This is a genomic window from Nocardia sp. XZ_19_369, from assembly GCF_015355715.1.
In the GTDB taxonomy this organism is placed as follows: domain Bacteria; phylum Actinomycetota; class Actinomycetes; order Mycobacteriales; family Mycobacteriaceae; genus Nocardia.
Window position 1 is genome coordinate 173,015 of the sequence record NZ_JACVED010000008.1, and the last position, 57,671, is coordinate 230,685.

Annotated in this window: 50 protein-coding genes and 2 pseudogenes (2 of these 52 running past the window's edge); 25 read left to right on the forward strand and 27 right to left on the reverse strand. The window is 67.2% G+C overall.

What is annotated here, in order from left to right; all coding sequences use genetic code 11:
* Window positions 1-1,789: the 5' portion of an ATP-dependent helicase HrpB gene (gene hrpB, locus IBX18_RS28950; protein ID WP_194836670.1), read on the reverse strand. 653 nt of this gene lie to the left of the window's left edge; 1,789 of the gene's 2,442 nt are visible here — the first part of the coding sequence; it begins with the start codon at window positions 1,787-1,789; the stop codon falls past the left edge of the window.
* Between the two features lie 174 nt (window positions 1,790-1,963).
* Between hrpB and IBX18_RS28955 the strand changes: the two genes are divergently transcribed.
* Genes IBX18_RS28955 through IBX18_RS28965 form a run of 3 tightly spaced genes read left to right on the forward strand, consistent with a single transcriptional unit; the run spans window position 1,964 to window position 6,421 of the window.
* Entirely contained in the window at window positions 1,964-4,732 is a 2,769-nt protein-coding gene (locus IBX18_RS28955) for a PQQ-binding-like beta-propeller repeat protein (RefSeq protein WP_194836671.1), read from the forward strand.
* 51 nt (window positions 4,733-4,783) lie between these two features.
* Entirely contained in the window at window positions 4,784-5,629 is an 846-nt protein-coding gene (locus tag IBX18_RS28960; protein WP_194836672.1) for an alpha/beta hydrolase, read from the forward strand.
* Between the two features lie 18 nt (window positions 5,630-5,647).
* Window positions 5,648-6,421: a MerR family transcriptional regulator gene (locus IBX18_RS28965; RefSeq protein WP_194836673.1), complete on the forward strand. Its 774-nt coding sequence runs from the start codon at window positions 5,648-5,650 to the stop codon at window positions 6,419-6,421.
* A 93-nt stretch (window positions 6,422-6,514) separates the two neighbouring features.
* On the opposite strand, the gene IBX18_RS28970 is transcribed toward IBX18_RS28965, so the two are convergent.
* Together IBX18_RS28970 and IBX18_RS28975 are read right to left on the reverse strand one after the other, a co-directional pair.
* Window positions 6,515-6,772, reverse strand: coding sequence for a hypothetical protein (locus IBX18_RS28970; RefSeq protein ID WP_194836674.1), 258 nt, complete (start codon window positions 6,770-6,772; stop codon window positions 6,515-6,517).
* Window positions 6,773-7,078: 306 nt separating this feature from the next.
* Complete coding sequence (locus IBX18_RS28975; protein ID WP_194836675.1) at window positions 7,079-7,498, reverse strand: hypothetical protein; 420 nt, start codon at window positions 7,496-7,498, stop codon at window positions 7,079-7,081.
* Window positions 7,499-7,807: 309 nt separating this feature from the next.
* On the opposite strand from IBX18_RS28975, the gene IBX18_RS28980 reads away from it, so the two are divergent.
* Both IBX18_RS28980 and IBX18_RS28985 read left to right on the forward strand, forming a co-directional pair.
* Window positions 7,808-8,491 (forward strand): PAS and ANTAR domain-containing protein, encoded by a 684-nt coding sequence (locus IBX18_RS28980; protein ID WP_306796459.1) that lies wholly within the window; start codon window positions 7,808-7,810, stop codon window positions 8,489-8,491.
* Window positions 8,492-8,533: 42 nt separating this feature from the next.
* Window positions 8,534-9,028, forward strand: a complete 495-nt coding sequence (locus tag IBX18_RS28985; protein ID WP_194836676.1) for a hypothetical protein — start codon at window positions 8,534-8,536, stop codon at window positions 9,026-9,028.
* On the opposite strand, the gene IBX18_RS28990 is transcribed toward IBX18_RS28985, so the two are convergent.
* The 9 genes from IBX18_RS28990 to IBX18_RS29030 all read right to left on the reverse strand — a co-directional run bounded on the left by IBX18_RS28990 (window position 9,018) and on the right by IBX18_RS29030 (window position 18,270).
* On the reverse strand, window positions 9,018-9,545 hold the full coding sequence (locus tag IBX18_RS28990; RefSeq protein WP_194836677.1) for a hypothetical protein: 528 nt from the start codon (window positions 9,543-9,545) through the stop codon (window positions 9,018-9,020). The genes IBX18_RS28985 and IBX18_RS28990 overlap by 11 nt on opposite strands.
* Window positions 9,546-9,582: 37 nt before the next feature.
* A complete protein-coding gene (locus tag IBX18_RS28995; RefSeq protein ID WP_194836678.1) occupies window positions 9,583-10,446 on the reverse strand; it encodes a hypothetical protein in 864 nt (287 codons plus the stop codon).
* A gap of 58 nt (window positions 10,447-10,504) precedes the next feature.
* Complete coding sequence (locus IBX18_RS29000; RefSeq protein WP_194836679.1) at window positions 10,505-11,125, reverse strand: MspA family porin; 621 nt, start codon at window positions 11,123-11,125, stop codon at window positions 10,505-10,507.
* Between the two features lie 264 nt (window positions 11,126-11,389).
* A complete protein-coding gene (locus IBX18_RS29005; RefSeq protein ID WP_194836680.1) occupies window positions 11,390-12,319 on the reverse strand; it encodes a bile acid:sodium symporter family protein in 930 nt (309 codons plus the stop codon).
* Window positions 12,320-12,483: 164 nt separating this feature from the next.
* On the reverse strand, window positions 12,484-14,445 hold the full coding sequence (locus IBX18_RS43200) for a LuxR family transcriptional regulator (RefSeq protein WP_194836681.1): 1,962 nt from the start codon (window positions 14,443-14,445) through the stop codon (window positions 12,484-12,486).
* 290 nt (window positions 14,446-14,735) lie between these two features.
* Window positions 14,736-15,677 carry a hypothetical protein gene (locus tag IBX18_RS29015; RefSeq protein ID WP_194836682.1) on the reverse strand — a complete coding sequence of 314 codons (942 nt, stop codon included), beginning with the start codon at window positions 15,675-15,677 and terminating at the stop codon, window positions 14,736-14,738.
* 3 nt (window positions 15,678-15,680) lie between these two features.
* On the reverse strand, window positions 15,681-16,730 hold the full coding sequence (locus IBX18_RS29020; protein WP_194836683.1) for a 3-oxoacyl-ACP synthase III family protein: 1,050 nt from the start codon (window positions 16,728-16,730) through the stop codon (window positions 15,681-15,683).
* 91 nt (window positions 16,731-16,821) lie between these two features.
* A complete protein-coding gene (locus tag IBX18_RS29025; RefSeq protein ID WP_194836684.1) occupies window positions 16,822-17,658 on the reverse strand; it encodes an SDR family oxidoreductase in 837 nt (278 codons plus the stop codon).
* Window positions 17,659-17,886: 228 nt separating this feature from the next.
* Window positions 17,887-18,270, reverse strand: a complete 384-nt coding sequence (locus IBX18_RS29030) for an AraC family transcriptional regulator (protein WP_228541971.1) — start codon at window positions 18,268-18,270, stop codon at window positions 17,887-17,889.
* Between the two features lie 364 nt (window positions 18,271-18,634).
* Between IBX18_RS29030 and IBX18_RS29035 the strand changes: the two genes are divergently transcribed.
* Complete coding sequence (locus IBX18_RS29035) at window positions 18,635-24,091, forward strand: carboxyl transferase domain-containing protein (protein ID WP_194836685.1); 5,457 nt, start codon at window positions 18,635-18,637, stop codon at window positions 24,089-24,091.
* 53 nt (window positions 24,092-24,144) lie between these two features.
* Here IBX18_RS29035 and IBX18_RS29040 read toward each other — a convergent pair whose 3' ends face one another.
* From IBX18_RS29040 to IBX18_RS42355, 3 genes and pseudogenes are all read right to left on the reverse strand, one after another.
* Window positions 24,145-24,504: a hypothetical protein gene (locus tag IBX18_RS29040; protein WP_194836686.1), complete on the reverse strand. Its 360-nt coding sequence runs from the start codon at window positions 24,502-24,504 to the stop codon at window positions 24,145-24,147.
* Between the two features lie 164 nt (window positions 24,505-24,668).
* Entirely contained in the window at window positions 24,669-25,157 is a 489-nt protein-coding gene (locus tag IBX18_RS42350; RefSeq protein WP_306796489.1) for an SRPBCC family protein, read from the reverse strand.
* An 81-nt stretch (window positions 25,158-25,238) separates the two neighbouring features.
* Window positions 25,239-25,766, reverse strand: a pseudogene (locus IBX18_RS42355) (YbhB/YbcL family Raf kinase inhibitor-like protein); the annotation flags it as partial.
* Window positions 25,767-25,885: 119 nt separating this feature from the next.
* On the opposite strand from IBX18_RS42355, the gene IBX18_RS29050 reads away from it, so the two are divergent.
* Window positions 25,886-26,569, forward strand: coding sequence for a GntR family transcriptional regulator (locus IBX18_RS29050; RefSeq protein ID WP_194836688.1), 684 nt, complete (start codon window positions 25,886-25,888; stop codon window positions 26,567-26,569).
* 46 nt (window positions 26,570-26,615) lie between these two features.
* Here the strand turns inward: IBX18_RS29050 and IBX18_RS29055 are convergent, their stop codons facing one another.
* The gene (locus IBX18_RS29055; protein WP_194836689.1) at window positions 26,616-27,632 is read right to left on the reverse strand and encodes an alpha/beta hydrolase; all 1,017 of its coding nucleotides are present in this window, start codon (window positions 27,630-27,632) and stop codon (window positions 26,616-26,618) included.
* Window positions 27,633-27,762: 130 nt separating this feature from the next.
* Window positions 27,763-28,629: an AraC family transcriptional regulator gene (locus IBX18_RS29060; RefSeq protein WP_194836690.1), complete on the reverse strand. Its 867-nt coding sequence runs from the start codon at window positions 28,627-28,629 to the stop codon at window positions 27,763-27,765.
* 163 nt (window positions 28,630-28,792) lie between these two features.
* Between IBX18_RS29060 and IBX18_RS29065 the strand changes: the two genes are divergently transcribed.
* On the forward strand, window positions 28,793-29,977 hold the full coding sequence (locus IBX18_RS29065; RefSeq protein ID WP_194836691.1) for an NAD(P)/FAD-dependent oxidoreductase: 1,185 nt from the start codon (window positions 28,793-28,795) through the stop codon (window positions 29,975-29,977).
* Window positions 29,978-30,080: 103 nt separating this feature from the next.
* Here the strand turns inward: IBX18_RS29065 and IBX18_RS29070 are convergent, their stop codons facing one another.
* Window positions 30,081-30,536, reverse strand: coding sequence for a hypothetical protein (locus IBX18_RS29070; RefSeq protein WP_194836692.1), 456 nt, complete (start codon window positions 30,534-30,536; stop codon window positions 30,081-30,083).
* A gap of 262 nt (window positions 30,537-30,798) precedes the next feature.
* Window positions 30,799-31,311 (reverse strand): DinB family protein, encoded by a 513-nt coding sequence (locus IBX18_RS29075; RefSeq protein ID WP_194836693.1) that lies wholly within the window; start codon window positions 31,309-31,311, stop codon window positions 30,799-30,801.
* A 303-nt stretch (window positions 31,312-31,614) separates the two neighbouring features.
* Here IBX18_RS29075 and IBX18_RS29080 point away from each other — a divergent pair, with 303 nt between their 5' ends.
* On the forward strand, window positions 31,615-32,307 hold the full coding sequence (locus tag IBX18_RS29080; RefSeq protein WP_194836694.1) for a hypothetical protein: 693 nt from the start codon (window positions 31,615-31,617) through the stop codon (window positions 32,305-32,307).
* Window positions 32,308-32,354: 47 nt separating this feature from the next.
* Here the strand turns inward: IBX18_RS29080 and IBX18_RS43205 are convergent, their stop codons facing one another.
* Entirely contained in the window at window positions 32,355-33,227 is an 873-nt protein-coding gene (locus IBX18_RS43205; RefSeq protein WP_194836695.1) for an alpha/beta fold hydrolase, read from the reverse strand.
* 164 nt (window positions 33,228-33,391) lie between these two features.
* The gene (locus IBX18_RS29090; RefSeq protein ID WP_194836696.1) at window positions 33,392-33,826 is read right to left on the reverse strand and encodes a hypothetical protein; all 435 of its coding nucleotides are present in this window, start codon (window positions 33,824-33,826) and stop codon (window positions 33,392-33,394) included.
* A 200-nt stretch (window positions 33,827-34,026) separates the two neighbouring features.
* Here IBX18_RS29090 and IBX18_RS29095 point away from each other — a divergent pair, with 200 nt between their 5' ends.
* From IBX18_RS29095 to IBX18_RS29105, 3 genes are all read left to right on the forward strand, one after another.
* Window positions 34,027-34,380, forward strand: a complete 354-nt coding sequence (locus IBX18_RS29095) for a VOC family protein (protein WP_194836697.1) — start codon at window positions 34,027-34,029, stop codon at window positions 34,378-34,380.
* A gap of 324 nt (window positions 34,381-34,704) precedes the next feature.
* Window positions 34,705-35,847 (forward strand): LLM class flavin-dependent oxidoreductase, encoded by a 1,143-nt coding sequence (locus tag IBX18_RS29100; protein ID WP_194836698.1) that lies wholly within the window; start codon window positions 34,705-34,707, stop codon window positions 35,845-35,847.
* A 96-nt stretch (window positions 35,848-35,943) separates the two neighbouring features.
* The gene (locus IBX18_RS29105) at window positions 35,944-36,741 is read left to right on the forward strand and encodes a class I SAM-dependent methyltransferase (RefSeq protein WP_228541972.1); all 798 of its coding nucleotides are present in this window, start codon (window positions 35,944-35,946) and stop codon (window positions 36,739-36,741) included.
* Between the two features lie 13 nt (window positions 36,742-36,754).
* Here IBX18_RS29105 and IBX18_RS29110 read toward each other — a convergent pair whose 3' ends face one another.
* Window positions 36,755-37,636 (reverse strand): hypothetical protein, encoded by an 882-nt coding sequence (locus IBX18_RS29110; RefSeq protein WP_194836699.1) that lies wholly within the window; start codon window positions 37,634-37,636, stop codon window positions 36,755-36,757.
* Between the two features lie 208 nt (window positions 37,637-37,844).
* Here IBX18_RS29110 and IBX18_RS29115 point away from each other — a divergent pair, with 208 nt between their 5' ends.
* The 5 genes from IBX18_RS29115 to IBX18_RS29135 all read left to right on the forward strand — a co-directional run bounded on the left by IBX18_RS29115 (window position 37,845) and on the right by IBX18_RS29135 (window position 42,459).
* Entirely contained in the window at window positions 37,845-38,303 is a 459-nt protein-coding gene (locus tag IBX18_RS29115; RefSeq protein WP_194836700.1) for a hypothetical protein, read from the forward strand.
* Between the two features lie 134 nt (window positions 38,304-38,437).
* Window positions 38,438-39,061, forward strand: a complete 624-nt coding sequence (locus IBX18_RS29120) for a TetR family transcriptional regulator (RefSeq protein ID WP_194836701.1) — start codon at window positions 38,438-38,440, stop codon at window positions 39,059-39,061.
* An 18-nt stretch (window positions 39,062-39,079) separates the two neighbouring features.
* Window positions 39,080-39,745 (forward strand): VC0807 family protein, encoded by a 666-nt coding sequence (locus IBX18_RS29125; RefSeq protein WP_194836702.1) that lies wholly within the window; start codon window positions 39,080-39,082, stop codon window positions 39,743-39,745.
* Between the two features lie 133 nt (window positions 39,746-39,878).
* Window positions 39,879-41,399: an FAD-dependent monooxygenase gene (locus IBX18_RS29130; RefSeq protein WP_194836703.1), complete on the forward strand. Its 1,521-nt coding sequence runs from the start codon at window positions 39,879-39,881 to the stop codon at window positions 41,397-41,399.
* Between the two features lie 247 nt (window positions 41,400-41,646).
* Window positions 41,647-42,459 carry an MBL fold metallo-hydrolase gene (locus tag IBX18_RS29135; RefSeq protein WP_194836704.1) on the forward strand — a complete coding sequence of 271 codons (813 nt, stop codon included), beginning with the start codon at window positions 41,647-41,649 and terminating at the stop codon, window positions 42,457-42,459.
* Between the two features lie 23 nt (window positions 42,460-42,482).
* On the opposite strand, the gene IBX18_RS29140 is transcribed toward IBX18_RS29135, so the two are convergent.
* Both IBX18_RS29140 and IBX18_RS29145 read right to left on the reverse strand, forming a co-directional pair.
* Window positions 42,483-42,947, reverse strand: coding sequence for an SRPBCC family protein (locus IBX18_RS29140; protein ID WP_194836705.1), 465 nt, complete (start codon window positions 42,945-42,947; stop codon window positions 42,483-42,485).
* Between the two features lie 153 nt (window positions 42,948-43,100).
* Complete coding sequence (locus IBX18_RS29145; RefSeq protein WP_194836706.1) at window positions 43,101-43,550, reverse strand: protealysin inhibitor emfourin; 450 nt, start codon at window positions 43,548-43,550, stop codon at window positions 43,101-43,103.
* Window positions 43,551-43,956: 406 nt separating this feature from the next.
* On the opposite strand from IBX18_RS29145, the gene IBX18_RS29150 reads away from it, so the two are divergent.
* The gene (locus IBX18_RS29150; RefSeq protein ID WP_194836707.1) at window positions 43,957-45,198 is read left to right on the forward strand and encodes an oxygenase MpaB family protein; all 1,242 of its coding nucleotides are present in this window, start codon (window positions 43,957-43,959) and stop codon (window positions 45,196-45,198) included.
* A 7-nt stretch (window positions 45,199-45,205) separates the two neighbouring features.
* Here the strand turns inward: IBX18_RS29150 and IBX18_RS29155 are convergent, their stop codons facing one another.
* A complete protein-coding gene (locus IBX18_RS29155) occupies window positions 45,206-45,868 on the reverse strand; it encodes a response regulator transcription factor (protein ID WP_194836708.1) in 663 nt (220 codons plus the stop codon).
* The gene (locus tag IBX18_RS29160; RefSeq protein ID WP_194836709.1) at window positions 45,865-46,971 is read right to left on the reverse strand and encodes a sensor histidine kinase; all 1,107 of its coding nucleotides are present in this window, start codon (window positions 46,969-46,971) and stop codon (window positions 45,865-45,867) included. Before IBX18_RS29160 ends, IBX18_RS29155 begins: the two co-directional genes overlap by 4 nt.
* Window positions 46,972-47,184: 213 nt before the next feature.
* Here IBX18_RS29160 and IBX18_RS29165 point away from each other — a divergent pair, with 213 nt between their 5' ends.
* Window positions 47,185-47,583, forward strand: a complete 399-nt coding sequence (locus IBX18_RS29165; RefSeq protein WP_194836710.1) for a DUF6223 family protein — start codon at window positions 47,185-47,187, stop codon at window positions 47,581-47,583.
* 42 nt (window positions 47,584-47,625) lie between these two features.
* On the opposite strand, the pseudogene IBX18_RS29170 reads toward IBX18_RS29165, so the two are convergent.
* A pseudogene (locus tag IBX18_RS29170) lies at window positions 47,626-48,877 on the reverse strand (APC family permease); the annotation flags it as partial.
* A 26-nt stretch (window positions 48,878-48,903) separates the two neighbouring features.
* Here IBX18_RS29170 and IBX18_RS29175 point away from each other — a divergent pair.
* The 6 genes from IBX18_RS29175 to IBX18_RS29200 all read left to right on the forward strand — a co-directional run.
* Window positions 48,904-49,641 carry a hypothetical protein gene (locus IBX18_RS29175; RefSeq protein ID WP_194836711.1) on the forward strand — a complete coding sequence of 246 codons (738 nt, stop codon included), beginning with the start codon at window positions 48,904-48,906 and terminating at the stop codon, window positions 49,639-49,641.
* 495 nt (window positions 49,642-50,136) lie between these two features.
* A complete protein-coding gene (locus IBX18_RS29180; protein WP_306796460.1) occupies window positions 50,137-51,921 on the forward strand; it encodes a non-ribosomal peptide synthetase in 1,785 nt (594 codons plus the stop codon).
* Window positions 51,918-53,147, forward strand: coding sequence for a cytochrome P450 (locus IBX18_RS43210; protein ID WP_306796461.1), 1,230 nt, complete (start codon window positions 51,918-51,920; stop codon window positions 53,145-53,147). Before IBX18_RS29180 ends, IBX18_RS43210 begins: the two co-directional genes overlap by 4 nt.
* Before the next feature lie 64 nt (window positions 53,148-53,211).
* Window positions 53,212-53,985 (forward strand): thioesterase domain-containing protein, encoded by a 774-nt coding sequence (locus tag IBX18_RS29190; RefSeq protein WP_306796462.1) that lies wholly within the window; start codon window positions 53,212-53,214, stop codon window positions 53,983-53,985.
* An 8-nt stretch (window positions 53,986-53,993) separates the two neighbouring features.
* A complete protein-coding gene (locus IBX18_RS29195) occupies window positions 53,994-55,199 on the forward strand; it encodes an MFS transporter (RefSeq protein ID WP_228541973.1) in 1,206 nt (401 codons plus the stop codon).
* Window positions 55,196-57,671: the beginning of a condensation domain-containing protein gene (locus IBX18_RS29200; protein WP_194836712.1), read on the forward strand. It continues 3,278 nt past the right edge of the window; only the first 2,476 of its 5,754 coding nucleotides appear in the window; its start codon is at window positions 55,196-55,198; the stop codon falls past the right edge of the window. Before IBX18_RS29195 ends, IBX18_RS29200 begins: the two co-directional genes overlap by 4 nt.

A 57,671-nucleotide genomic window follows, 5' to 3' on the forward strand; every position in this document is an offset into this window, starting at 1 on the left:
CCGACAATACGATCGCGCCGAGGCGTTCGATCCGGCGGGCGACCACCTCGCCATCGATCCAATCGACTTCCTCGGCGGTCGTCAGCAGGTTAGACGCGGCGCGGCGGGCCAGTTGTTCATCGGCGACGGCAGCCAACCGGATCCAGCCGTCGGAACGACCCGGATCGCGCGTCGCGACGCCGACCGCCAGCCACTCCGCATCACCCAATCCCGATCCGGGCGGCAGTGTCACGGCGGTGCCGCCGACCATGAGATAGCTCGACGATCCCGCACTGCGGCGGCGCGCTAGGCGCTCTGGATGAGCCAGTGCGACAACGAAAGCCGGGTCATCCCCGCCGTTCGACGCATCGACTAAGCGGGCCAGTCTTTCGACCTCACGCTGCCAGCGCGCCGGTCGCTCGCGGCGCAGCACACGCAGACCAGCGGCCAAATCGACTCCGGCGATGAGCGTATCGTCATCGAGTACGGTGACCACTTCCGCGGCCGCCCGCGCACCCACCACGGGCGCGCCGTCGAGCAGCGCCCGCGCCAACCGAGGATGCAACCCGATCCTGGCGATGCGCCGCCCACGCTCGGTCACCGCACCGTCGTCATCGACGGCTCCCAACGCGCGCAACACCTCTCGGCCCGCCGCCAACCCGCCGGGCGGCGGGGCATCCCACCAGGCGAGGCCGTGGCCGTCGGCCGTGCCCCAGCAGGCCAGCTCCAATGCCAACCGCGTCAGATCCGCCGTCCGAATCTCCGGCTCGGGATAGGCAGGCAGCGTGCTGTGCTCGTGTTCCGGCCAGCATCGCCATACTCGCCCCGGCGCCTCACGCCCGGCTCGACCGGCCCGCTGCTCGGCCACCGCCGCCGAAACTCGCACTGTCGCAAGGCCGGACAGTCCACGTCCCCGATCGATGCGTGGCACCCGGGCCAGTCCCGAATCCACCACCGCACGCACACCGGGGACCGTCAAACTGGACTCCGCTACCGCCGTGGACAACACCACGCGCCGCCGCGACCCGGGCCGCAAGGCCGTGTCCTGCCCGGCGGCGGACAGCCTGCCGTGCAACGGAACCACGTCCACCCCGTCCACGTCGCTGAGAAGTGCTGTCGTCCGGCGGATCTCGGCGGCGCCGGGCAGGAAGACGAGCACGTCACCCTCGGTAGCGGTGAGTGCCGCCCGGGTGGCGCGAGCGACCTGCGCTTCGACCCGTTCCCTGGGTAGCGGCGGAACATACGTCAGGTCGACCGGATAGACGCGGCCCTGAACCTGCAACACCGGCGCTCCGCCAAGCAGCACCGAAAGACGTTCCGCCGCAACGGTCGCCGAGGTAGCCAGCACCCGCAGATCCGGGCGCAACCCAGCCCGCGCGTCGAGCAGCAACGCCAGCAAAAGGTCCGCGTCGAGATGCCGCTCGTGACACTCGTCGAGGACAACCACGTCCACGCCCGCCAACTCGGGATCGCCCTGCAACCGTCGCACCAGCAATCCCGACGTGACGACCTCGATGCGGGTCTGTTTCCCTACTCGCCGATCGCCGCGGACCGAGTAGCCGACGGTCTCGCCGACCGACTCCCCCAGCAGCGCGGCCATCCGCGCGGCCGCGGCCCGAGCCGCCAACCGTCGCGGCTCCGCCACCAGCACCCGCCCACCGGTCCCCGCCGCCAACGCCAACGGCACCAACGTCGTTTTCCCGGTCCCCGGCGGCGCGACCAGCACCGCGGTCTCGCGCTCGGCCAACGTTGCGACGATGTGGTCGAGCGCGCCGCGGACCGGCAGATCGGGAAGTTCAGGCAGTTTCATTACCGAACAGTCTGCCTCGCACGTACTCGGCGGCAGTCCACTACCTACAGCGCGAAGGGAACATCGGCGGTACAGCGGGCGAACTGTAGCGAGCGACGGCCGCACGGCGGGCGCCGGTCCCCTAGCGTTATTTCCGTGCGGAAATGCCTGCTATGTCTGTTCATCATCCTCACAATGATCACCGCGACGGGACCGGCATCCGGGGCGGCAGACGCCTCGACCGAGGCGCGCGGCACGGTCTTCAACGATCAGAACGGCAACGGCGTCCGCGACAGCGGCGAGCAGGGCTTGCCGGATGTGTCGGTCACCGACGGCTCGGTCTGGGCGAAGACCGGCAAGGACGGTGACTACCTGCTGCGCATAGATCCGAAGCGCCGGGAAACCGATCTGATCCAGGTCGTCTCACCGGACGGCTACACCCCGGCGCTGCGCGAGGATTCGGTCCCCCGCTACTTCCGCGCGCTCGACGAAGGCACACCCCGGCAGGACGGTATCGATTTCGCGCTGGTTCCCGACAAGCACGCAGCCGATTTACGCGAGACGTGGATGATGTTGTCCGACAGCGAAACCGACAACCGCAGCGATGCCTCCGCCGCTGCCACGCGCGCCCAGTGGACCGGGCAGGTCGAGGCGATGGCACGCAACCGGGAGGCCACCGTCGCCATCGCGACCGGCGACATCACCGTCACCGACTACACCGCGCCCGAACGCCGCCAAGGCAGCTACGACATCCTGCGCAGCGGACTGACCAAGGGACGCTTCGGCCGCCCGTTCTACCCGGTGATGGGCAACCACGACGCGGGCAGCACCGGGACCGCGACCGGGTACGCCGCGAGCATGGAGCTCTACCGGCGGAACATGGGACCGGAGTGGTACAGCTTCGACCGCAACGGCCGTCATATCGTAGTGTTGGAGAACAACTACGACACCTCCGGGCTGGCACCCCAACTCCGCTGGCTGCGTGAGGATTTGCGACGCCATGCCGTCGGCAAGCAGGTGTTCGTCTTCGCCCATCGCTCGCTGTTCACCAAATACGGTGCGGGAGAAGCGATCCAGCCGACCATGGACGAACTCGCCCGGTACGACGTCCGGATGTTCGCCGCAGGGCACAACCAGCAGAGCGAGTTTCGTCGCGGTGCCTTCGCCCGCTCGGTGGAGGTGAACAACATGGGCGCCACCTACGGCATCGACGGTGCGCGGCCCGGTTATCAGCTATTGGACTTCACGGGCATCACCGACGATCGCGCGACGCCGGCGAACGAGGACGTCGGCTATGTGTCCGGCACGCACCGGCAGTTCTTCGTGCGCGACCGGACGGCGCTGGTGAGTCCCGCACCCGACAGCGTGCATCGCGGCGGTGCGCCGGTCCCGGTGGACCTCCATGTCGAAGATGCCGGACGGACTCCGGCGAACGCGCGGGTCCGGGTGCGCGACGACGGCGGTGGCGAGGTGTGGCGAGCGGATCTGCGGTTCGGCGTGAGCAATGCGCCTCCGGGCAAGGTGAATTGCTATACCCCGCCCGGTGGGCAGGCAGAGCCGTGCCCGCCCGTGCGCGCCAATTGGACTGCGGCACATGGCAGTATCCCGGATCTGCGACCCGGGAAGTACCGCATCGAGGTGACTTCGATCGATACCGCGGGTCAGCCATGGCCTGTCGTACAAGGAACTTTCGGCGTTGCAGACCAGGCGGCGCCCGCTTCCGGAGCGGACTGGCCTCGCCAGGGAGGTACCGAATCGGGCGGATCCGCCGCAGCCGCCGACCCGGGTGCCGTGCTGGACCAGCGGTGGTCGGCCGACACCGGCGAGCACTTCCACCTCAACGGGGCCGCCGTGGTCGGCGACACCGTGATCGTGACGTCCCAGGCCTTCGCCTCCCCGTATCACCAGGTGCTGGCCTACCACCGCGATACCGGTCGCGAACTGTGGCGGACCTATCTGGACGGCGATGCGGAGTCCTTCCCGACTGTGCAGGGTGGTCGTGTGTACCTCACCACCGGTGTCGGCCGGGTGTACGCGCTGGACGTGAAAACCGGTGCCGTGGTGTGGCAGACCATCGATGACGAGCACCGCGTCGGACAGACCGTGCGCCGTTACGGTCGGGCCGGCGGTCCGGTGAGCGTCTTCGAGCTGCCCGAGCGTCGCGCGGTCGCGGTTTACCAGCAGTACGACCAAATCGTTTGCCGTGACGCGACTTCCGGGGAGCGGCTTCGCGGGGGGTTCACCGCACCCGCCGGGTGGGGCGAGTTCCACAGCACCGCGGTGCGCGGTAAGGACGCGACCGTGGCCTACCTCCACTCGGGCTCCAGCCAAACCCTTATCGCGATGGATCTGACCACCTGTACCCGGCGCTACTCCATCGACACCGCGGGCGGACTGTTCAGCCACTCCTCCCCCGCGCTCACCGACGATGATCGCCAGCTGATTACCATGACAGCCGGTGGTCTGACCGGTCATGACCCGCGCGACGGACGCGCACTCTGGCATGCCGAAATCCCTGGCAGTGCTTGCGAACCCGGGCCGCCGCCGGTGACCGCTCCCGCCACTCGCGGGCAGCTGGTCTACGTCGCATCCATCGATGGCAAAGTCCGCGCGTTCGACACTCGAGCACCTGATCCGGCCAAGCCCGTGTGGGAGACCGGAGTCGGCTACGTGCCGGGCACCGGTCCGCTCGATGCCCCCGCCCGCGTAGCCGCAGGCTGCACCGCCGCACCCAATGCCCCTGCCATGCACGTGCTGACCACCGAAACCGTTGTCTACGCGGGAACTTGGGACGGCCGACTGGTCGCGCTCGACCGCCGCACCGGAAAACTGCTGAGCCAGTACAACTTCGGCGGCGCGGTCACCTCCGCTATGTCGGTCACCGGCGACTGGCTGTTCGCCCTCACCACCGACGGCGTCCTGCACGCACTGGCCCGCCGCCCGAGCGAGCGTTCCGGAACCTGAGCCGACGTCAGCTTGACCTTGACCCAGGGTCAACCGTTCAGCATGATCGGCATGACTACGACAACCGAACAATTCACCGTCCGCCACGATGGCGTCACGATTCCGGTGACTCGGGGCGGCGAAGGGCGACCGCTGGTGCTGTGCCCTGGTCTCACTTCGACCCAGGCCGAACTGCACGAACTCGTCGAGCTGTTGCGGCGCGACTTCGACGTGTTCACCTTCGACCTGCGCGGCCACGGCTTTTCCTCGGCTGCGGACCGATACTCCTTCGCGGCGTTCCTCGGCGATTTCGTGGCCGTGATGAAAGAGGTGGGACGCCTGGAGTTGCCCTCGACCCCCTTGCTGGCGGGCCACTCGTACGGCGCGGACCTCATCCTGCACTACGCCTCCGAATATCCCGACACCATCAGTGGGCTCATTCTCATCGACGGAGCGAATCCGCTGCCCGCGCCGTTCATCACCCAGGCCGACCTGCCGGAATTCCGCGCACTGTGGGAATACGTGGTGACTCGGCAGGAAGCCATCAAGGGGACCCCGCGTCAGGTGTTGCTCACCGCCCAGCAAATCCTCGACCTGAATCTCGAACTGGATGTGATCCGCTCCGGAATCGATATCGACATCGATGTGGTCGGCACCGGAATTCTCGACCGGTACCGCAACCTCGACCGCCCGATCCACCTGATCATGGCGACAGCCATGGCCGGCGACAGCAACGAAGGGCGGGCTCCCCGGCACAATCGGCTCTGGCGTGCAGGCATGGACCAGCTCGTCCGCGAGCGGCCGGATATCACCACCGCCCGACTCGACGCCACCCACGGACTGGTAGTCACGCACGCCCAGGACGTCGCCCGCATCATCCGGACTGCCCATACTCTCGCTGCTCGGGCGGCTTCGTAATTCAGGAAGACTGGTTCGATGCTCACCATCGGCAAGCTCGCGTCCTACGCCGGCGTAACGGTGCGCGCAGTCCGCCACTATCACGCCAAAGGACTACTGCCGGAACCGGCACGAGACCATTCCGGCTATCGCAGCTACGATGCCGCCGCCGTAGTCGAACTGATCAAAATCCGAACCCTCGCCGAAGCCGGCGTCCCGCTGGCGCGCGTCCGAGAACTACTCCAGGCCGACGAACAAGATTTCGCCGCCGCAGTCGCGGAGATCGATAAACGCCTACAGGCGGAAATCGAGTTGCGCCAACAACACCGAGACCGCATCGCCCGCCTCACCGCCGGCGAAAGCCTGGCGCTACCCCCGGAGGTAGTCGACTTTCTCGACCATCTCCGGGCGCTCGGTGTCGACGAACGCATAATCGAGGTCGAACGAGACGGCTGGATCCCCCTATCCGCGCACTCCCCCGACCGAATCCCAGAGTTGATGGCCCGCAAACAATCCCAACTCGCCGACTCCCCACTGATCGACTTCTATCTGACCCTCAGCCGAGCCCTCGACCACACCGACAACGACCCGATCCTCATCGACCTGGTCGACACGGTATCCACCTACCTCACCCAACTAGCCGACCAGCACGGCGACGAATACGTCGGCGGCAACATCGACCCCGCCCTGGCCACCCTCCTCGACACCCTCGCCCGCGACACCGCCCCCTCCATCCACCGCCTGATCGAGCTACTGCGCGAGCGCGGTTGGACGGGTTGGACGAAGCTCGAACGGGTCGACCCGCCGCGGTAAAGGTGACATCGCCTCGCGCGGTGCACAGTTCACCCTGAACATGATCCCTCGACCAGCTGCGGTAAGTGCGGGCCAGACGCACAGCACTCGAAGTCAGGGTCTCATCGAAACCCGACGCCCGTCCTGCGTGCTTACCGCGATCTGCGGCTTCTCGAACGAAGGCCGTTCGCCCGCCGATGGGGCGACCACCCGGGTCCTCACCAGCACGAAGACCAGCCCGCCGTCTCCGACCGGTTCGGTCACCGTGTCCACGCTTGAGGTGAGCGTCACCTCCAGGGCATCGGCGGCCGCATACCCGGTCACCGCGAACCATCCGAACTCCGGCAGCTCACCGTCCGCCCCGGGGGTCACGAACCCACGCTCGGACACTCCAACCAACGGAACGTCCCCGGTCCGCGGCTCCTGCGGTTCACGCACAGGACGCCGAGTCCCGCTCGACATCCCCGGCGCAACCCACTTCCCACCCGCATAGGGAACGAACACCACGAACCGATGATCAGAGCTTTCGAGTAGCACAGCCGCGATCCCGTCGCGGGCCGCCACCGCTATCGGCGACGTCGCGCTGTCGAGATCGTGCACCACACCAGACGCTACGGCTACGGCCGGATGCCCCAAACCCGCTGCACTCAACGGTCGCCCCTTTCGCTCGAAGTCACGCTAGCACTGCAACGAGACAGTTCCGCTGGTGTCTTCGGTGAAGTCGACGTTGACATGCTGACCAATCATCGCGACATAGGTGGTGAACTGACTGATGCTTCCGCCCGTCGAGCACTCGTAGAAGAACACCTCTGTTTTATCCGGGTCGGTCGACTTGTCTCGGCCGAAGGCCACGGCGGAGCCGTTCTTGTTCAACACGTACTCGATCTGACGACCATCGGGTCTACCTGTGCAATGCACCTGATAGCCGAAGGCGATCGGTGCGTTGGCGGCGTTACCTGCCTTGTACGGCGGAATCGCATGCATGAGGCATGCGACATGATCAGCCGCCACCATCGGTGGTTGTGCTTGCCCGGATCCCGCACTGGTCGCGCCGCCCACCACAACGATAAGTGCAATGAAGACGTTTCGGATTTTCATGTTCCCCTCCCCCTGTTTTCATTCTAACCGAGGAGGCCGACTGCAGAAACGAATGTGCGCGTTCAGATTTCGAGCTGACAACCCGAATCCCCAGATTCATGGGCAATCCGTGTAGGCGCTGGAACCCATGAACGCTCCGAGTCTGTGGCGCGGGCCCAGAGCGCAGGGGCTGGAGCCTCAACGAGTCGAGTACCGGCCTGGACCAAGCTCGAACGCGACGACCCGCCGAGACAGGGCGCCACGCCATCGGCTTTGTTGGTGACCTTGGACCCTCGCGGCAGGGGGTGGTTCGCTTCGATAGTTGGCGGTGTGACGGAGTTCGGGCAGGGCGGTCGAGGGTGTGCGGATGCGCTCGGGGGTCGGCCGCAAAGTGTTGGCAGCTTTCGGTTTTGGTTCGCGGATCAGCGGTGGGAATGGTCGGACGAAGTGGCGGTGATGCATGGGTATGCGCCGGGGGCGGTGGTGTTGACGAGCGAGTTGGTGCTCTCGCACGAGCATCCGGAGGATCGGGCGCAGGTGGCCGCCACGCTGGCCGAGGCGATCGGTACCGGCCAGCCGTTCTGTAGTAAGCACCGGATCATCGACACTGCGGGCGAGGTGCATTCGGTGATCGTGGTCGGTGACCGACTGCTCGACGAGGACGGCGCGGTCGTCGGCACCACCGGGTACTACGTCGACGTGAGCGACTCCGTCGAACAGGGGCGGCGGGAATTCGCCGAGGAGCTGTTGCCCGACCTCATCAAGGCCCGCGAGGTGATCGAACAAGCCAAGGGCGCACTGATGCTCGTATACGGCATCAACGCCGAACAGGCCTTCCGCGTCCTGCAATGGCGATCCCAGGAAACCAACACCAAGCTGCGCCAACTGGCCGAACTGCTCGTCACCGCGATCACCGCGATGGGCGGCGGCCCACTACCCCAGCGCACCACCTTCGACCGCCTGCTACTGACGGTGCACGCCCATGCAGAGGAAACGTCCACCCACTATCGATAACTCAGCCCGGATTCCAGAACGCGCTGTACTAGCATGACGAGAGTGAACGACCCCGCCTTGCTTGCTGCCTCGAAACTGAGCAGGGCGCGTTCGTTGATTTGTTGCCTCACCCTGGCGGGCGTCCTGGCAATAAAATTCTCGTCGTTGACATTCTGGGAGTCGTTGACTGCCTACAATATTGCGGTCGTCGCGGTGCTCGTCGCTTCGATCACGATAGTCACGTTGTCGATAAAGCTGGCCCGGCAATCCAGAACCGCGCGGGCACAGTCGATCGCCATCGCAGTTGTGGCGACACTGTGCTGTGCACTACCGGTCGCCATGATCTATTTCGCGCAGCTCGGGCACGGGGATCTGGTGTTCGAGAACCATGTCCTCATCGTGCCGGAGCACGCACGCTGGCGCCTCGGGTACTTCAACGTCCCCCTCGGCTTCACTTATCTGGCAGATATCCTGCTGCTGGCGCTGTGCTCGATGGTATCGGCGGCGTCCAGTTCCGCCCTCAAAAGGGCTGCCGCCCAACACCAGGTCAACTACTGAGCCCGCAGATCTGCCAATTGTCACCGGTTCGCTGATACACGCCGGAAAGACGGACCTCGTTGGCAGCATCCAAGCCTTCGGCTCGCCGTTCATACCGGACGGTGACCGCGGCGCTACCGAACTCGTTCAGCACGGTGATGTCGGAAACACGCGTCACCACGCCACGACCCCGGCGGGCGATTTCGGAACGAGCCTCGGCCGCAAAGGCTTCCGCGTCGGCGGCCGCCAAGTCGGAGCGCAGCGCCCCGCACGAAACATCCTGCAGATCGCGCAATCTGCCTGAGTTGAAGGCTTCGATCGCGCGACCGGTCACCGCTGTGATCTGATCCTCGGCTGCGGGATCGACTGCCTTTGTGGGGCTGGGCGCGGGCGTCGCCGGCGCGGAGGCGGGCGACACGCTCGACGAGGCTGCCTCCGGCGTGGTCGAGGGCGGGCTGGGACTGGTGTTTTCGCCGTCGGTGCACCCGGCGAGCGCCATGACGCCCAGCACTGCGCCGATCGCGACTATCTTGCGCATTTCGATCCTGCTCCTTCGAAAACTGTAGCGAGGAAACCTATCTCGGCACGGGCACCAGTGGCCCGTTGTACCCGGGAAAAGGCGGTTGCCCGACGGTTACGGCGACGAAGTAGACCGCCGCGTTGTTGTCGCAGAACTCCCGGCGTGGATCGGCGTTGCCGTAAGTGTATTGGCAGTTCTGGAGCATGTGATTCCACAACTGGTTGTTGCAGAAATTGTTGGTGCCGCCATTCTCCAAGCACATGTCGTGGCGCGCGCACGGACCACGGAAGTCAGCGTTCGCGCCGGGCGCCGGCAATTGATCCGGCGAGAACGAGCAGTAGTCGTGCATCAATACCCAGGTGGAGCACGAGGCCGCTGCCGGAACACGCTCACAATCCGGGTCGTACACATAGTCGTCCGGGATCTCGACCTTCGATCCGGACCCGTTGAAAAAGCCGTGCCCACGGCAACTGCCGTCAGGGTTTCGACCGAGCGGGCACAACCCGATCTCTTGCAAGGGAATGACCGGTGCCTCGCCGTACGAGCACGGCGCGCTGGGCACGTTACCCGGAAGTGCGGGCGGCACATACCCTTCGACGGGGATGATGGCCTGGCACGGATCCGGCGCGGGGACGGGAGCCGGCGGGGTGAGCGCGGCGGCCGGCGGCGGCGCGGGTGTACCGGTCGGCGGCGTGGTGGGTATCAGGGCCTGTGGGCCCGGCAGCCCGGGTGCCGATGGACCGGGAACCGAGGGCTCCTCGATTTCGGGGAAGTTTCCGAAGCACGGCCAGCCCGGATGCATTTCCTGCCACTGCGGGCACGGCACATAAGGATTGATCGGTCTGGCATCGGCCTGCGGAGCATTACGGGCACCGACTGCCGCCACGGAAATCCCGATCAGCAGTACCAGGACTGCCACCAGTGGTCCGCAGCGGCGAGTGATGTCTTCCGATTCTCTGAACGGTGACATCTGTGTCTCACAGGTAGATCGGGTCGCCGTAGACGGCCAGTGAATTGTCCGCGGTGGGCGTGGTGATGTTCACCTGCGCGTAGGACCGGAGGCTGACCGGACCCATGCAGCCGTCAATTTTGATGTGGACCTGGTCGGACGTGATGGATCCGTGGCGACCGGCCAGCGATTTCGTCCCGAACGGAATTGTGGTGATGGTGCCGGGTTTCAGATACACCGTGGGCGAGATGCTGGCACTGGCACCGACACCGGTGGTGATGCCGATGGTGATGCTGGGCCCGATCGCAAGTCCGATGGCCATACCGTTGGAGACGTCGACCTGACAGCCGAGCTGGTAGCCGAGGGTAATGGCGCCGGAATTGACCGGCGCGGTGCCCGTGCCGTCGATATCGGCGATGGCTTTGAGACTGACGAACCCCTCGCGAGTGAACGGAGTAGCCGCGAGATTGGGATATCTGTCGAGATTCTCCTCGGTCTTGGTGAGCCTTATCTGCCAGCCGTCGTCGGTAGTGGTCTCGCGTGACTTGTCTGCCAGCGGTTCAGCGGCGGCGGTGCCTGTCGAGGCGGCACCTATCGTGAGCACGCTGAACACACCGACAAGACCTGCGAAAGTTGACCGTATGCGCATGACATATCCCCATCTGTAGGCGCGACGAGGCAAAGCAAACCGGTCGAATCAGCTTGTGCTACAGGCGAATCCCCCACCAGAAAGCCCCCTCGGCGCCAGAGATTATCACAGCATCATCTTCGGCGCCAGGGCGTTCGCGCTTCCGACGTACGTCCGGGCCGCGCCTGTCGTTCGATCGAAAGGAGTTGGCCGCACCACATTTTCAGCAGCAGCCAGCAACTTTCGGCTCGATGGCGTGGAGTCGTCCACACGAGTTGGGAAAAGTCAGCGCGCGGAAGGATCCCCGAGCGCCGCATCGGAATCACCGACGGCTGGGCTGGATTCGGCTGGGGCTTCGGGTGACCGACGGCGAGTGACGAGCCAACCGAAAGCCGTCGCGATGGGGAAGATCGCGACGCCGTAAACGGCTGCGGGGATCGCCATTTCGATACTGCCGAGCACACTGACGGCGATGGTGATGGCGATGACTCCGTTGTGGATACCGACCTCCATCGAGCTCGAGATCGCCTGGCGACCTTGCACGCCGAGGAGTCGGGGGACGGTGTAGCCCACGCTCAGATTGATGAAGCAGAACAGGATCATGGGGATCCCGACGGCTTGCACGTAGGGGACGATGTCGGCGCGCTGGTCGACGATGGTCGCCAGGATGACGAGGGTCAGGGTGAGTGCGGAACCGATGCGCACCGGCCGATCCATCCGGTGGGCGAAGTGTGGTGACAACCTGCGCACCAGCATGCCGAGCACGACCGGGATCAACACGATCGAGAAGACCTGGACGACCTTGCCGAACTGCAAACCGACCGTGCCCGACTCGCCGGGGTCGAAGTGGTCGATGGCGAAGTTGGTGACCAGCGGGACGGTGACCACCGCGATGATCGAATTGACCGCCGTGAGAGACACATTGAGCGCGACGTCACCGTGGAACAGGTGACTGAACAGGTTCGCCGCGGTGCCACCGGGCGACGCCGCGAGCAGCATCACGCCGACCGCGAGCAGTGGCGCCAGATCGAACAGTTTGACCAGACCGAACGCGGCGATCGGTAACACCAGCAGCTGACACACCAGCGCGATGGCGGCGGCCTTGGGGCTCTTGGCGATTCGGGTGAAGTCCTCGACGGTGAGGGAAAGCCCGAGCCCGAACATGATGATTATCAAAACCACCGGCAAGCCCACGGAGATGAGCGCAGAGTCCATGGTGTCCTCACCATTCGATCGAATCCGCCGACAGAACCGATCGCTGTCACCGGCCTGCCTCGGCGCGTGCGCACGAGGGGCGAGGTGACTCACATCGAGTTACGCACCGAGACAATTACCGAAACTGCCAGAAGTGCGCGAGGGACGCAAGATCAGCGGCGCACCTATCGGGTGACGGCGACGGACGAGCCGGTCGACGGTCGTCGGCCCGCGCCGAGGACGAAGGTCAGTTCGGTACGGCGGGCGACATCCAGTTTGCGGTAGACGCGGGTGAGGTGTTGCTCGACGGTGCTGGTGGTGATGTCGAGGGCGGCGGCGATGTCGCGGTTGCGTTTACCGTGCGCGGCGAGTTCGGCGACGCGGCGTTCGGCGGGGCTGAGGGCGTCGAGACCGTGCGCGTGCGTGCGTAATCGGGCGATGGGTGCGGTGCGAGGCGGGCGGTCGCCGCGCAGGTCGTGCAGCAGCGGGTCGGCACCGCAGGAGTCGGCGAGCCGGGTGGCTTCGCGGATCAGCGTGCGGGACTTGTCGTGGTCGCCGACGGCGCGGTGTGCGGCGCCTAGTTCGCCGAGGACCGTGGCCAATTCGAGGTCGCAGCCGCCGGAGCGGGCGATCGCCGCGGCATCCCGGAGCAGGCGGACCCGCTGGTAGCGGTCGGCGGCCACGGCGAGCAGGCGCAGCGATACCCCGCCGGTGCGGTGCTGGCTCGCAGCACCGAGCAGATCGAGATGGCGGTTCGCGACGGCGCGGGCGTGCCGGTGTTCGCCCAGCGCGAGGTGCGCGGCGGCGATGTCGTTGCGCCACGGCACCAGCCACGGAAAGTCCATCTGCCAGCGCCGCATGAGGTGGCCGCAGCGGCGGAAGGTGCGCAGCGCGTCGTCGGCCCGGCCGACGGCAAGCTGGTGGTGGCCCTGGGCATGCAGATAGAGCAGGCCGAACCGGGACTCGAACAGCGCCCGGGGCACCGGCCTGCGCAGTTGCGCCTCGGCGTCGTCGTGCCTGCCCGCCAGGGTGTGCGCGCGAATGAGCGCCGCGATCGGGATGCCGATCCAGACCCCGAGGTGTTCGGCGGGGACCACGTTCAGCGCGAGCATGGCGTCGTCGGTCGCGGCCCGCGCATTCCCCTTGCGCAGCATCGTTTCCGCGCGCAGGCCGGCAAAAATTGACTGCCAGGTCGGTGCCCGCCGGGCCTCGGCCTCGGCCAGCAGCGAGTCGCACCAGGCCGCCGCGGTGTCCAGCCGGTCGGTGTAGATCAGGCAATGCACCGCTGCCGCAAGGGTTTCCACGGTGCTCGCGGCGAGCCGATGACAGGTGAGCAGACGCTGGGCGAGGGTGACGGTCGCCTCCTGCGGACACCCGTCGAACAGTCCGTTCAGCAGCTGCGCGCCGAGTAGGTGCGGCGACGGTCGTGCCGCGACCGCCGGACGTCGCCGGGCCTGGACCGCGAGCAACCGCTGATGCCGTTGCGCGTGCGGCGGATGCGAGGACCGCAGCCAGGCGCACAGGAAATCGATCTTCGGCGCCGCCTCGTCGAGCCTGCTGCAATCCAGTTGTCCGAGTGCCTGATCGGCGTACTGCGCCTGCCCGTGCCAAAGCAGGAACATGACGGCGGCGGGCAGTCCCGCCATCGGCACTCGGCCCGCACGAATAGCCGCGCGCACCCGGGTGTAGTTCCGCGTCCGATTCGACGGGCTCAGCCGCCACTCGGCGCGCACCAGCCGGATCGCGATCGTGGCGCGCTCGGCCGCGTCCCGAGTCACCCGGTAGGCCAACTCGAGTCGCTGCACCGCTCGGTCGATCTGGTCGTTCGCCAACGCCTCCGCCGCGGCGATGAGCAGCACTCCCGCCGCCCACGGATGCCCGGTGGCACCGGCAGCGACCAAGTGATCGGCCACGACCGCCGCTGGAAACCCTTTGTCGTGCAACAGCTTCGCGGCACGACGATGCAGTTCCCGGCGCACCTCCGCCGGGGTGTCGCGCAGGATGCGGTCACCGATGTCGAGATCGAACAGCGCCCGCCCGGACGAGCCCGCGGCAAGCTGCCGGACGGCCGTGCGCACCGCCGCCTCGTCGGCGGCGAGCAGTTCGGCGACCAGGCCGACCGTGCTGGCATTGCCCAGCACGGCCATGGCCTGACCCACCTCGGATCTGTGGAGTAGCGACCACTTTTCGCGCGCAATCTGCCGGTACATACCCGAGTCCCCTTCGTCGATGAGGCGTGCCCGACTGGGGAAGGCACCATCGAAAGAGACAACTCGGTGCGCTGAAGACGCGGCATCGTCGCAGCGGGGGCATACCTGGACGCCCCATTGATCCAGCCGGTGCCACTAGCGTAGGTCGCCGAACCGCGACCTGTCCTCGAATCGCGGCAACAAGATCACGGAACGGCGCCGAACAATATGGCGGAATGTTAGTTACATCAACATCTTTCGCGTCCGGCGGCGCTGACCTCACGTCCGGTCGCGACCACCGTCGGCTGCGGATGGTAGGCGAGACAGGCCGCCGCGGCGTCGTCGGCGGCCAGGAACAGCACCGTCCCCGCCGTGCCGAGCAACCCGGATTCCCGCGCGTTCAGATACGCGTGGACCGGTGCCGCGGTGTACGGATCGCCGATCGCCGGGGCGACGCCGACGACCGATTCCGGTCGGAGTCCCAATGTTTCGGCGAGGCGGGCCCGGAATCCCAGAGCGGGAGCCGGAGCGAGCAGAACCGCTCGTCCCTCGGCGAAATCGTCGCTGTCGAGGCCTTCCTCGGCCACACAGTCGCGAACGACCGCCGCCGCGAGCATGATCGGATCTTCCGCCCCGTGCCGGACGCGCATGGCCGAACGTCCGTGCACACCGGCCTCTGCCAGCGATACCCAGGCCGACGGCTCAGCCGTCCCGGTGGTCTCCCGAGTATGCAGGCGGCCGAATCCGCCCGCGGTGGGCGTGCTTCCGAGCAGTACCGCGGCGGCCCCGGTGGTGTACGGGAACCCCGCGACGTAGCGCTGCGTCGACGGATGGGTATCCCCCGCCACCAGCAGCGCATACTCCACATCACCGGTGGCCAGGAAGCATTCCGCGGTGCTGATGGCGTGCAGCAGGCCGGTGGCGCCGTGCATCAGGTCGAAGGAGAACGCGGGCACCCGTCCGGGCTGGTATTCCAGCCCGATGCCGATCCGCTTCTGAATGAGCGCGGACACGGCGGGCTCGGAAATATTGTCGTCCCGGAAAACTCCCACATTGATCAGCATGCCGATCTCGTCTACGGAGACATCCGAGCCGGCCAGGCAGGCGCGGGCCGCGCGGGTGGCCAGTTCGAAATAGCTGCCGGTGTCGAGATCGGTATTGGTCGCGGCGGCGACAATCGTGGTACCCATGGCTCAGGCCTCCAGACGCGAAATGGTCGCGGCGAGATGCCCGGACACGATGCCGGACGCCTCGGGAATCATCAGGACCTTCGACCCCTTGGGAATCTTCTGTTGCGCGAGATACTCGTGCAGCACCAGGAAATGCGAGGTCGAGGCCGTATTGCCATACTCATGAAGCACATTCAGGGGCTGCGGCATCGGCGTACCGAAGTGCTGCTCGGTCAGGTGCGCGAGATACTCGATGACCGGTCCGCTGAATTGATGATGGATCCAGTAGTCGTATTTCTCGCTCTCCCAGGTGCGCCCGGTCTCCTTCAGGAAGGCGTCCATGCGGTTGATCGCCTGCATGTACCTGCCCTCGTTCTGCATGGCCCGGTTGTCGGTGTAGAGCGCGATGCCCGCGGACTGGTCGCTGGGCATGCCGAGGCAGTGCTCGGCCCCGCCGGCGGCGGTCATCAATTCGACGTAGTGGATTTCATCGTGGTCGTCGCCGCGATCGTCGAGCACGACCGCCACCGCCGCGTCCCCCACGGTCAGTGCCGCGAATTGCGGGTCGTACGGTTTGCTGATCTCCCGCACCGCGGTCTCCGCGATCGGTGTGATCTGTTCACCGCTGACCACCAGACCGTTGCGCACCACCCCGGCCTTGATCATCCGGTCCAGCACCAGTACCCCGGTCATCATGCCCGCGCAGGCGTTCGAGACGTCGAAATGCCGGGCCGACGTCGCGCCGATCGCGTTGCCGAGCATCAGCGCGAAGGCCGGTGCGTAGCAGAAGACGTCCTTACCGCGGGTGCGGGTGATGGAGGCCGAGATGATGATGTCCAGCTCGTCCGCGCGGTAATCCGAATGTCGCAGACAATCGTCGATGGCCTGTAGCGCCAAGTCGAAAGACGATTCATAGTGATCCGGCCGCGAGTCGTAGACCCGCCGATTCTTGATCCCGGTGATCCGCTCCAGATCGAGCGACCTCGGCACCGCCAGACTGTCGATCAATTCCTCGGTGGAACGGACGGTTTCGGGAGTGTACGAGCCGATCGACTCGAAACGCGTACGCTGCATTACCCCTGCTTTCTGCAGATCAGTCGATGACAAACATCATGTGTCGCTTGGACTTTCGACAACGTTGTCGTGGACTGCACAGCCGCTGCGCCTAGTCGGCGGACTCGACCAGGGTCGCGCTCACCTCGCACAGCTGCTGTCCGAGCGCGTCGTCCTGCGCACGACGCGACGGAGTCTTGATGCGGTTCTTCTGGAAATAGGCGCCGGTGACCGCGGCTACCTCGGGATCGGTCGCGAGATAGGTGAGCGCGCGACCGCCTTCGTCGACGGTGATCATGAACAGCCGCTTCGCCAACGCGACCAGCGGCTGCCCGAACCACGGCATCGAATCCCAGATGCCGGTCGCCACCGCGCCGGGGTGAAAGGCGTTGACCGTCACCCCGGTTCCCTCGACCCGGCGCGCCAACGCCCTGGCGTACAGGATGTTGGCGAGTTTCGATCGGCTGTAGGCCTGCTCGCCGGAGTATCCGCGCGCGAGACCGAGATCGTCGAAATCCAGTGTGGCGCCGAAATGCAGCACCGAGGAGGTGAACAGGACCCGGGAGGGAGCGCTGCGCACCATCAGATCGATGAGCAGTTCGGTCAGCAGGAAGCCGCCGAGGTAGTTGACGGCGAACGTGGTCTCGATGCCGTCCTCGGTCTCGACGCGATTCTTCTGGTAGCCGCCCGCGTTGTTGGCGAGCACATCCAGCCGGTCGTATTGCGCCAGCACACTTTTGGCGAGCTGACGAATCGACGCCTGCGAGGCGAAATCACATTCGAGGGTGTCCACGCCGCCCGCACCGGCGGCCCGGACGGCGGTCGCCGCATCGGCCAGCTTCCGCGGATTTCGTCCGACGAGGACCAGCCGATGCCCCTGCGCGGCGCACTGCTGTGCGGCCGCGAGGCCGATACCCGATGTCGCCCCGGTGATCAGGATCGTCTTCATACCCGATCACCCTGCCACACGATTTCGGCCGGTCGGCGGCGCCGGATAGGGGTTGCTACATGAGTGAAAGATGCTGCGCGGGAAGACATCTGCGGAATTTCGCAGGTCGCGCCTGGTCGGCTCGGACCGGTCGGCGCTGCTGTGCGCGTGCGCGCGTACCTACGGGTAGGGGTTGATAGGGGTTCGCGCACACACCAGCGAAGGGGCAAACACCGGTCGTCGCCGGAATCAGTTCATTCTTTTACTACCTCTGCCGCCGCGTGCGCGGCAAGGCCATCCGCCATTTGCTGCATGACGCGCCGCATGACACGCTGCAGACCAGACCAGACCGGCCACGGTGAGGTCGGTGGTGGACAGCAGCCGTTGCGCCTGCTCGATGCGCAACCGGGTGAGGAATCGGTGCGGTGTCTCGCCGATCGCTTCCCGGAAGACCCGGATGAAGTGATAGACGCTCAGATGCACTTCGGCGGCGATATCGGCCAGGGTCAGCGGCTCGGCGAACCGTTCCCGCATGACGGCGACGCTCGCGCGGACCGCCGCGTGCTCCGGGCCCGGCGGCGGCGCGTGCCGACCTCGGGTCAGCAGGTGCGTCGCCGCGGATTCCGCGTACATGTCGTTGGTGCCGTCGGCGGCGGGCAGTGCTCGGATCAGCGCCAGCCAAGCCTAGGCCCGGTGCCGGAACCCGGCCGGGGGCATCCGGGGACGAATTGGACATCGGACCCAGGGGAATCCCACAGCGTTGCGCCGAATCTCCGAGCGAGGTGAATGATCGTTGTGCGAGGGTGATTCCGGGCCGCGCCGTACACCGGAATCGGCCTGATCGAGCCAAATATGGTGGGTTCCCACAACCTACGGACCGGTAACACCCGATCGGGTGTGCACATATTTGTCTGAGAGGTGCACACTACGCGGGACCGAGAGTTGCAAACCTCACCCGTTCAACGGGTCAGCTTTCAGGAGAGGAAGGAGTCGGCGAGTGTTCAGCCGCATCGCCATCGTGAACCGGGGAGAGGCCGCCATGCGCCTCATCCACGCCGTCCGAGACTTGGCCGCGGCGACCGCGCGACCGATCGAAACCGTCGCTTTGTACACCGATGTCGACCGGAACGCGACGTTCGTGCGCGAAGCCGACATCGCCTACGACCTCGGTCCGGCCGCCGCCCGCCCCTACCTGGATCTGAAGGCGCTGGAAAAGGCGCTGGTGGAGACCGGGGCCGACTCCGCCTGGGTCGGTTGGGGTTTCGTCGCCGAGGATCCGGCGTTCGCGGAACTGTGTGAACAGATCGGTGTCACCTTCATCGGCCCGAGCCCGGACGCCATGCGCAAGCTCGGCGACAAGATCGGCGCGAAGCTGATCGCCGAGGAGGTCGGCGTGCCGGTCGCGCCGTGGAGCCGTGGCGCGGTCGAGACCGTGGAAGCCGCGATGACGGCCGCCGCCGAGATCGGCTACCCGTTGATGCTGAAGGCGACCGCCGGTGGCGGCGGGCGCGGCATCCGGGTCGTCACCAACGACGCCGACCTCGTCGACGCCTACGAGCGCACCCGGCAGGAAGCCGCGCGCGCGTTCGGCAGTGGCGTGGTGTTCCTGGAGCGCCTGGTCACCGGTGCCCGGCACGTCGAGGTGCAGGTGATCGCGGACGGTCAGGGCACCGCGTGGGCGCTCGGCGTCCGCGACTGCTCGGTACAGCGGCGCAACCAGAAGGTCATCGAGGAGTCGGCCTCGCCGGTGCTGCGCCCCGAGCAGGCGGCCGAGCTCAAGGCGTCGGCCGAGCGGCTGGCGATCGCCGTCGGTTACCGGGGCGCGGCGACCGTCGAGTTCCTCTACCACCCCGGCGACCAGCTGTTCGCCTTCCTCGAGGTCAACACTCGACTGCAGGTCGAGCACCCGATCACCGAGTACACCACCGGTTTCGACCTCGTGCGGGCCCAGTTGCACGTGGCCTCCGGCGGCAAGCTCGAGGGCGACATGCCCATCGAACGCGGCCACGCCATCGAGGCCCGGCTCAACGCCGAGGATCCCGACCGCGACTTCGCCCCCGCCCCCGGCCGCATCGCGCGGCTGAATCTGCCCGCCGGGCCCGGCATCCGGGTCGACACCGGCGTCAGCGAGGGCGACACCATCCCCGCCGACTTCGACTCGATGATCGCCAAGATCATCGCCTACGGCCGCGACCGCGAGGAAGCACTCGGCAGGCTGCGCCGGGCCGTCGCGCAGACCAGGGTCATCATCGAGGGCGGCGCGACGAACAAGAGCTTCGTGCTCGACCTGCTGAACCAGCCCGAGGTGATCGACGCCAGCGCGGACACCGGCTGGATCGACCGCGTCCGCGGGGAAGGCCGACTCGTCTCGCACCGGCACTCCGCCATCGCGCTGGCCGCCGCGGCCATCGACGCGTACGAGGAAGAGGAGCGGGCCGAACGGCACCGGCTGCTGTCCACCGCGTCCGGTGGGCGTCCGCAGGTCCAGCACGAGAGCGGGCGGCCGCTCGACCTCAAGCTGCGTGGGGCGAGCTACCGCGTGCGGGTCGCGCGCATCGGCGCCCATCGGTTCCGCATCGGCATCGAGGCGGCCGGTGACATCCGCACCGCCGACGTCGATCTCGAGCGTTTCGACCGGCACACCGGCCAGATCATGGTGAACGGCACCCGCTACCGGCTGACCACCGGCACGCACGGTCCGGTGCATCTCGTCGACGTCGACGGGGTGACCCACCGGATCAGCCGGGACGAGGGCGGCGTGGTCCGCTCCCCCGCCCCCGCGCTGGTCGTCGCCACCCCGCTCGCGGTCGGCGCCGAGGTCGAGGCAGGCGGCCCGGTCCTGGTGCTGGAGAGCATGAAGATGGAGACGGTGCTGCGTGCGCCGTTCAAGGCGCGGCTCAAGGAATGCGTCGTGTCCGTCGGCAGCCAGGTGGAGACCGGCGCGCCACTGCTGTGGCTCGAGCCGCTCGGTGATGGCGACGAGGCGGAGGAGGCAGGCGCGGTCGGCACGGTCGAACTCGACCTGCCCGTCGGGTCCGCGCGGATCCAGCCGCACGAGCTGACCACCCGCGGCCAAGAGGATCTGCGCAGCCTGCTGCTCGGCTACGACGTCGACCCGCACGACGATCGCCGCGTGCTCGACGACTACCTCACCGCACGCCAGGCGGCGCTCGCGGACGGTCGCAGGCCGCTCGCCGAGGAACTCGAACTGATGGAGGTGTTCGCCGACCTCGCCGAGCTGAGCCACAACCGCTCCTCGGGTGAGGACGGCCAGTACAGCCACGTGCACAGCGCGCGCGAGTACTTCCACACCTACCTGCAGAGCCTCGATGTGGAGCGGGCCGGGCTGCCGGAGTCGTTCCAGTCCAAGCTTTCCAACGCGCTCGGGCACTACGGGGTCACCGAACTGGAGCGCACCCCCGAGCTGGAGGCGGCGGTCTTCCGGATCTTCCTCGCCCAGCAACGCCCGTCCGACACCGTCACGGTGATCACTACGCTGCTGCGCGAGTGGCTGCGCGAGCCGATGCCGGATCGGGCCCTGCGTGAGCCGGTCGGTCTGGCGCTGGAGCGGCTGGTGGCCGCGACGCAGGTGCGTTTCCCGGTGATCGCCGACCTCGCGCGCGGCGTGGTGTACGCCTGGTACGGCCAGCCGCTGCTGCGGCGCAACCGGGCCAGGGTCTACACCAACATCCGAAAGCACCTGCGCCACTTGGACGCGCACCCGGACTCGGCGGATCGCGCCGAGCGCATCTCCGACATGGTGCGCAGCACCGAGCCGCTGGTGCGGCTGCTCGGCCAGCGGCTGGTGCGCGGTAACCAGGACAACACCGTCATGCTGGAGGTGCTGACCCGTCGGTACTACGGCAACAAGGGTCTCGAAGGGGTGCGCACCCACGAGGTGGGCGGCTGCACCTTCGTGATCGCCGAGCGCCGCGGCCTGAGCCTGGTCTCCGCGGCCGTGCGCTTCGACGCGCTGGCGGACACGCTGCGCGGGCTCACCGAACTGGCCCGCGGCTCCGCGTCCATCGACGCCGACATCTACCTCAGCTGGGAGAAGCAGCCCGCCGACTTCGACGCGATGGCGGCGGCGTTGCACGAGGTGCTCGGCGCGCATCAGCTGCCAAGCCAGGTGCACCGGATCACCGTCGCGGTGGCGGGCAGCGGCGGTGCGGTCATGCACCACCACTTCACCTTCCGTCCGTCGGCCACCGGCATGGCCGAGGAGCGCCTGATCCGCGGTCTGCACCCGTACATCGCCCAGCGGATGCAGATGCAGCGGCTGCGCAAGTTCGACCTCACCCGGCTGCCGTCTTCGGACGACGAAGAGGTGTACCTGTTCCGCTGTGTCGCCAAGGACAACCCGTCCGACGAGCGCCTCATGGCGTTCGCGCAGGTCCGGGACCTGGCCGCGCTGCGCGAGCAGGACGGCAGGCTGCTCGCGCTGCCGACCGCCGAGATCGCCATCGCCACCTGCCTCGACTCGATCCGCCGAGCGCAGTCGCTGCGGCCGTCGGCCAACCGGTTCAACACCAACCGCATCGTGATGTACATCTGGCCGCCGATCGATGTCACGCCGGAAGAGCTGGAGACGGTCGTCAAGCACGTGCGGCCGACCACCGCGGGCGCCGGGCTGGAAGAGATCCTGCTCATCGCTCGGCAGCGTGATCCGAAGACCGGCGAGCTGACCAAGGTCGCCGTGCGCATCGGCTTCGACGCCACCGAGGTGACCATCGGCGAGCGGGCCGACGATGTGATCGAGCCGCTCGACGCATACCGGCAGAAGGTGCTGCGGGCCAGCAGCCGCAACACCGTGTACCCCTACGAGCTCACCGGGCTGCTCGGCGAGTTCACCGAGTACGACCTCGACGCCGACCATGTGCTGGTGCCGGTCGACCGGCCCAAGGGTCGCAACACCGCGGCGATCGTCGCCGGTGTGGTCAGCACGCCGACCCCGCGGCATCCGCAGGGTGTCACCCGGGTGGTCCTGCTCGGTGATCCGACGAAATCGCTTGGTGCACTGTCGGAGCCGGAATGCCGCCGGGTGATCGCCGCGCTGGATCTGGCCGACCGGCTGCAGGTGCCGCTGGAGTGGTACGCGCTGTCCTCCGGTGCCCGGATCTCGATGGAGTCCGGTACCGAGAACATGGACTGGGTGGCGGCCGCGCTCAAGCGGATCGTCGAATTCACCCAGGACGGCGGCGAAATCAACATCGTGGTCTCCGGCATCAACGTCGGCGCGCAGCCGTACTGGAACGCCGAAGCCACGATGCTCATGCACACCAAGGGCATCCTGGTGATGACGCCGGACTCCGCGATGGTGCTCACCGGCAAGCAGGCGCTGGACTTCTCCGGAGGCGTGTCGGCCGAGGACAACTTCGGTATCGGCGGCTACGACCGGGTGATGGGCCCGAACGGCCAGGCGCAGTACTGGGCGCCGGACCTGGGCGCGGCCCGCGATGTGCTGATGTCGCACTACGACCACACCTACATCGCGCCCGGTGAGCAGACGCCGCGGCGTTCGCAGACCAGCGATCCGGTGGACCGCGACGTCTCCGACTTCCCACATCTGCTGGCCGACAGCGACTTCACCACCGTCGGTCAGATCTTCTCCGCGGCGGCTAATCCGGATCGCAAGAAGCCCTTCGACATTCGGACCGTCATGCGGGCGCTCGCCGACCAGGACCACCCGGTGCTGGAACGCTGGGCCGGCATGGCCGACGCGGAAACCGCGGTGGTGCAGGACGCGCACCTCGGCGGAATCCCGGTGTGCCTGCTCGGCATCGAGTCACGCGGGGTGCCGCGGCGCGGTTACCCGTCCACCGACGGCCCGGACACCTACACCGCGGGCACCCTGTTCCCGCAGTCGTCGAAGAAGGCCGCGCGGGCGATCAACGCGGCCAGTGGCAACCGGCCGCTGGTGGTGCTCGCGAACCTGTCGGGCTTCGACGGGTCGCCGGAGTCGATGCGCAAACTCCAGCTGGAGTACGGCGCCGAGATCGGCCGGGCGATCGTGAACTTCCAAGGGCCCATTGTGTTCTGCGTGATCTCGCGGTACCACGGTGGCGCGTTCGTGGTGTTCTCCAAGGCGCTCAACCCGAATATGACCGTGCTCGCGCTGGAAGGATCGTTCGCCTCCGTGCTCGGCGGTGCACCGGCCGCCGCGGTGGTGTTCGCCGGTGAGGTCAACGCACGCACCGCCGCCGATCCTCGGGTCCGGGACCTCGCGGCACGCGCCGCGAACGCCTCCGGCACCGATCGGGCGACGCTGACCGCGGAACTCGACGAAGCCCGGTCCGCGGTGCGCACCGAGAAACTCGGCAACGTCGCCGCCGAATTCGACCGCGTGCACAACATTCAGCGCGCTGTCGAGGTCGGTTCGGTCGATGCCGTGATCAGCACCGCTGAGCTGCGCCCGCGCATCATCCAGACGATCGAAGCCGGGCTGCCCGCCTGATCGACTAAATGGCACACCATGGTGCGGGTCTCCCGCATCATGGTGTGCCATTTTCAGTACTGGGTGCAGACGTGGATCTTCAGCGGGGTTGCCGGAGTGACCTTTCCGGTGGTGGCAGGGTGCGGCACGCTCAGGGCGATGCAGGCGGCCAGCTCCAGGCAGCGTCGCTCGGTGCGGCTGAGGCGCTCGTCCTGGTGGGCAAGGGCGGACCAGTCGCGGATGAACGCTAGGTGCACTTGATCGCCGCTCAGGGCAACGGTCTCGATGCTGATGTGGTTGTCCAGGAATCGTTTTCCGAGCAAGCCGGCACGGTACAGCACGTGAATCGCTATGCGATCGGTGATCGAGTTCGTTAAGTCGGCGCCGCGCTCGAGCAGCTCCCGCAGTTGTTCTGCGGTGTGTCTATTGGTCATGTGTACTCCCCACTCCAACCCTCATGATCCGGCATGGGTGGTGGGGAGTGCTTGGATAAACCGGCCACGAGATGTTGCTGAGGGCTTCCGGTTTCGGGGGCGAGGGTGCTCGGGTCGCGGTCCGGCGACCCGAGCAGTGTCTCGCGTGAGGCAGTTAGGCCTGGTCAGGCGGCGGTCCTGCGGCGGACGGTGCGTTCGAGGATTCCTAGAGTGGCTTTGAGGGCGGACTCGGGGACCACCGGGAAAGTCAGGCGCGACTTCCACTCCTCGCTGATTTGCGACCAGTCGTAGTACGAGGTGACGAGGGTGCCGCCGTCGGCGGGCTCCAGTCGGTAGCCGTAGATGTGCCGGACGGGCGGCCGGATCTGGCCCTCGACGGTCCAGGCAATCTCCTTGTCCGGCGTGAGTTCGGTGATGACGACTTCGACGTCGTATTTGCCCAGGGGGAAATCGCCGAGGGCTTCGCGGTCCATGTGGACGAGGAAGCGGTCGCCGGGTTGTTGGACCGGTTCGCCTTCGGCGTCGAGGAGCATTCCGGAGGCGTCGATGTCCACGTGGCCCTTCGGGTCGGTGAGGACCGTGAAGATGGTGGCGGCTGGGGCGGGGATGAGGCGGGAGACTTCGACTCGTTCGGTGGATTTGCCGACGGACACGGCGCTTTCACCTGCGGGCGTAGCGGTTCGCCCCTCGGGCACGGCGGATTCGCCTACGGCCGTGGCAGTCTCACTCACGGGCGGCGTTTCCGCCGTGGCGGTCAACACCGCGCGGCCGAGGATGTGGCCGGCCATGGTGAAGCCGAGCAGGGCCGGGGTGGCGTCGGCGGGGACGCCGATGGACTCGACATCGAGGGCGTGCACCACGACGAAGTAGCGGTGTGGGCCGTGCCCGGCGGGCGGGGCGGCGCCGAAGTAGCGGGCGGCGCGGGCGTCGTTGGGCAGTTGGATCGCGCCCCCGGGCAGGACCGAACCGGTGTCGTCGCCTGCGCCCTCGGGGAGTTCGGTGACGCCGGCGGGGATGTCGGCGACCGCCCAGTGCCAGAACCCGGAACCGGTAGGGGCGTCGGGGTCGTAGACGGTGACGGCGTAGCTCTTGGTGCCGTCCGGTGCGCCGCGCCAGGACAGGTGCGGGGAAATGTCTTTCCCGCCGGGGACGCCGGCGGACATCTGCTCGAGTGACCAGGACGCGCCGTTTGTGACGTTGGCGCTGGTGACAGTGAAGGAGGCCGCCTCGGGGAGGCGAGCGAACGGGTCGTTGGCGCTCATCGCGTCGTTCCTTTCAGGCCGTGCTGTGGAGTGGCGGGATTCTCCCAGTCAGGACGCCGCCACCCGATCGACCCTAACACAGATAATCGATTATCTGTCAGATCGTCTATGCTTGGCGGATGACCCGGACGGCCCACTCCTCGACCTCATCGGGAAAGCAGATGCTCAGCGAGCAGAGCTACACCCACCTGCGGGACGCGATCATGCGCGGGAAATTCGCGCCCGGTGACGCGCTCAAACCCCAGGACCTCGCCAAGGAACAGGGCGTGAGCCTGGCCGTCGTGCGCGAGGCGCTGGTCCGGTTGGTCGGCGAAGGCCTCGCCGACCGGCTCCCCAACCGTGGCTTCGCCGTCCCGGCCTGCTCCGACCGTCGCTGGCAGGAGATCGCGGAGGCCCGCCGGACCATCGAGCCGGTTCTGTTGCGCATGTCCATCCAACGCGGTGACCTCGACTGGGAGTCGCGTGTCCGAGCCGCGCACCACTGCCTGTCCCGCACCCCGCCGTACGTGCCGGACGAGGGCGAGTACTACAGCGACGCCTGGTCCGAGGCTCACCGCGTCTTCCACCGCACCCTCCTGGAAGGCTGCGGCAACCCCGTGCTCCTGGAAACCTTCGACCGTCTGTGGACCGCAAGCGAACTCGCCCGCCGCTGGTCCTCCCGCCGTAACCCCGACCGGGACGGTGCTGAGGAACACCGCAAGCTGGAGGAGGCCGCCCTGGCTCGCGACCCCGAGACCGCAGCCGCCACCCTGACCCATCACCTCACGCTGACCGCGGCGGCGCTGACGGACTCCGCCGACTGACAGGCTTCGGCGAACCGGGTCGATGAACCGCCCCAGTCAGCCGGGACTATCGGGCCGTCGCCTTCGTTGGACGCGCAATCGACTGTGATTCGGCGAGGTGACCGTCGAGGAACTCGGTGATCTCGGCGCGTGCGGTCTTGGCCTGTGGGACCACGCCGGGCAGGGCGAGGAAGGCGTGTGGGGCTCCGCGATGTTCGGAACGTCTTGCGGGCGTGCCGAACTCGCCCAGTCGCTGGGCATAACGACGACCGTGGTCGGCTACCGGATCGATAGTCGGCACCACGACGAGGGCTGGTGCCAGTCCGCTCAGGTCGGCGGCGTGGAGGGGTGACACTGCGTGGGGATCCGCTCCCTCGGGGACTGCCAGTTCGCGGAACAGCCGCAATCTCGCGACGGTCAGGCCCGGGCTGTTCGCGTGCTCGACCATGGAGGGGTAGTCGAACATCGAATCCGTCACGTCGGCAACGGGATTGGTCAATATCTGAGCCCGTAGCGGCAGACCGGCGGCCTTGGCTCGGATCGCGGTGAGTGCGGCGATCAATGCGCCGGTGCTCTCCCCGGCGACGGCGATCCTTGCCGGGTCGATCCCCCATTCCGAAGCATTCTGCACCAGGTGAGACAGCACGTCCCAGCCGTCGTCGACGGCCGCCGACAGTGGGCTCCCCGGAGCGAGGAGACGGTGCTCGACCGAGACAACGATCGCGGGCAGTCGCGCGGCGAAATGACTGTTCGCCCAGTCGCATTGCGGTGCCGTGCCCACGAATCCGCCGCCGTGCACGTGCAGGACGAGCGGCAGCGCGGTGGCATGCTCGGCAGTGGGGCGGTAGACCCTGACCTGGATCGTCCGGTCGGGCAATGTCACCCCCTGCCAACGGATCGTGGCACGACGATCCGGGAACCCGGTGATCACTCGACTCATACGAGCAGCAGCCTTGCGGTTCGCCGCGTCACGGTAGGTGATCAGCTCTTCGTCGGTGATCGTCGACCAGTCCGGTTCCTTCTGCACCTTGTGCAGCAGCCGGAAACCGAGCGGCGGGCGTTCGATGCCAGGTACGGCGTTCATGTCATTCCTCCTCGACGGCACCGCGTCGGCCGACCGGTCAGCCGGTGTCGAGCGCGTGTTTGCGGACATGAGAGTCAGCATCGACGGAAGCCGACCGGTTGTATTGGAAAAATGTTCCCGTTCCGGAGTTCTATCCTCGGGCGTCACGCACTCGACGCGGCCTCGCTCGGACCGGGGCAGCCCACGCGACGGGATCGACTGCCAACCATGGCGCGACCGCCAGCGCCGTCGGCGTCAGCCCGGCGAAGCTTCTGGCGTCCCGATACAGATGCGACTGGTCGACATAACCGCTCTCGGCCGACACCGACGCGGCACTGTCCCCTCCCGCGAGACGGTGCGCCGCGTAGTCGAACCGAACCAGCTGCGCGGCACGCTTGGGCGTCAAACCGATCTGCGAACGGAACCGCGACCACAACCGTTTGCGACTCCAGCCCACCTCCTCCGCCAACCGCTCCACCCGAACCTGCCCCCGGCTCTTGATGATCCGCGCCCAAGCGAAGGCGATTTCCGGATGAACCACCCGCCCCTCCCCCAGGCGTCGACCAAGCGTGGCCTCCGCGATCGCGAATCGCTCTTCCCAGGATCGGGTGGCATGCAGTTGCTCCCGAAGGCGCGCGGCGTCACGTTGCCAGACCTCCTCGAGGGCAACCACCGTCCCCGCCAACTCCGACGACGCACCCAGCACCGCATGCGCGACCACCGGCGACAACCGCACCTGCAGCAGGTCGACCTCCTGGCCGCACCCGAGCACACCGGCAGGCCCTAGACCGACGACACCCCCGCCGTGCATGCGCACACCACTGGCCGCATCAGCGAGAAACACGTCACCGAAATCGATGAATACCGTCAGGGCCGGGTACGGGACCATCGGCAGCTCAACCGGACTCTTTGCCCGACTACGAAACCCAGCCATGCTGACCCCCGCCACCCGCCCCGGCCGTGACGGGACGGCGACAACCACCTCGGCCCCAGCAACACGAACCGGCTCGACGGGCATGCCGCCATCGTACGAGTCGACGGCGTGATCGGCGGCGCTCAGCGTGGCACCCACGAGGTTGGGTCAGGATCCACGACGCCTGGCAGTGGTCTGCCTCACACGTGTCACAAAAGTCGGTCGCCCAGTGTCTTATTCCCGAACCCTCGGTAACTAAGGAGAAACCATGACTGGGAAAACCGATGTGGTCGTGATCGGCGGCGGGTACGCCGGTGTGCTGGCGGCCAACCGGCTGACGCAGCGCGACGACGTGACCGTGACGCTGATCAACCCGCGTTCGCACTTTGTCGAGCGGATCCGTCTGCATCAGTTGGCGGCTGGGTCCGGCGACGCGGTGGCCGACTACCGGGAGATCCTGGCCGATGGTGTTCAGCTGGTCGTAGACACTGTGACACAGATCGACGTGGCTGCGCGCAATGTGGGTTTGGCCAGCGGTGGAATGGTCGGCTACGACTACCTGATCTACGCGGTGGGCAGCGGAAGCGCCGCGCCGCAAGTGCCCGGTGCGGCCGAATTCGCCTATCCCGTCAACACTTTGGAAGAGGCGCAGCGGTTGCGGCCGGTCCTCGATGCCGCGCCCGCGACGGCCGCGGTGACGGTGGTCGGCGCCGGTCCGACCGGCCTCGAGGTCGCCGCCGAGCTGGCCGAGCAGGGTCGCAAGGTGACGCTGGTGTGCGGCTCGGTGCTCGGCCCGTATCTGCATCCGCGAGGTCGGCGCTCGGTGGCCAAGCGGATGGCGAAGCTCGGGGTGACCGTGCTCGAAGGTCCCGCCGCGACGGTTACCGCCGTCACGCCCGACGTGGTGCGGCTCAGCGGCGGCCACACGCTGCGCAGCGCGGTGACCATCTGGACCGCCGGATTCGGCGTACCCGACCTGGCCGCACGCAGCGGGCTGAGCACCGACGCGGTGGGTCGGCTGCTCACCGACGAGACGCTGACCAGCGTGGACGATGTGCACATCATCGCCGCCGGGGATTCGGCGGCACCGTCGAACCTGCCGTTCCGGATGAGCTGCCAGAGTGCCACCCGGATCGGCGCGCACGCCGCCGACACGGTGCTCAGCCGGATCGCCGATCAGCAACCGGCACCGATCAACCTGGGTTTCGCAGGTCAGTGCCTCAGCCTGGGCCGCCGCGCCGGGCTCTTCCAAGTCGCCGCGAACGACGACACCGCCACCAAGTTCCACCTCGCCGGCGGACCTGCCGCGAAGCTCAAGGAATTTGTGTGCCGGCAGGCGCTGAAACATCTGACGGACGAGGCGCGCAAGCCTGGTTCGTTGACGTGGATCAAGGATGAGAAGCGTCGAGAGCTGTTGCAGGCCAGGCGGAATGAGGTGTTGTCCGTTCGTTGAGCTACCGACTGGACCACGCTCTGGCTGCCCGTGGCGAGCTAGATATCGTACCAAATCCGGCACTGCTGCAACATCTTTGGCTGATCGGTCGTCGCGGGGTGAATCAGCTGCGGGGCGCTCCAGATCGATCAACCCCCTCACGGGTGATTGCGAACTCCGCGGGTTCGGGTAGGGGGCCGAGATTGGCGGTGACGCGCTCGCGCAGCAGCAGGTACTCGTCCCACCGCCGCGGTAGGCGGTCACATGGGCGCTCGACAATGCTTGCGACAGTGATGATTTGACCGAGTCGGAACTGCTCACGCGTCAGGTCGAGTTCGATACCGCTCGGCAAACGGTTCCACGAGTGGAATCCGTGCTGCTTCCCATCGAGCCACACCTCCCCCGTCATCAGATCACCACCGAAGATGTCGTTGACTATCAAGGCCGTGATGTCGCAATGCCCCCAGGCAGGATTGTCGGTTTGCCAAGGGGCACGGGCTACATCATCGGCTGAGCAGGTGTCGGCCGCCCAACTCGCACGCAGCGCCCGATCGATATCTAGCAGATTCCAAACGGTCACATCGGGAGCATGCCACCGACCACCGACACACTCGCCCACTGACCAACACCGCAAGCCCAAGTTCCCCTCCCCCGCAACGTGTCCCGCTCGACACGGCAGAGGAGGACGCGCGGGACATGGCGGCGGAGAAAGTGCGAGTAGCGCCATCGTCATGTCCCGCTCGACACGGGGTCCGAGGGTGAGCGGGACGCTATGGATTCAGTGGATCGGCACTCGAGAGGCCGCGGCTCGATCGCCCTTTCCGGAGACCAGCGACCAGCAGCTATTCACCCGTCCGACCGTCGACGACTTCACGAAGCAGATCAGCATGCCCATTGTGGCGCGCGTACTCCTCGATCATGTGCGTGAGAATCCATCGCAAGCTGTACGTGTCACCGGATGGCCGACGCGTACCGACTCTATCGAGCGACTGATTCGCCTCGACAAGCTCACTGGAACGAGCACATTCCTTCTCCCACAACCGAATCGACTCCTCAGCATCCGCCTCCTCGACCTCGAAGTCGGTGTCGTCAGCGGAATCCTCGCCCCAGTACAGGAACGGCGCTTCCTCACCCGCCAAAACCCGCGTGAACCAGGTCAGTTCCACGTCGGTCAGATGCCGAACCAGTCCGAGGAGCGAAAGCGTCGAAGGCGGCACCGCCCGCCGCCGAAGCTGTTCCGGAGTAAGCCCGGAACACTTCCACGCCAACGTCTCCCGTTGGAACTGCAGGAACCCGGTAAGCGTCTCGTACTCTCCGGCGACCTGAGCTGGTTCACTGCGCTGGTTCGACTCCATCCGGCCATCATGCCCGTCAGATCCGGTCACCGTGTGCCACTATCTATACGGGGTCCGCCAACAGGGGCGGGTCGAGGTCCTGACGAGCTGGCGCCTTGGGAGTGCGTCTGCCGCAAGGGATATGGGGAGGTTAGATGCGAGTCCCTGTGATCGCTCGTCAGCGCACTGGTCGGCCGCGTACGTCGCCGGAGCTCAGCCGGCCCATCGGGTTCAGCTTCCATGCGGACTGTCAGCGCCTCATCATCTGCTTCCAACAGTCCGGCCCCGAATGATGTTGTGTCACCAGGCAAAAGGAGATCCACCTTGTCGCTACGAACCATGATCCGCCGAGGCGGCATCGGTCTCGCAGTACTCGTCGCCGCGCTGTACACCGTGCCGACGGCGTCTGCCGAGCCCACCTACCCCACCGTCTCCGGCACGACCCACTATGCGGGAAGCACCTACACCGTCACCGTCGACGTGAACCCCTACTGGGGTGTCGGCGGCATCGTCAAGTTCGAAGACAACGGCATCCTCATCGGAACCGCCATCCACGAACCCGACATCCGCGAAGTCAGCATCCAATGGACCCCCAAAACCCCCGGACAACACGGACTCATGGCCTACGAAGAAACCGGCCACGGCGGCGCCGCCTACCGCAGCTGGGGCCCCAACTACATCCAGGTCAGCCCCGCCTGCCCCGCACCGCCGCCCCCCACCGCCGGCACCTACCCCCGAGTCTCGTCCACAGCCGTCTACGCGGGCACCGCCTATAAGATCACTGTCGACGTGAACCCGAACTGGGGCGTCAGCGGCATCGTCAGCTTCGAAGACAACGGCATCCTCATCGGAACCGCCATCCACGAACCCGACATCCGCGAAGTCAGCATCCAATGGACCCCCAAACCCCCCGGACAACACGGACTCATGGCCTACGAAGAAACCGGCCACGGCGGCGCCGCCTACCGCAGCTGGGGCCCCAACTACATCGAGGTCGGCCAGGCCTGCCCAGCCTGAACCGCCGATCGACCTACGTCTGCTTCGGGATGGGCACCCATCGGTCGTTACTCCGTGGTCTCCAGAACCTCGCGGAGTTTGTGGGCGAAGGCTTCGGGTTGGCCGGGGTAACCGAATTCGTCGCCGGCGAAACCTCCGTGGTGGCTGGGGAATACGATGGCTTCCTGGCCGAGGAGTTCGGCGGCGGCTACGGGGGCTCGGCCGGTGAAGGTGTTGCGGGACTCCTCGCCGACGGCGATGACGAGTCGGGTGGGGGTTGCGGTGAGGGCGGCGATGTCGGGGCGGTAGCTGCTGACGGCCCAGGATCGGTCGGACAGCAGCGGGTCGTCGCGGGAGCCGTCGTCCTCGCTGGGCAGGCCGAACATCGCGGGATCGGCTGGGGGCTGGGCGAAATAGTCGTCGGTGAATTCGCCTTGCCATGAGGTCATGGCGATGAAGCCCGCCATGCCTGCACCGAATCCCTTGGCCTCGTACGCATCTCGGTAACCCGCGCGGGCGCGTTCGACTGCGGCGGCGTCGGGGACCACGGAGATGAGCGGCGGCTCGTGTGCCACCAGGGTGCTCACGTCGTCGGGGTAGGCGGTCACGAGTGCGAGCGAGACGATCGCGCCGCCACTGCTGGCGAACATCTCGACCGGCCCGGTGCCGAGCGCCTCGATCAGGGCATGCAGGTCGGCGGCGTGCACCTCGGGCACGTTGTCGACCCGGCCGTCCTTGCGGGTGCTGCGCCCGATACCGCGCGGGTCGTAGGTGACCACGGTGCGATCGGGAAAATACGACGTCAGCGTCGTGAAACCGGTGGCATCCATGGGCAGGCCGACCATGACCAGCGGCGGGCGTCCGTCCGCAGTGGGCAGCGGCCCGTGCACGTCGTAGACGATGGCGAAATCGGCGGTCTCGAGGGTGTGTGTTGTCGTCATATCCGTACTGACGTCGCCCGCGTCGAAAACTCATCGGTCCCGTCGCAGGCGTAAGGCGCGCTACCGAAAGGATCACCGAGACAACCCATCTGGCAGCGCGCCCCGCCGACCGAACTCCGACCGCGCCGAAGCTGAATCACGACGCAGCCGCTAGGCAGCGACACTCACTCCGGTGGTTCCGGCCGACGGATCTCGTTCGCGACGGACCCGCCCGCGATATCGGCCTCGATGCCCAGATCTTCCTCGTAGCTGTGCGGCGCGACAACGTCGTCGACGTCGGACGCGATCTCGTCCACGACGGTGATCGCCGCGGCTTCGGAGGGCCCGGACTCCGGTGGCGGCTCCGGGACCAGATCGGGTTGTTCCTCCTCGAGGCGTTCGGCAAGCGGCCGCGCCTCGGCCTCCTCGCGTGGCGTCATGCCGTATTTGTCCACGCCGGACCAGTGCTCCGGCGGGTCCATGCCTTCTTCGAACGGATCCACCCGGAGGCTGTCTTCGTCCAGGTCTTCGGCGCTGTTCAGCGCCGCCGGGTCGGTCTCCACCGCGTCAGGGCCGCCGGTGTCCTGCGGCGGGTCCCAGGTGTCCTTGGCGTCGGTCATTGTTAACCTCCTCGCCGTCCGAGCTACCCGGTGCACCGGTGTCGAAACGTAGCCGCCCGCGCCCCAGCAAACCGCAGGGTGGCTGCCGACTTGCCGAGGCGGCAATTTCCCGGTGACATGGTCGGCATGTTCACATACGCGGTGGAGTTCGCGAACAACGAGGCGTGCCAGATCGTCTACCGCACAGGAGCACCGACGAAATGACGAACCGCTGGGTCGGCGTGACCATCGACTGCGTCGACGTGCATCGGGTCGCGGACTTCTGGAGCGCACTGCTGGACCGTCCGCAAGGACCGTCCCAGCCCGGTTGGATCTATCTCGGCGAACTCGACGACCCGCAACCCCGCCTCGTCTTCCAGCCCGTGACCGAGCCGAAGCGCGGCAAGGTACGCCTGCACCTCGACATCGCCGTGGACGACATCGACCAGGGCATCGCCCAGGTCATCGCCCTCGGCGGCCGCGACACCGGCGAACGGCACGACTACGACGAGGGTGTGGTCGTCGTGCTCGCCGATCCGGAAGGGCATGAATTCTGCCTGGTCCAGTACTACTGACCTGCGGTTCAGCTCGGCGGCGAAATTTCCCGGCCTACGCGAGCAAGCACGTCGAGCTGTGCGGCGTTGTACACCTCCAGCACGGCTTCCGCAGTGGTGCTCGCGGCAAAGCTCGTGCCGCGCGGCGCATCGTCAGGTCGACGCGGTACAGATGCCAGGCACCGGCGCGCCGCCATCGACACCAGTCGAAACCATGCCGTCACGGCACAGTCAAGTCCGGCGGGAGTTGTGATCCAACCGGTTGAATCACCGGACGCGGGCGGGGTGCGTCGGGATAATCGGTGGGGTGCCTGGTGGGGGCATGCAGGTCGAGAGGGGACCGAAGTGCCGGACTCGCACAATTCGTTCGCAGTGGGCACGCTCGCCGGGGTGAATCCGCCATTGAGCGCCGCACGGTTCGTGGTGCGGATGGCCAGGTTGGGCAAGCTGGATTCGGTTCTCGCACCGGATCATCTGATCAGCGTGTTTCCACGAGCCATCTGGGATACCGACTTCACTCCGCAGGCCAAAGCGGTCCGCAGCCCCGACGAGCAGTTCGATTACGCTCCGCTGCTGGCCCATCTGGCCGCCGGGGCGGGCAAGGTGCAGTTGGGGGTCGGGGTGACGGATCCGCACCGCAGGCACCCGGTGCTGCTGGCGCAGACGTTTCTCACCTTGGCGCACATGACGAAGGTGCCGCCCATCCTCGGCATCGGCTCCGGCGAGCGGGAGAACCTGGATCCGTACGGGTTCAGCTGGAATCGCCCGGTCGATCGCCTGGAGGAAGCCCTCCAGGTGCTCCGCGCGGCACTGGCGGCAGAACCCATCGAGTTCTCCGGTCGGCACTACACAATCGACAGCGCGCCAATGGATTTGACCGCGCCGGCCGACCGGATGCCACAGATCTGGATCGGCGCGCACGGACCACGCATGCTCGAACTCACCGGACGCTACGCCGACGGGTGGTACCCGTGGGAAGCCCTGTCACCGGATGAATACCAGCGCCGACTGAAGGTGGTACACACCGCGGCTCGCGCCGCAGGTCGCGACCCCGAGGCGATCGTGCCCGCCCAGATGATCTCCATTCTCACCGCGCGAACGCCTTCCGGTATCCGGCGGCTGCTGCGTGCGCCCGCTGTCCGCTATCTCGGCTTGCTCGCACCGGACGCGGTGTGGGCACGCCACGGCGCGAAACACCCCTTCGGAGAAGGCTTCCGGGGTCTGATCGAGCTGATGCCGCACCAGCTGACCAAGGCCGAGGTGCAGGCGGCGATCGCCGAGGTGCCCGACGAGGTGCTGCACGATTGGCTCGTGATCGGCACGCCCCGTGAGGTTTTGGCGCGCATCCGGGCGCTGGCCGATGCGGGATTGCGGCACGCCATCGTCTTTCCGACCGCCGCGCTCGTGTCCAACGCCGATGCGGCGTTCGGTTACGGTGTCGTAGTGTGGTTGGCGGCGCGGCTACGGCGCCAGTCGGCATCGGCGTGATCCCGCACGGTCCAGCTCCGCTCGACGCATTCCCGCGCGCTCGTCGCGACGCCTGAGTACCGTCCGCTGAAGCCCCGCTGCTGTCATGATGGCTCCATGATCGACCGCGGGAATCAACCGGAACCGGCCTCGAACACCATGTTCGACTACGACGCCGAGCTGCGCCGCTACCACCGGTGGCTGAGCGAAGCCATCGACGTGGGACCGAGCGACCACCTGCTCGACATCGGTTGCGGCACAGGACAGCTCACCCGCGACAGCGCCAAGCTGGCGCATCAGGGCAGCGCCCTCGGTGTCGACATATCGCCGGTGATGCTGGGCCACGCCCGCCGGCTCACCGCCGCCGAAGAGATTCCCAACGCGCGCTTCGAGCAGGCGGACGCGCAGGTCTATCCGTTCCCACCCGAGCACTTCACCCGCGCCGCCAGCCGCTTCGGCACGATGTTCTTCGCCGACCCGGTCGCGGCGTTCACCAACATCGGGCGCGCATTGCAGCCCGGATCGCGACTGGTGCAATTGGTGTGGCAGGACAGCGCCGAACAAGAGTGGGTGGGCGCGATCCACCAGGCCCTCACCGGCAATGCCACGCCCGCCACCAGTACCGGGGCCTTCTCGCTGGGCGATCCAGCGCGGGTGGAGGAGATTCTCACCGCTGCCGGATTCAAAGACATCACCATTTCCGACCTACGCGAGCCGATCTACTACGGGACCGACCCGGACGCCGGCATCGATGCCGTCCGCGTATTGCACATGACGACCGACCTGCTCAGCCGACTCGACGCCGACGAAACCCAGCGCGCACTCGACCGTCTGCGCACCACCATGGCTGAGCACCACACTGCCGACGGCGTGTGGTTCGACTCGCGCGCCTGGCTGGTCACGGCGTACCGATAGGCGCGAACCTCGATCAGCTGGGCTTCCGAACACCTTGCGCCGCTTGGGTTACCGGGAGGCCAGAGAGTGCAGCCGCTGTGGCGGCGATTTCGGAGGCCGACTTGTCGACCATGGCATCCACGATGACCAGGGGCGACAGGTAGATCTTCTTGTTCATTCTGGCGAGGAAGGCTTGCCAACTCGGGAGTTGGCGAAGGTAGACCTGGTCGTCGTGCAGCATGAAGGCGATCACCTGTCGGGTGTCGCGCGCTGATGCGCGCAGGGGGACGACGCTGATCTCGCTGAAGGATTCCCAGCCGACACTCAGTCCCATCCTGGGCGTGTGCACGCCGTTCGCATCGAGGACGGCCGCTGGGTGTTTCGGCAACGCCCAGGCCAGCAGGTAGCCGGTGTAGGCGAGCACTGGGACGCTCACGACGGCGGCAACGCCGATCAACCACGGATTCGTCCACAGCACCCCGACAAAGAGCAGAACGGCGACGATGAACAGGTAAGGGCCCGCCATGCGTACGGCGCCGAGGACGGTTATCCGGATCTCCAGTTTCTCGGCGGATCCCGGCAGGACCGGTTCCCGAGCCACACCGCGGCTGACGTTCAGCAGCCGGATCAGTGCGAGCCTGCGCCGAGCCATGACAGACATGACTCCGATAGCCAACACGATGACCACGCTCAGGAACACCCCGAACGGCAGCCCTGCCACCACCATGAGTGTTCCCAGCAGCAAGCCCATGGCCGTACCACCCACGAGACCAACCAAGACTCCCCGAACTTGCGAGCGGTTCAGCACCTTCTCCGCATGCGCCACCGCGATTCGATCAATCTCGGGATCGGTGGCCGGCTCACCACGCAGCAATGCCTTCCGCGTCGCAGAGTCCAGGTCACGCCAAGTCTTCATGAATTCCCCTCCTTCAGAGGGTCGCACCTTAGCCGACCGATATGACCGATTCCCCACTACCCGGCCGAGCGGCTCACTGCCGAAACCGGTCGAGCACACCGCACTGGCCGCTAAGCTGCTGATCGAGTCAGTAGTGCTGTGCGTGGCGAGGCCATCGGTATTCGACTTGCCTGGCCGCGCCGCTCTGCCCATCGCAGGAGGTGGCGCCGTGCTTATTCGTCGAAGCGTGCTGGTAGCGATGCTGTGCGCGATACCAGCGCTGAGTGCGCCGCAAGGTGTGGCAACCCCATCGAGTGACGGCAATCCGGCCTGCCGAGAGGGCAGCGTGATGACCGGCCGGTTGATTCCCGGCAGCGGCAGCGCGCGACAGTCCATCCGCCGCGACGCCATGCTGCATCAATGCGCCAGCCCACTGCTGCCCGGTATCGACTCCGGCCGGTTCACCGCCACCATCCCGTGGAGTGCACCCGGTGCGGTCAGCGCGGCCGAATTCGCCTGGTCCGACGGAAGCCTCAGCAGGGCAACCGGTTACGGCAATGGCCTCTGGTTGATCACCGACGGTCCGGCCACCGGCCACGGCATCCAGATCGACGTCGCCGACACCTGGAACGGCTGGTACCTCAGCTACGCCGACGTCGCCGTCACCTCCGCCACCTTCGTGTCCTGAGCAGTCCAGACCAGAGCGTCACCCTCGGTACTGATCGCTCAGTTCTGACACCGAAATCGATGCCCGACCGAGCGTAGTTTGCTCACTTAACTCAACTCTTGCTTACGTGAGCAAGAGGGGCTACCGTTTTGCTCATGCAAGCAAATAGTGGCTCGGGCAAGCAAGGCGGGCGGACGTTCACCGAAGCGGCCCGGCGGGCACAGATCGTGAATGCCGCGATCGAGGTGATCGCGGAGCACGGCCTGCCGAATACCTCCTTCGCGAAGATCGCGCAGCAGGCGGGGTTGAGCAGTACCGGCATGATCTCCTACCACTTCCGGGGCAAGGACGATCTGATCCGTGAGGTCACCGCCGAAATCGTGCGGGTGAACACGGAATTCGTCGTCGCCAAGCTCGAACCCGAGGCCGGATACCACGCGATACTGCGCGCCTACTTCGCGGCCAATCTTTCGTTGCTCGATGAGTACCCCCATCATCAGCGGGCACTGGCCAGCATCGTCGCGAACGCCCGCCCAGACGACAACCAGGCCTTCGGTTTGCTGGAACACGTCGCCGACATCGCCCGCGGCCAGGAGGAATGGATCCGGGAAGCGCAGCGGGCGGGCGCTTTTCGCGACTTCGACCCCGCAGTGATGGCACTCGCCATTCGCGCCGCACGCGACGCGGCAGTCGCCCGCGCGGCCGACGATCCCGACTTCGACGCCGCGGCCTGCGCCCTCGAACTAGCCGAACTCTTCGAACGCGCCACCCGCGCGTAAACGTGATCCGGAGCTGACATGAACTCACCGCAGACGCTCACCGCAGACCGCACAGCGGAGCACAAAAGAGCAGCCGTGCGCCGCCACCTCTTCCGCCAGTTGATCGTGGAGCTGGCACTCCCCCTCGGCGGCTACTACGCCCTGCGGGCCGCCGGGGTGAACCCGTGGCTGGCATTGATCGCGCCCGCGTTGCTCATCGGCGGGTTTCTCGCCTACGGCGCGATTCGGCAGCGTCGCCTCGACACGATCGCACTGTTCACCCTCACGCTGATCGTCGTCGGCACGGTGATGACGCTGGTGACCGGCGACCCCCGCACGCTCATGGTGCGCGACAGCTGGGTTTTCGGCGTGCTCGGCCTGTGGATACTGGGCACCCTGGCGACCCAACGCCCCTTCATGCGCACCGCATCTCGCGCGATCGTCACGGCGAAGATCGGCGAGGAGGGCTACCGAGAGTGGGATGCTCGCTGGGACAGCGACTCCCGGTTCCGCTACCACCTGCGGGTACTGACCGCGGTCTGGGGCACGGTCTTCGCGCTGGACGCACTGGTGCGGGTGTTACTCGCCTACACCCTGCCGATCGATGCGATTCCGCTGGTGAGCACCGTGCAATGGCTGGTCGTGCTGGCCGCCGTCATGATCTTCCACAACTTCTACGTCACCAGGCACGGACTGAAGGCCTGAACCAAATGGGAAAAGAAGTGAACTTACCCCTTTCCACTCCTAACTTATAGCGGACCCCGGGGCTTGCGGCAAGGCCCCGTTTGTCCGGCATACTCCTCGGCCGAAGCTAGAACCTGCGGAAATGGAGTAATGAGTGACGGACATCGACGTAATCATCGTGGGCGCGGGCCCGAGCGGCCTGATGCTGGCCGGTGAACTGCGCCTGGCCGGAGTCCGATCGCTGGTGCTGGAACGGCAGCCGCACATCCGCGACACCCCGAAGGCCAGCGGTATCGGCGGCCAGATCCTGGACCTGCTGCGCTACCGCGGCCTGCTGGACCGATTCGAGGCGGCCAGCAGCGATCCGCACTTGGCTCCCCGATTCCCGTTCGGCAACATCTATTTGGACTTCACCCAGATGGCGGAGCCGCCGATGCGGGCGTTGCCGATCCCGCAGCGGGATATCGAGCGGCTGCTCGACGATCGCGCGGGCGAACTCGGCGCCGAGATCCGCCGCGGCCACGAGGTGGTCGGCGTGAGCCAGGACGACGCCACGGTGACCGCGCAGGTGCGCGGGCCGGACGGCACATACCAGGTGACCGCGCGCTACCTGGTCGGTTGCGACGGCGGGCGCAGCCGAATCCGTGACATGGCGGGTATCGCCTTCCCCGGCACCACCTATCCGGAGGTCAACCGGCTGGGCCAAATCACCGTGCCCGATTCGGTGACGGTGCTCGACAACGGCGACATCGAGGTCCCGGGGCTCGGCACGATCCACGCGGGCTTCACGCGCACCGACAACGGCGTGTTCGCGTTCGCCGTCTCCGATGGGGTGCTGTTCATGCAGACCACCGAGGACGAGTCCGCCGAATACGACGACGACGAGCCGCTGACCCTGACCGAACTCGCCGACAGCGCGCGCCGCGTACTCGGTGGAGAGCTCCCGATGGGAGAGCCGATTCGGTTGTCGCGCTATACCTTCAAGGATCGGCAGGCCGAGCGGTACCGCGCCGGACGGATCATGCTGGCCGGCGACGCGGCCCACCTGTTCCCCGCCACCGGCACGGCGCTCAACGTCGGCATGCTCGACACGGTCAACCTGGCCTGGAAGCTGGGCGCCGACATCCACGGCTGGGCACCGGCCGGACTGCTGGACACCTACCACGACGAGCGCCACCTCGCCGGCGCGCGGGCCACAGTCCAGACCCGCGCCCAGGTGGCCATGCGTCGAGGCGACGATGCGGCCGCCGAGGCGCTGCGGCAGGTCTTCCGGGAACTGCTCACCGACGAGCCCGCCTTGCGCCGGATGGGAAACCTGGTCGGCCACAACGACATCCGCTATCCGGTGCCGGGCGAGGCGCACGCCCTCGCGGGCACCTTCGCGCCCGACCTGACCCTGCACACCGACCAGGGCGTCACCAGCGTCGCGGAACTCATGCGCACCGCGCGGCCGGTCCTGCTCGACCTCGCCGACCGCGCGGAGCTGCGTGAGATCGCCCGGGAGTGGGCGGACCGGATCGACATCCGCACGGCCAAAACCGATGACCGCCCGGCGGATGCCCTGCTGATCCGCCCGGACGCCCACATCGCCTGGGCCGCAACGATCGACGAATCCGCCGATACCGCAGCGGCCGCGTTGCGCGAAGCGCTCGTCGGCTGGTTCGGCACGCCCTGATAGGTACGGTGCCGAGTTCGCTCGCACCTCGAAGCACCGGCGCGCGGCTGCGCAGGTCGGCCTTCAGGTTGTCGCCGCTGCTGGCGATGAGCCGGTCGGTGACGGCCGGATCCCGCAGAGCGGCGCCGTGATCCGGCCGTCGCCAGTCCGCTGGCGACGGCCGGTCGCCGCACAGGTCCGTTCGACTGCGCCGGGTTGATCCTCCGTGTACAAACAGTGCTGGGTGTACCGAACAGACGAGGTGAATATGTGGAAAATCTGTCGGACCTGCGCGGTCGAGCACGAGGGCGCGGCGCAGCTGTGCCGCATCTGCGCCGACGAGCGACAGTGGGTACCCGCCGAGGGCCAGCAGTGGACCACCCTCGACGAGCTCGCCGCGGCCGGCCACAAGGTGGCGCTGCGTGAGCTGGAGCCGGACCTGTTCGGCTTGACGACCGAACCGGAGTTCGGCATCGGACAGGAATCCCATCTGCTGCGGACGCCGGCGGGCAATCTGCTGTGGGACGTGACCGGTTACGTCGACGAGGATGCCGCGCGGCGGGTCCGTGAGCTCGGCGAGGTCGTCGCGATCGTGCCGAGTCACCCGCACCATTACGGCGTGCAGGTGGAGTGGAGCCGGGCGCTCGGCGGGGTGCCGGTGCTGGTCGCCGAGCCCGACCTGGAGTGGATCGCCCGCCCGGATCCGGTAATCCGACCGTGGTCCGGTCAGCTCGAGCCGCTGCCCGGTATCACCCTGCGCCAGCTGGGCGGGCACTTCCCGGGCAGCGCGGTCCTGCACTGGGCGGCGGGCGCCGCCGGCAAAGGTGTGCTGTTCAGCGCGGACACCGTTCAAACGAATCCGGACCGCAAGTCGGTCGCTTTCATGCGCAGCTACCCGAACCGGATCCCGCTGTCAGCCAACGTCGTCGCCCGCATCGCGCGCACCGTCGAGGAGTTCGAATTCGACCGTATTTACGACAATTTCGGTCGCACCATCGACGGTGACGCCCGTGCCGTGGTCCGCCGCTCCGCCGACCGCTACATCGGTTGGGTCAGCGGGGAATTCGACCACCTGACCTGAGATCCGAACTCCGCCAACCGATCTCAACGTGGCGGAATACTGGTCCGTTCAGCCGCGAGCAGTCCATTGATGTGATCGGCCAGCCAGCTGACGGCGGCTTCCGACCCCTCGGTGAGGCGATCGTTGAACGACGCCGGTTGCTCGGCGACGCCGGGCGCCCACACCGGGTCGATCCACTGCTCGCGGCTGAACAGGGTCTGCTCGCCATGCTCCTGGAAGGTGTAGGTCAGGGTGGCGTCGTAGCCACGGTCGTACAGCGTCATCTGGTAGGGACGCTCGTACGCACGCACCTCCCAATACAAATGGAAGTCGACGCCGTCGGTGACGCCGTGCTCATAGACGGTGTCACCCAACCGCAACGGCCGCTCGGTCACACCGCCGACCGAGCGGGTGTACGGATGCCACTGCGGCCAGAATCTCGCCTGCGTGATCAAGTCGAAAACGGCCTCGATGGGCCCGTGCAGCAGAACTTCGAATCTTTCACCCACGACGACCTCCTGAATCGGGGCAACAACCCGGTCCTTGGCCTCGCTCAGCAGTCCATCGGGACACACTGGGAACGGTTGGGCATCATTCAACCATGCGCAACCGTTCGCGAAGGGCGACCAGCCCGCTGCGCGCGAGCCGGTGGGCGTCGTGGGTCAGTTGCCGCTGCCGCGGTACCCGATCTCCTTGGTCAGCGCGATGACATCGGTCAGTTCGCGCGGCGGTTCGCCGCATTCCTCGGCGTCGACGCGTTTGCTGGTGCCGTCGCGGTAGGTCACGGTCACGGTGTAGGAGAACGCGTCGCGGCAGCCGTTCGGCCCGGTGTAGGCCTCCTGCAGGGACCGGAACGGTAGCCCGGCGACCAGGTCGAACAACTCACTGCGCCGCGGACTCTCGACCTTGTCGTCGACGGTGTAGAACTCGTTGACCCCGGCGAAGCCGCCGGTCTGGTTCACCTCGACGCTGGCAACCCCGGAAGAGTCTGTCCCCGGCTGTGTTTCACCGACACCGCCGCAGGCCGCCGAGGCGAGAAACAGCACGCACATCACGGCGGCGGACAGAAACAGCGGTTGCGCGAGACCACGGCGGGACCGAGAGACGCTCATAGCCGCACACTATCGCCACGGGTGCGTCGCGACAATGCCACTTCGTCCCCAGTTGACCCGGCCCCGCCCACTGGGGAATCCACGAACAGAACCACAAAGTGACTGATGGTTATCGATACTCATGATTCGGCATACCGAAGCAGCGCGACCGCGGTCGCCGCCGAACCCGCTCGGTCACGTGGCGGCTTCAAGATCAAATTTGCCCGAAAGAGTCCAGCACATAGCGACTTTGACCGCCAACAGCCGAAGTAACAGCCTATGAGTCGACTTGTTTTCCAAAGCCGGGACAAGGCATTCACAACCTTGATAAGTTAATAACCATTCTTCCACTGAAAGGCGCGGTTCAGCGCTACCCGAGTGCCCCGCGCCGACTCGGTGGCGGCTGGACTCAGCGAGGAGTGGCGACATGGATGGACTCAGCAGACGCAACGCACTGAAGGCGAGCGGCGCATTGGGCGCATTGGGCGCCTTGGCAATGGTGACGCCCGCCCGAGCGGAACCGTGGACCTGGTCACCCGACGGCTCGGTGGCGGGCAGCGGCACCGGAGCCGACCCGCTGACCGTGTGGGATGCCGAGGCGGACCCCGTGGTTGCCGGGCTGCTCGACCGCGGCGAAGTAGCCGCGGTCAACGCGCTGTTGCGCACGTGGACCAGAAACGGCCAGCCCTTGCCTGCCGGATTGCCCACGGAGCTAAGAGATTTCATGGAGTACGCCCGCCAGCTACCGCAGTGGACCGACCACGGCAAGCTGGGCACCGCAGTCGAGTTCAACAAGAAGCGCGGTCTCTACCTCGGCGTGCTGTACGGCTTGGCCAGCGGCATGATGAGCACGGTCATTCCGAAGGAGGCGCGGGCGGTCTACTACTCCAAGGGCGGTCACGATCTGAAGGACCGCATCTCCAAGACCGCGAAACTCGGCTACGACATCGGCACCGCGAATGCCTATGCCCCCGATGGCGAAATGATCGTCACCTGCGTCAAGACTCGGCTGGTGCATGCCGCCGTGCGCCACCTGCTGCCGCAGTCGCCGCACTGGGTGCACTCCGCTGAGGAGGACATTCCGATCAGTCAGAACGACATCATGGTCACTTGGCACAGCCTGCCGACAACCGTGATGAAGCATCTGACCGCATGGCGGGTGCCCATCCCGGCGCACGAGTCGGCCGCCTTCCTGCACTCCTGGCAGGTGTGCGCGCACATGCTCGGCGTCCGGGACGAGTACATCCCGAACTCGTGGTCCGAGGCGAATTCCCAAGCCGCACAGGTGCTGGACCCGATTCTGATGCCGACGCCCGAGGGCGCCGCGCTGGCCGATCGGCTGCTGCGGCTCGGCGTGAACCTCGACCTCGCCATCCTCAGCAAGCCGGTCCTCGGCGCGTTCACCCGCTTCCTGCTCGGCGACAAGATCGCCGACGGGCTGGCCATCCCGAGGGAACCGCTCTGGGACCCGCTGCTGCGCGTGAGCTGGGGCCCCTTCATCGCGGTCCGTGAGGGCCTGCTGCCCGTCGTCCCGCTGGCCCCGGATGCGTACTGGCTCTTCGACGAATTCCTCCGCCAGGCCGCGCTGATCTACCTGGCCGAACTGCGCATGCCGATCAGTATCGAACTCCCCCAGATGAATCGGGACATGAGCCGGCCGCCGCGCTGAGCTCCGGTCAGGAGTTGCGCCGGACCACCAAGCCGGATTCATAAGCGAGAACGACGAGTTGGGCCCGGTCCCGGACATCGAGCTTGGTCATCGCCCGATTGATGTGGGTCTTCGCGGTGAGCGGGCTGATCACCATCCGGTCGGCGATCTCATCATTCGAAAGCCCCTGCGCCACAAGGGCAACCGCTTCCCGTTCGCGGTTGGTGAGTTCGTTCAGCGCCGCGCTGACGCCCGGGTCGAGCGGCTGGCTGACGTACCGGTCGATCAGTCGGCGAGTGATCGACGGCGCGAGCAGCGCGTCACCGCGCGCGGCGACGCGGATGGCGTGCAGGAAGTCTTCCGGCTCGATGTCCTTGACGAGGAAGCCGGCCGCCCCTGCCCGTAACGCGTCGAAAACGTATTCGTCCAGGCCGTAATTGGTGAGGATGACGACGTGCACCCCGGCCAGGGCCGGGTCCGCGGCGATGCGCCTGGTCGCCTCGATGCCGTCGACCACCGGCATCTGGATGTCGATGAGGGCGATGTCGGGCAGGTGTTCCCGGGCGAGCATGATGCCCTGGCTTCCGTCGGCCGCCTCGGCCACCACCTCGATGTCGTCCTCGAGCTCGAGCAGTGCGCGGAATCCGCTGCGGATCAGCGGCTGGTCGTCGACCAGCAGGACCCGGATCATGATGTCCGGTCCACGGGTAGTTCGGCGTGCACGGAGAAGCCGCCTTCGCTGCGCGGTGCCGCGCGCAGGTGCCCGCCGAGGGCGGTGACTCGTTCGCGCATCCCGAGCAGCCCGACGCCGGGCGCCGACACGGTGTTCGTGGTGGCTGTGCCGTCGTCGTCGACTCGGACGACCAGAGTGTCGGGCCGGTAGTCGATCCGGACCGACGCCGTCGCGGCCGCGGCGTGCCTGGCGACGTTGGTGAGCGACTCCTGGACGATCCGGTAGACGGTCCGGTCCACCGCGGCAGGCACATCCTGACGCTGACCTTCGATCGACAGGCTCGCGTCCAAGCCGGTCGTCCGAGCCCGTGCCACGAGTTCAGGGACGTGCGCGAGTCCTTGTGGCGGGGTGGTGCTGTCGTCGCGCAGCGCCTCCAGGGTCGCGCGCAGTTCCCTGGCGGCCTCGCGACCGGCCTGCCGGATCGCGAGCAACGCCTCGGGCACCTCTTCACCGCGTTTGCGGGCCACGTGGACGGCGGCCTCGGATTGCACCTTGATCACCGAGATCTGGTGGGTGAGCGAATCATGCAGTTCCCGTGCGATGTGCAGCCGTTCTTCGTCGGCCCGGCGTCGCGCGGTCTCTTCGCGGGTGCGCTCGGCTTCGTCGGCTCGCCGCTCGGCCTGCCGTAGGGCTTCACCCGCCGCACCGGCCGCGATCAACCAGGCGATCTCGAGCGCGTCCCGGGCCTGCGCGAAGGCGGCGCCGGTGTCGTGCAGCGAGGCCAGGGCCGCGAGCGGAAGCGCGGCGAGCAGGGTCACCGAGGCCGCCACCGTGATCCAGCGATGGCCTGCGCGCACGGCGGCGTACACGGCGAACAGGAACGCGACCGCGGGCACGTCGAAGCCGACGGCTTGATAACCCAGCGCGCACAACCCGGTCACGGCCAAGACCGCGAGCGGAGCGGTGCGGCGGGCGGCCAGCGCCAATCCGCCGATGATCAATGACGCGTAGCCGATCGGGTCGAGATCGGAGGCGGTGTGGTGCTTGGACAATCCGGTGGCCAGCAGGGCCGCCGCCACACCGGCAGCGATCGCCCGGTCCGCGATTCGTTCCCTGCTCATGTAGGCACCCTAGCCGGAGCGGCGCGCGCACGAATCCCGCGCACGGACGATCATTGGACTACCGCACACGCAGTAGTTCCGTGGCTCGCTACGGCGGCCGCGGTAGTCGGTTACGGCAGCGGCGGCAGCGCGAATTGCCCACGCCTGCACGATGTTCGGTGGTGGTGCGAGCGGACATGATCGAGCGACATCATTTCTGCGAAGGAGCACGCCATGTCCATCCGTTACCTGTTCGCCACTGCGGCAGCCGCCATGCTCGCAGTTTCCACGCTTGCCATACCGGCTGTCGCGCACGCCATGGTCCAACCGGACGTCGCCGGTCTCACCGTGCTGAGCTCCGGGCGGCTCGGCGCCATCGTGGCCGCGCTGGTGGGATTGACCGGCGTGATCATCGGCGGGCTGGTGCTGACCCGTCGCATCCGCAGCGGCGCCCTCGTCGCCCTACTGGCCGGCCTGATCGCGATGGCCCTCGGTGGGTTCGTCGTGGCCACGTCCGACGGCGGTCTCGGCACCGGCAACGGGCTGGGCGGCGCCTTCGTGGCCTTGCTGATCGGGCTGCTCAGCTCGATCCTGGGCGGGCTCGGCCTGATTCGCTCCCGCCGCACCGCCTGAGTCGTTCCTGCCGAGGCCAGGTTTCGGGCGGCGGAGAAATTGTCTGCGGACGGCGAAGATCGCCGCGCCGATGGCAACGACCGCCGCACCGGACAGCACCGACGCCATCGGCAAGGTGCACGCCAGCATCAGGCAGCCGAGCACGCCGACCGCGGGAATCACCCGCCACGGCCGACCCTCGCCAGGGGTCAATGTCCATGCGGCCGCATTGGCGACGGCGTAGTAGAGCAGGACGCCGAACGACGAGAACCCGATCGCGGCACGGACATCGACGGTCGCCGCGGCGACGGCAACGACCGCCCCGACGGCGATCTCCGCGCGATGCGGCACCGCGAATCGGGGATGCACCGCCGCCAGCGCGTGCGGCAGGTGCCGGTCGCGGGCCATCGCCAGCGTGGTGCGCGAGACACCGAGGATCAACGCCAGCAGCGCGCCCAGCGCGGCGACGACCGCGCCGATCCGCACCACCGGCGCCAACCAGCCGGCCCCGGCCGACCGCACCACGTCCGACAACGGCGCGCTGGACTCGGACAAGCCTTGCGGCCCAAGGATTGTCAGTGCCGCGATCAGGACGACCGCATAGACGAGCAACGTGATGCCGAGTGCGAGCGGGATCGCGCGCGGGATGGTGCGGGCCGGGTCGCGGACCTCCTCGCCCAGCGTGGCGATGCGCGCGTACCCGGCGAAGGCGAAGAACACCAGTCCCGCCGCCTGCAACACGCCGAAAACGGTTATGTCAGAACCAAATTCCAGTCGCGCCAGGTCGGCGGTCTCGGCGGTGAATGCCGCCACAACCACCGCGGCGAGCACAGCGAGCACGACCGCCACGATCACCCTGGTCAGCAGCGCGGACTTCTGTACGCCGCGATAGTTCACCACCGTCAACGCGACCACCGCCGCCGCGGCGACCGCGTGCGCGTGCTCCGGCCACGCATAGACGCCCGCGGTCAACGCCATCGCCGCACAGGACGCGGTCTTGCCGACCACGAAACACCACCCCGCCAGATACCCCCAGAAACTCGCCGAGCCGTTCGCGCCCATACACATACGTGCCGCCCGAAGCCGGATATCGGGCCGCCAATCTCGCCGAAGACGTCGCATTGCAGTACGCCACCAGCGCCGCGATCGCCAGCCCGAGCAGCACCGCCGATCCAGCCGCCCGCGCCGCCGGAGCCAGCGCGGCGAAGATCCCGGCGCCGATCATCGCGCCGAGCCCGACCACGACGGCATCGGACACTCCCAAACTGCGCCGCAGCTCATCCGGGGTATTCGTCAGCGTTGCCTTGGGCACCATGGTGCCCATTCGATCAGACTCCGTCGGTGGTCACCACCGCAGAGCTGTTCGGCCCCGCTACGGCGGACGAACGGTGCCTTGTCCTAGATGATGAGGCCGTGGACCTGGATCAGATCAGTACGCGCATCGACGAACTCGCGACGAGATTCGGAGTGCCGGCGCCACGCGTCGTGGCGGGGGGCGAACGTGTGCAGTTGCGCTGGCGACGGGGGCGGCCGGTCGTCCTGGTCGGTCCCGCGTTCGATGAGCTTCCGGCGGCGGAGCAGGCGGGCGTACTCTCGGGTGCCGTGGTGTTCGCCGATCTCCTGGCCGCCGAGCGCCGTGACAAGGCTTGGCGCACTTTCGGATTCGTCGCGACAGCGGTGATCGGGATCGTCGCGTTCGCCGGGCTCGAGAGCGGCATACCGCCGTGGTTGGTGCTGCTGTCGAGCGTGCTGGCGTTCGCGATCAGCTATCTGACGATGCTCACGGTGCGGTACCGGCGCCTGGTCTACCGAGGTGACCGCAGGATGGCGCAGGTGCTGGGGCGGCCGCTCATCGATCAAGCGCTCGACGCTGACGCCGCCCGGCGGTCGAGCAGCAAAGGCGTCCAACGCATTTGGCACAACCTGTGCGTTCCGGACGAGACCCGGCGCGCGAAGAACCTGGACGCTCCCCCGCGTCCCCGCCGCGCTCGACGGATGACCCGAGCATCGAAGAAGCCCAACTACTGGGTCTCAGCGGATCAGCGCAAGAACCAACCGGTCTTCAGAGATCCGGAATGATTATCATTACCTCCCCCAAGAACTGTGGGCTTGTAATGGATATGCGAACTCTTATAAGGGCGTAGTTCGAAATCGGCAGTGGCGGAAGAGATTACCCCCGAATTGGGGGTTATGTGACACAGGTCACATAACGTTCTTCTGTCACAAATTCATAGGATCGATTCTAATGATTCCAGCCGGAACTAGGGGAAGCTACATGCTCATAGGGGGTCATGATATGTCTACAATTTCCGCTTCGCGCATTCGCGCGTTATCGCGGTTACGACCGTCGGATCCATAACTCGGGGTCGGCTCGCGTTACCAGCGTCGATACCGACCTCATCCAGCACTGACGTCGTCCTCGAGCAGTCGAGTCCGGCCGACGCGCATTTCCCGGAAAGCCGCGATCATCATCCGCGATCACACTTTCCGCAAATATCCAGCACCGGGTGTATTACCGAATTCCAGACCCGGTGAGATCTCTCTGTACGAAAGTCTCGGGTGACCCTCGAGACCGTGAGGCTGATTGTGGACGAATACGCTCTGGCATGCCCGTCGGTCATCGGCGAACGATTTACGCTGCTGGCAAAACAGCACCCCGAACGGGTGGCTGTGATCGGCGACGGTGGACAACTCACCTATGCCGAACTCGACCGTAGATCCGACGGTCTGGCCCGGCATCTGCAGGACTGCGGCGTACGCCCGGGCGACACCGTGGCATTGGCCGCCCGCCGCCGGATCGCCACCATTGTCGGCTTGCTCGCGATCCTGAAAACGGGCGCCGGATACCTCGCGCTCGACGAGCGAGCGCCGAGGCAGCGCCGCGAGCTCGTGCTGCGCCGATCGGGCGTGCGAATCGTGTTGGTACACGAGGATTCAGCACCGCAACTGCCCGCGGACTGCCGTGCGGTATCGCTGGACGCGGACCACCCCGCCCAGTCCCCCACGCCGGTCACCATTACCGATCTGCACCCGGCTTACCTGGCATACACCTCGGGCTCCACCGGCACGCCCAAGGGTGTGTGCGTGCCGCACCGCGCGGTGTCGCGATTGGTGGTCGATACCGATTTCCTTTCCGTCACAACGGATGACGTCTTTCTGCAATTCGCACCGATCGCCTTCGACGCCTCGACCCTGGAAATTTGGGGCGCGCTGCTCAACGGTGCGCAATTAGTCCTCGCGCCCGACACCGAGCTCTCGCTCAGCGATCTCACCAAACTCGTCGGTCACCATCGGGTGACCGTGCTCTGGTTGACTGCGGGCCTGTTCCAGCAGGTCACCGAGGGTGGCCTCGACGAACTGCGCAGCCTGCGCTATCTACTCGCCGGCGGCGACGTGCTGTCCCCCGCACACGTCCACCGGGCCGTGACCGCGCTGTCCGACACGACGGTGATCAACGGCTACGGGCCAACAGAGAACACCACTTTCACGTGTTGCTACGCCGTGACCGGAACCTCGGCCGGTCCGGTGCCGATCGGCCACCCGATCCGCGGCACCGGCGTGCGCATACTCGATGCCCGGCTCGCTCCGGTATCGGACGATGCGGCCGGTGAGCTGTACGCGACGGGAACCGGTCTGGCGCATGGGTATTGGGGCGACCCCGGCCTGACCGCCGCGACCTTCGTCGCCGACCCGGCCGCCCACATCCCGGGCGAACGCATGTACCGCACAGGCGATCTCGTCCGTCAGCAACAGCGCGGTGCCCTGGACTATCTGGGCCGGATCGACCACCAGGTGAAGATCCGCGGGTTCCGCATCGAGATCGGCGAGGTAGAAGCCGCGATCGCCGCGCTGCCCGGCGTCGCGACCCTCGCGGTCGTCCCGCAAGACCAGCGCGGCGGCGGAAAACGCTTGGCCGCCTGGCTTGTCGGCGAAGCGAACGCCGGACTGTCCACCCTGGACGTCCGCCGCGCGCTCGCCGAAACCCTGCCCTCCTATGCGGTACCCACGCTGATCCGCATTGTCGACGCCTTGCCGTTGACCGCCAACGGCAAGATCGACCGGCGAGCACTCGCCGCCGACCAGCCCACCGAACGCCCCCGACTGACCAGTGCCTACCGCGAGCCGTCCACCGCGATGGAGACAGCCGTAACCACCTTGTGGACCGACTATTTCGGCATCGCGGGTATCGGCGCCGACGACGATTTCTTCGAGCTCGGCGGGCATTCGCTGCTCGGCGTGCGCATCACCGCCGACCTCGAGCGCGAGTACGGCGTGACCGTCTCGCCGGTCACCTTCTACCTCGACCCCACCCCGGCCGGCCTGGCCGCCGCCGTCGAGCAAGGGCGGCGGAGCGCGTGAAGATCAGCACCGACGTCCGCGCGGCCGCCGATCTGGACGGGATCGACCTCTTCGATCCACACTTCTTCGCCACCGGCGACCCGCATCCGGTCTGGGCGGCCATGCGCGCCGACGCCCCGCTGCACCGCCAAATACTGCCGGACGGACGGTCTTTCCGATCGGTCACCCGGCACGCGGATGCCTGCCGGGTGCTCGGCGACCATCGCGCCTTCACCTCCGAACGCGGCAGCGTGCTCACCCAACTCGGGCACGGCGACATCTCCGCGGGCAAGATGCTCGTATCGACCGATCCGCCAAGACATTCCGAGCTTCGACGCCCGATCCAGCCGCAGCTTTCGGTGCGCACGGTCGCCGCGTGGCAGGAGTCCATTCGCACTGCGGTGCAACGGTTTCTGGCCCCGGCACGCGACGGCGGCAGCTGGGATGTCGCGCAGCAGGCGTATGAGCTGCCGATGACGGTGGCCGGTGCGCTACTGGGCATCCCGGAGGCCGACTGGGACAACCTGGTGCGGTGGACGGCCATGGCCGCCGCACCCGAGGATCCCGAGTTCCGGGTCCGCAGCGGGTCGGCCACCCTGGCCATCGCCCATCATCAGCTGTTCGACTACTTCGGCGCGCTGGTCAAACGCCACCGCGGTGACCGGCCGCGCGCCGACCTCATCGGGCACCTGATGAGCATGCAGGCCGGCGGCGCGCCGCTCACCGACGACGAGGTCGTCTACAACTGCTACAGCCTGCTGCTGGGCGCCAATGCCACCACACCGCACACCGTCAGCGGCACCATGCTCGCGCTCGCCGAACACGAAGACCAGTGGCACGCTGTGCGATCCGATCCCGCACTGGTTCCCCGCCTGGTCGAGGAGGGGCTGCGCTGGACCTCGCCCGCCAACAGCTTCCTGCGGTACGCGAGCGCCGACACCGAGCTGAGCGGCGGGCTGATCGAGGCGGGTGAGGCGGTCGCGGTCTGGATCGGCTCGGCCAACCGGGACGAAGCGGTCTTCGCCGACCCGTACCGGTTCGACATCACCCGCACGGACAACCGGCACATCGCGTTCGGCCACGGACCGCACTATTGTCTCGGCGCACCGTTGGCACGGTTGACGTTCCGGGTGCTGTTCGAAGAACTGGCCGGGCAATTCACCACTATCGAGCCGATGGCGCCACCGCAGCACCTGGCGTCGGTTTTCATCGCAGGCATGACGCAGCTCCTGATCCGGACCGGATGAACGGTCCGGCGAAACCTCATCGCCACCCCGATCTCGCAGTGCCACAACGAAGGGATGTAACTCAGTGACGTCCGAGACCACCCTGCACGATGCCGCACCCATGACCCGCTGGCTGCTCCGCCTACCCGACCAGGACGCGACCGCGCGAATCTTCTGCTTCCCGTATTCGGGGGTCGGTGGATCCATGTTCAACCAGTGGCCGCGGCGCATCGGTGGCATCGAGATCTGCGCCATCCAGCTACCGGGGCGGGAAAATCGCCTGCGCGAAGGGCATTACGGCACCTATGCGGTGCTGGCCGAGGCGCTCGCGGAATCGCTACTGCCGCATCTGGATCGGCCGTTCGCCTTCTTCGGGCATTGCGCCGGGGCGTTGCCCGCCTTCGAAACCGCGCGGCTGCTGGCCGAGCGCGCGCTGCCGATTCCGCAGCGGCTCTTCGTCTCCGCCCAGGTGGCACCACACGACTGTCCGCACGATCGCTTCCTGGACATGTCCGATGACGAACTGCGCGCGGAACTGGAATTTCTCACCGTGACCCGCGGCGGACAGGTGCAGCCCCAGCTGATCGAGCTCGGTTTGGCCATTCTGCGCGAGGATCTGGCGGCCAATCGGGTCTATCGCAGACCCGCACCCATCGAGGTGCCGTTCCCCATCACCGTGCTGCACTGGTCCGACGACCCCGAGGTCACCCCGGACGAGCTGCGCGGTTGGCAGCACTACGGCGCCGATGTCCGGTTCCCGGTGGTCGCGGGCGGCCACTACGACTTCCTCAGCGCACCGGAGCCGTTGCTGCGGCACCTTTCCGAGCCGTTCGCGCCGCAGCGCGGGGCGTGCGAATGAGGAAGACCATGGCGCAGATACCCGGTTTCGGCCGGTTACTGCTCGGGCGCACGCTGTCGTTCCTGGCCACCGCGCTGGTGCCGATGGCGCTCACCCTCGCGGTGCTCGACGCCACCGGCCGGGCGGGCGACCTCGGCCTCGTGCTCGCTGCCGAGTTGGCGCCACAGTTGCTGCTGCTGCCGATCGGCGGCGTGCTCGCCGACCGGTTCGCGCCGCAGAAGGTGGCCTTCGCCGCGGACATGACGCGTGGGCTCGCTCAACTCGTCATCGGCATCGAATTGCTGTGCGGGATCGTCCGAATCACCGATCTGGTGATTCTCTCGGCGATCACCGGCATCGGCGTCGCCTTCGGTACCCCGACAATGTCGCCGTTAGTCATCGCGACGGTTCCGCAGGAACATCGGTTGCGCGCCAACGGTTATCTCGGCGTGGTGCGCGGCGTCACCTTGGTCGCCGGGCCCGGCGTGGCCGGTGTGCTCGCGGTAACCGTCGGTCCCGGTTGGACATTCGTCGTCACCGCCGTGTTGTTCGTGGTGGCCGCCTGCACCCTCGGCCGGCTCCGCATCGCGCCGCGTCCGGTGGTCGAGCATCCGGTGACCTTCTTCCGGCAGCTGGCCGACGGCTGGCTCGAGGTGCGCAGCCGACCGTGGTTCTGGTCCAACCTGATCGGGCACGGCGTCTCGAATCTCACTGCGGGCGTGCTCATGACGCTCGGCCCGCTGATCGCCGTGCAGTCACTGGGCGGCGAGCTGTCCTGGGTGCTGATCTATCAGGCAGGCATGGCCGGCTTGGTGATCGGTGCGCTGGTCGCGCCGCGGCTGCGGGTGCGGCGTCCGCTGGTGGTGACTTCGGCGTGCGGCGCGCTGTTCGCCTTGCCGATGATTAGTTTCGCGGCGCTGGCGCCGGGCTGGGTCGACGCGGTCGCCTACGGTGCCGCCATGCTCGGGGTCGGGCTGCTGAACACGCTGTGGCAGACCACGATGCAGCAGCAGTTCCCGCCGGAGGCCCTGGCGCGCGCCGATTCCTACGACGCCCTGCTCTCCTTCGCCGCCCGCCCGCTCGGCATGGCCGTCGCCGCCCCGATCGCCGCGGTGACCGGCAACGCCGTACCCCTGCTGACCATGGCCGTCCTGGTCGCGGTGGTGAACCTGGCGATTATCGCGCTGCCCGACGTCCGGGCGATGACCACTGAGAAAGAGGTGACACGGCTATGAGAACCGGCGAGGATACCCCGGCGGTCGCCGTGATCGGCGTCGCCTTCGAGCTACCCGGCTGCGCCGACTGGGAGTCGCTGACCGCCCTGTTGCGGCACGGTCGCGACGCCATGCGCCGCTTCCCGGCGACGCGGGCCGCGGCCACCGGCGTGACCCGGTCGGCGACCGATCGCGACGGCGGCTGGCTCGACGACATCACCGGATTCGACTACCGCTACTTCGGGCTGTCCAAGGCCGAAGCCGAGCTGATCGACCCCAGGCAGCGGCGCATGCTTCAGCTGGCCTGCCGCGCTATCGGGCATGCGGGTTACGCGCAGGGTGAGCTGGCGGGCACGAATACCGCGGTGGTGGTCGGCGGCTACGGCGGGCCGCATCCGAGCCTGTCCGATCTGCTGCCCGCCGCCGACCGCAGGCTCGGTCCGGCCACCACGGGAAGCCTGCACGCCTACGCCGCCGGACGGATCGCCTACCACCTGGATCTGCGTGGCGCGGCGCAGGTGGTGGACACCGCGTGCTCGTCGTTCCTGGTCGCATTGCACGAGGCACGCTGGAAAGTCGGACGGGGAGAATGCGATTCGGCTCTCGTCGGCGGGTATGAACTGGTGCTCGGCGCACTCCCGCAGCACGGCAGCGACGGCATGGGCGTGCTGTCGGCGGTGGATCAGTGCCGGCCGTTCGACGCGGGTGCCGATGGCACCACCTACGGCGAGGGCGGCGGGTTCATTCTGCTCAAACGGCTCGACGCGGCCGTTCGCGACGGGGACACCGTGTACGCGGTGCTGCGCGGTAGCGCGGTCAACCAGGACGCGCGACGCGGTGCCGGACTCACCGCGCCGAGCCCGCAGGCGCAGACCGAGGTCATCACCGCAGCACTGCGCGATGCCGGAATCACTGCTGGGGCAGTCGGTTACGTGGAGGCGCACGGCACCGGCACGAAGATCGGGGATCCGATCGAGATCCAGGGGCTGATCGATGCGTACGCCGGGATCGAGGGCCGTGGCCCTGCGGTCTCCTCGGTCAAGGCGAACGTCGGCCACCTCGGATGTATGGCCGGGTTCGCGGGACTGGTCCGCATCATCGCGCAGTTCCGCGCCGAGGAGATATTCCCGACAGCGCACTTCGAGCAGCCGAATCCATTGCTGGGCCTGGCTTCAGCGCCGTTGCGCCTCGCCGATCGTCGGGAGCCGTGGCCGTCGACGAGCACGCGTTACGCCGCCGTCAGCAGTTTCGGGCTGAGCGGCACCAACGCGCATGTCATCGTCGCGGCGCCGGAACCGGAGCCGGACAACGACATTGCGGCGGCCGGCGCTCAGGTCGTCGTGCTGTCGGCACGCGACAGTGCGGGCTTGCGTGCCCAGGTTCAACACCTGCACGATCAGGTGGCGGCGGATCCGGCCGGCTTCGATCTGGCTGCCGCCGCGGAGGTGTTGTCGGTCGGGCGTGCGCATTTCGCGCACCGGCACGCCTGGGTGGTGCACGATGCGAAGGAGCTGCTCGACCGGCTCACGGACAGCTTGGCCGCGCCGACCGAGGACCGGTCGGCACCGCCGGATCCGGCGCCGGTGGTCGTCGCGCTCGGCGACCCAGGTGACGTGACGGCCGAGGACCTCCTAGCCGTTGCCGACGCATTCCCTGGAGTCGCCGAAATCGTTGCTGAAGCCGAACGCCATGTGGCAGCAGCGAACTGGACATCCGCGCAGCGTGGGCTCGTCTGGCTGCTCGGTGCGCATCGAGTCCTCGCCGACGCTGGGATCACGGCCGATCTGCTGCTGTCCCACGGCGTCGGTGCGACCGCAGCTCGGGTACTCCGCGGTGACGACGACCTGTCTGCGGCACTGGCGGCCGATCCCGGCACACCGACGCCGCCGAACGCCGAGACGCTGCGCACGGTCTTGGCCGATCTGGCCGACCCGGTGATCGTCGATCTCGCGCCGGGTAGCGCGCTGTCGGCATTGCTGGCCGCCGAACCCGCCGCCACGGTCGAGTCGACTCCGGTGCACGCGCTCTGTCGGCTGTACCTCGCAGGGCACCAGATAGATTGGCGTCGAGTGCTCGGGCGAGCGCCGCGTCGTCGGCTCGAGCTCCCTGTCGCGCCGATGGCCGAAGTCCATTGTTGGCCGACCGTTGCCGATCCGACCGCCCCTGGCCGCGCGCCGACTGCCGACACCTCGATGGCCGCAGTAGTAGGCGCATCGACGACTACCACATCCGCCGCGCCAGTCGCCCCGACTGCCGCTGCAACGGCAACGCAGACTCCCGCCGTTCCAGTAACCCCGACCGCGGCCGCATCAGCAATCCTGACTACCACCGACGCACCAGCAACCTCGACCGCCACCGCCGAATCGGCAACGCCGACGGCTACCGCATCGGCCTCCCTGACCACCACCGCCACATCAGCTACCCCAACCACCGCATCGGCAACCTCGGCCGCCGCCGCATCGGCAACCTCGATTGCTGCCGCACCGTCGCCCC

What these genes read in the sequence shown, in the direction of transcription:
- IBX18_RS28955 (WP_194836671.1), top strand. Translation starts at nt 1,964, where the DNA reads ATGATCACCGCGACGGGACCGGCATCCGGGGCGGCAGACGCCTCGACC.
- IBX18_RS28960 (WP_194836672.1), top strand. Translation starts at nt 4,784, where the DNA reads ATGACTACGACAACCGAACAATTCACCGTCCGCCACGATGGCGTCACG.
- IBX18_RS28965 (WP_194836673.1), top strand. Translation starts at nt 5,648, where the DNA reads ATGCTCACCATCGGCAAGCTCGCGTCCTACGCCGGCGTAACGGTGCGC.
- IBX18_RS28975 (WP_194836675.1), bottom strand. Translation starts at nt 7,498, where the DNA reads ATGAAAATCCGAAACGTCTTCATTGCACTTATCGTTGTGGTGGGCGGC.
- IBX18_RS28990 (WP_194836677.1), bottom strand. Translation starts at nt 9,545, where the DNA reads ATGCGCAAGATAGTCGCGATCGGCGCAGTGCTGGGCGTCATGGCGCTC.
- IBX18_RS29000 (WP_194836679.1), bottom strand. Translation starts at nt 11,125, where the DNA reads ATGCGCATACGGTCAACTTTCGCAGGTCTTGTCGGTGTGTTCAGCGTG.
- IBX18_RS29005 (WP_194836680.1), bottom strand. Translation starts at nt 12,319, where the DNA reads ATGGACTCTGCGCTCATCTCCGTGGGCTTGCCGGTGGTTTTGATAATC.
- IBX18_RS43200 (WP_194836681.1), bottom strand. Translation starts at nt 14,445, where the DNA reads ATGGCCGTGCTGGGCAATGCCAGCACGGTCGGCCTGGTCGCCGAACTG.
- IBX18_RS29015 (WP_194836682.1), bottom strand. Translation starts at nt 15,677, where the DNA reads ATGGGTACCACGATTGTCGCCGCCGCGACCAATACCGATCTCGACACC.
- IBX18_RS29020 (WP_194836683.1), bottom strand. Translation starts at nt 16,730, where the DNA reads ATGCAGCGTACGCGTTTCGAGTCGATCGGCTCGTACACTCCCGAAACC.
- IBX18_RS29025 (WP_194836684.1), bottom strand. Translation starts at nt 17,658, where the DNA reads ATGAAGACGATCCTGATCACCGGGGCGACATCGGGTATCGGCCTCGCG.
- IBX18_RS29030 (WP_228541971.1), bottom strand. Translation starts at nt 18,270, where the DNA reads ATGTACGCGGAATCCGCGGCGACGCACCTGCTGACCCGAGGTCGGCAC.
- IBX18_RS29040 (WP_194836686.1), bottom strand. Translation starts at nt 24,504, where the DNA reads ATGACCAATAGACACACCGCAGAACAACTGCGGGAGCTGCTCGAGCGC.
- IBX18_RS29050 (WP_194836688.1), top strand. Translation starts at nt 25,886, where the DNA reads ATGACCCGGACGGCCCACTCCTCGACCTCATCGGGAAAGCAGATGCTC.
- IBX18_RS29055 (WP_194836689.1), bottom strand. Translation starts at nt 27,632, where the DNA reads ATGAACGCCGTACCTGGCATCGAACGCCCGCCGCTCGGTTTCCGGCTG.
- IBX18_RS29060 (WP_194836690.1), bottom strand. Translation starts at nt 28,629, where the DNA reads ATGCCCGTCGAGCCGGTTCGTGTTGCTGGGGCCGAGGTGGTTGTCGCC.
- IBX18_RS29065 (WP_194836691.1), top strand. Translation starts at nt 28,793, where the DNA reads ATGACTGGGAAAACCGATGTGGTCGTGATCGGCGGCGGGTACGCCGGT.
- IBX18_RS29075 (WP_194836693.1), bottom strand. Translation starts at nt 31,311, where the DNA reads ATGGAGTCGAACCAGCGCAGTGAACCAGCTCAGGTCGCCGGAGAGTAC.
- IBX18_RS43205 (WP_194836695.1), bottom strand. Translation starts at nt 33,227, where the DNA reads ATGACGACAACACACACCCTCGAGACCGCCGATTTCGCCATCGTCTAC.
- IBX18_RS29090 (WP_194836696.1), bottom strand. Translation starts at nt 33,826, where the DNA reads ATGACCGACGCCAAGGACACCTGGGACCCGCCGCAGGACACCGGCGGC.
- IBX18_RS29095 (WP_194836697.1), top strand. Translation starts at nt 34,027, where the DNA reads ATGACGAACCGCTGGGTCGGCGTGACCATCGACTGCGTCGACGTGCAT.
- IBX18_RS29105 (WP_228541972.1), top strand. Translation starts at nt 35,944, where the DNA reads ATGATCGACCGCGGGAATCAACCGGAACCGGCCTCGAACACCATGTTC.
- IBX18_RS29110 (WP_194836699.1), bottom strand. Translation starts at nt 37,636, where the DNA reads ATGAAGACTTGGCGTGACCTGGACTCTGCGACGCGGAAGGCATTGCTG.
- IBX18_RS29120 (WP_194836701.1), top strand. Translation starts at nt 38,438, where the DNA reads ATGCAAGCAAATAGTGGCTCGGGCAAGCAAGGCGGGCGGACGTTCACC.
- IBX18_RS29125 (WP_194836702.1), top strand. Translation starts at nt 39,080, where the DNA reads ATGAACTCACCGCAGACGCTCACCGCAGACCGCACAGCGGAGCACAAA.
- IBX18_RS29135 (WP_194836704.1), top strand. Translation starts at nt 41,647, where the DNA reads ATGTGGAAAATCTGTCGGACCTGCGCGGTCGAGCACGAGGGCGCGGCG.
- IBX18_RS29145 (WP_194836706.1), bottom strand. Translation starts at nt 43,550, where the DNA reads ATGAGCGTCTCTCGGTCCCGCCGTGGTCTCGCGCAACCGCTGTTTCTG.
- IBX18_RS29150 (WP_194836707.1), top strand. Translation starts at nt 43,957, where the DNA reads ATGGATGGACTCAGCAGACGCAACGCACTGAAGGCGAGCGGCGCATTG.
- IBX18_RS29155 (WP_194836708.1), bottom strand. Translation starts at nt 45,868, where the DNA reads ATGATCCGGGTCCTGCTGGTCGACGACCAGCCGCTGATCCGCAGCGGA.
- IBX18_RS29160 (WP_194836709.1), bottom strand. Translation starts at nt 46,971, where the DNA reads ATGAGCAGGGAACGAATCGCGGACCGGGCGATCGCTGCCGGTGTGGCG.
- IBX18_RS29165 (WP_194836710.1), top strand. Translation starts at nt 47,185, where the DNA reads ATGTCCATCCGTTACCTGTTCGCCACTGCGGCAGCCGCCATGCTCGCA.
- IBX18_RS29195 (WP_228541973.1), top strand. Translation starts at nt 53,994, where the DNA reads ATGGCGCAGATACCCGGTTTCGGCCGGTTACTGCTCGGGCGCACGCTG.